Here is a 57,198-nt window from a genome sequence, read left to right on the forward strand (position 1 = left end):
GTCTCGCACGGTGAGCCACACGCCCTGTGTATCGGCGATTTCCAAGGTGTCCAGCTCGATTTCAAAAGGAATCCACCCGCTCAGAGTTCCTAAGCGAACCGTGGTATGGGGGCCCGAAAGCCGTCTGGACAGTTCTCGAGCAAGGAATTTCTTGGCCGCAGGGCTCTGCAGTATTGCCCAAAGCGCCGCCACAGCGAGCCCAAGGACCCCGACGATGGCGGCTAAAGCTCGAAATGTGCGCATGCTGTTCAAGGCCCCTGGCCTTCATCGAGATATCCTGGCAAGAGGCATCGCAGTTCCAGGACGTGAAAGTCCAAGCCGGGATTGTGCGTGTAGAGACCGGCGTTGGACAGATGCTGGAAGCGATACCCAAGGGAGAAATACTTGCTGAGGATGAGATTGATCCCGATTTCTTCGGTGAATTGAATTTCTCCGCCCAGGTTTTCCTTTCCAAAGTTATGATCTTCCAGAAAAGCGGGCCGCACGGCCGCCATGAAAGCCAAGGATTTCCAAGGGGTTTGCAGGGTCACCATGGGTCCTGTGGAAATGAGGACGGATTCCTTGTCAGCCGCACGGAGAAGCCCGAAGTGGATTTCCCAAAAGGTGTCCAGTATCCAACCACCGTTCCACTGCCAATCCCAAGGCAGCGTGTGGTAGGCGATCAGTTCGTGTATGTGAAACGTTTCATCTTTCTTGATGGCGGAAAATCCGGATCGCACACCGATGCCGAAAACCAGCTTTTCTGCAGCCCACGCCCCGGTTTCCCCGACAACCATGGCCAGGACTGTTATCAACACCCATTTTCTCCAACGCATGCGCATCTCCTACCGCACTTGGGGTTAAAACGCCTGGCCCAAGCTTATATAGATTTGAAAAGCATCGTCAATGCCCGCTCGACGATTGAGGGGAAAAGCTACGTCCATGCGGAACGGACCCAAGGGAGAATAGTAACGAAATCCGAGCCCTGTGGCCCAGCGAAAACTCCGCGTGAAGTCCGGTACGGGGCTTTCGTAGGCGGTGCCTCCGTCCAGGAATGCGGCAAGGCCGTAACGTTGTGTCATGCGCCAGCGCACTTCGCCGTTCCACGACAGAAAAGACCGACCTCCCACGGGGTCATTGCCGTCTCGAGGCCCAACGCTTTGGTACTCGTAACCTCTCACACTGCCCCCACCGCCGACATAGAAGCGCAGATCCGCTGGGACGGCCCCCTGAGTGGCTCCGGCAATGCTTCCCGCAGCCACGATGGATGCCAGCACCAGCCGGCCGTCCTTGGACCAATCGTAATAGGTGCTGAGGCTGGTGGAAGTCTTCCAAAAGAAAAGGGAGGTGTCGGTTAAGTCCCAATAGGGGGATGTCTGCAGGTGCCAGCGAAACCCGCGCGCAGGATCCAGAGGGTTATCAGTGGTATCCATGCGCACAAAGGCGGGAAGAAACAAGTGGCCGTAAGTTTCACGATTGGAGGCTTGTTCGACGCTGGAGAGGCGAAAGCCGGCGCCCGCACTGGCCCTGATGGTGGGGCGCACATCACGGACGACGGAAACGGTGGTGCCGACACTTCGAGTCCAATAAGCGTCCCAGTCTTCCTGGCCCATGTGCCCTTCCACTTGCACAAGCTGATCTGTACGAAGGAAATCCCGCCACGTGGCGATGCCGCCCAGAATCATTCTTTGCGAGGACAGCCAGGATTCCACGCCCACCTTGGCTTTTCCTGCGCGAATAATTCTGTTTTCCCAGGACACGTTCAGTTCCGGGCCCACATCCGTGGAATAGAAAAAACCGCCTTTGAAGGTGCGCGGCTTCTTTTCCACAACCGTGATTTCCACGGGAAGTCGGCCCTGAGCGTCCACGGTGGACCCATGGGCCAGGCGCACCACCGAAAAGAGATCCATGCGAATGAGATTGTCCTGAGCCTTGGTCATCAGTCGGGTATCAAACAGATCCCCTTCCTTCCAGGGGATGCGCGGTCGGACCACATCTTCTCGAACCGATTCCAGTCCCACAAGGCTCACGGGCCCGAAAAAAGTCTTGGGCCCCGCTGAGACGACATAATGGGGATGCACGGTTCGAGCGTCATGGCGTACGATCACCCGTCTTTCGGAAATTCGAGCCAAAGGATGGCCGTGTTGTCCGAGAATGGAGAGAATTTTCTGGTCTGCGTCGGCAATGTGGGCGGCCAGCGCCGGGGAAGAGGCGGGTAGGGATGAACGGGTCGTTTCCATCAACACATCAAAAAGCGATGCATCGATGCCCGAAACGTCCAGCGTCGTTTCTTCCAGCACATACAAGGGTCCGGGATTGACGGTAAAGCGCACCGTCAGCGGATCCGTCGATGGATCGATGTGGTAGGCCACCTCGCAGGCATAAAAGCCTTCGGAGCGAAGAAAGGTTCGAAAAAGGTTCTTATCTTTTTCCGCGCGGCGTCTGAGCTGACTCAGGGACACCGCCCCTTCCTTTTCCCTGGCCACGGTTTCCGAAAGGGGCTGAAGTCGGGACGCCCAGGCGCCTTCGACGCTGTCTTCCATCTGCACCGCATACCGAAGGGAGGCGGCGAAACTCAAGGTATCGTGGATGCCAAAAGCGCAGGCCAAGAAAACCACAAGCCGAAGCCACGTGAGCGGCATGGGTCTGGAATGGGATCTGTAATGAGAGAAAAGCGTCACGGCCGCGCCGACGGGAATCCAGGGCATGTCGCACGCCTTGGATTGGCGCCGTGTCGGGGATGACGTTGTCTTCATCACCCTTACCCTTTCTCCAATTCCGTAGATTCCCACGTTTGCGGGCAGCATAAAAGAATTTTGTCAAGGGCCAATGGGCTCTTCTGGGACAAGCTGCGAGCGGACAGTCGCCCTAGCTGGCTCTCCTTGGGCCAAAGCCGTCAAGGTCTGGGCCCTTATCATTTGCGTATCGTCACGAGCGATTGTAGTTTTGTTGCGAAGAAAATGAAAGGCTCAAGGCCATAAGGTGCGGAGCAAAGATGGAGGATGGTGCAGTATGGCTGGAAGGCGCATTTGCATTGTGGGTGGTGTTGCCGGAGGGGCTTCCTGTGCGGCGCGGGCGCGCCGCATGGATGAACAGGCTGAAATTATCATCTTTGAAAAGGGGCCTTTCGTCTCTTTTGCAAACTGCGGTCTGCCCTATTACGTTGGGGACGTGATTCGCCGCGAAGAACATCTGCTCGTGGCCACACCTGAAATGTTTCAACAAAGGTTTCGAATTGAGGTGCGCCTTCATTCGGAAGTGGTGCGCATCGACCGAAACCGTCGTCGCCTTCTCGTTCGCGATCATCAAGCGGGGCGAGATTATGAAGAAGCCTACGATGCCCTGGTGCTTTCTCCAGGGGCAGCCGCAGTGAAGCCGCCAATTTCTGGGCTGGATTCTGAAGGTGTTTTTTTCGTGCGCACCATTCCGGACAGCCGGGAAATTCGGCGCATGATCGAGGAGCGGCATGCGCAAAGCGCGGTGGTCATCGGAGGCGGCTATATCGGCCTTGAGATGACGGAAAATCTGGTGCGACGCGGACTGCAGGTGACCCTGGTGGAAATGCAAGATCAAGTCATGCCCATGTGTGATCCCGAGATGGTGTGGCCCCTACAGGAGACCCTTCGAGATAAAGGGACGACCTTGCGTTTGAAAACGCAGGTGAAGGCAGTGGAACGTAACGCCGACGAGGCGCTCACGGTAAGGCTGCATTCGGGAGAAAGCCTTACGGCCAACCTCGTCATCGTGGCCGTGGGCGTGCGCCCCGAGGTGCAACTGGCCCGAGATGCCGGGCTGGCTCTGGGGCCGCTTGGAGGGATTCGCGTCAACGAAAGAATGCAGACCAGTGACCCGTTTATCTGGGCCGTGGGCGATGCCGTGGAAGTGTCTCACGTGATCACGGGGCTTGAGACCCTTCTTCCGCTGGCCGGGCCGGCTAACCGACAGGGAAGGCTCGCCGCCGATGCCATTTGCGGAAGGGATGTGCGGTTTCGAGGCGTACAGGGAACGGCCGTGGTGGGCCTTTTTGATCAGGTGCTGGCCATGACGGGACCGAGTGAGCGGGTGCTCAAATCCCTTGGCTTATGGAATGGACCCCTCGACTGTGAAAAGATCTATTTGCATCCGGGTCACCATGCCAGCTATTACCCTGGGGCGGAAACCCTGGCCATGAAATTGATTTTTTCCAAAAGGGACGGAAAAATTTTGGGATTGCAAGTGGTGGGCAAGAAAGGCGCGGTGCGGCGAACGGACGTTATCGCCATGGCGATGCAAAAAGGCGGCACTGTCTTTGATTTGGAAGAAGCGGAACTGTGCTACGCGCCGCAATTTGGGTCCGCCAAAGATCCCGTCAACCTTGCGGGCATGATTGCCGCTAATGTGGTTCGAGGCGATGTGGAGGTCGTGCACGCGGAATCCATGGATCGGCCTCCAGAAGACGTTCTCATTCTCGATGTGCGCGAACCCTTTGAATATCGGCGCGGGCATATTGCGGGAGCGGTGCACATTCCCTTGGGGGCTTTGAGGCAGCGCATGGCGGAGCTTCCCAAGGACAGGGAAATCTGGGTCTATTGCTATGTGGGACAGCGTTCGTATCTGGCGGCACGAGCCCTGCGCCAGTACGGGTATCGCGCAAAAAACCTGAGCGGCGGCTATCGAACTTACACCATGTGGCGACAGGCAGCTCAAGGCGCCGACAACGCTTTGTGAATGCCCGGCGTGTTCCGATTATAGGACCCCCCCCCCGATGGGCTCGGGCAAGGAAGGTATGGGCAAGTGGGATGCACAGGGGATGACCTGAGGCTACAAGAGATGGCGATGAAAAAAATGCCTCCCTTGGCGGGGAGGCGTTCTACTTTTTGAGGACTTGGATGTTGTAGAGACTTTAGGAGGCCGATTTGACTTTTTCCAATTCGGCCTTGAGCTTTTCCACTTCCTGCTTGTATTTTTCAGCTTCTTCCTTGTACTTGGACAAATCATCGGTGGCGGCTTCCGGCACCGCTTCTTCCTCTTTTTTCTTTCCGAACGGCAGTTGATCCTTCACTTCATCATAGCCCAAATAGGCCGCCATGGCACCGCCCAGCAGCAGCATCAAGGGAATGGCGCCTGCCAGGAGGTTGAGGAAAGGTTTAAACCAAATAAAGATACCAATAATGCCGAAAAAAGCCGCGGCCAAGCCGCCCAGAAAAACCTTCATCGTCCCGCCTCCTTCTGCTTGTTCCATAGACAAGTGACGCGTCGTTGATCCCTTTGGCAAAAAACCCTCAACCCTCAATTCTGCCTTTTCGGCAGCCCTTGGCATGATAAAGATTTCACGCACCCTGTAGCACGGCCCACAGGGTTTTGCAAGGAGAAAGTCGTGAAAAGCCTTAGAGGAGCCCAAAGCATGGAGAACTTTTTACGGGGTGATCTCAGATGGAACGAGCAGGGAGAGCTTCGACACCCAGAAGGACCATGGCCATGAGAAAATGAGGGAAGAAGAGCTTGGGTCGCGAGCGCGGGGCAGTGATGACACGCGATGACGATCAAATATGGTGACTTAGGCCCGGCCCACGCGCGAAGAACACGGGGTTGACGGTGGGCCGGCAAGGAACGTATAGATTCAAAATTTTAGGGACGAGGTTTAATAAAACGCACTGGATTGTCAGAGGGAGTGAGCGGAGTGAACGGGCGCAGCATCTACATGGATCACATTGCGGGAACACCGGTGGCTTCCGAAGTGTTGGAGGCCATGATGCCTTTTCTCGTGGAACATTTTGGCAATCCCGCCAGCATTCATCACCTCGGCGAGGCGCCCCAGGACGCCATCTTTCGGGCGCGATCCCAGACGGCGGCCCTTATCGGGGCGGAACCCGAGGAAATCATCTTCACATCGGGCGGCACGGAAGCCAACAACCTGGCCATCAAGGGGGTGGCGTTTCAGCGCATGTCGCAGGGGCGGCATCTGGTGGTGTCGGCCATTGAACACTATTCCGTTCTTTATGCCGCCAAGGCCCTGGAACGGTTCGGCTTTGAAATCACCCTGGTTCCTGTGGACGAACACGGGGTGGTGGACCCCGACGATGTGAAAAAAGCCATGCGGCCCGACACGGTGCTCGTTTCCATCATGCATGCCAACAACGAAGTGGGCACCATTCAATCCTTGGCGGACATCGCCTCCGTGGTGCACGAAGGTGGCGCCCTGCTGCATACGGACGCCATCGCTTCGGTTGGGCGCATTCCTGTTCATGTGCAGGAGTTGGGCGTGGATTTGCTCAGCCTGGCCGCCAACCAGTTCAACGGGCCCAAGGGCGTTGGAGCTCTGTATTGCCGTAAGGGCACCAGCCTGTGGCCGCTCTTTCATGGCGGTGGGCAAGAAGACGGCCGGCGAACGGGAACGGAAAATGTGGCCGGCATCGTGGGACTAGGGGCTGCCGCGGAGCGCGTTCGCGGGCGCCTTACGCAGAAGATGGAACGATGCGCACGGCTGGAAAAGCTTTTGCGAGACCGCATCGCGCAGACCATCGAAGAGGTCCGGTTCAACGGGCATCCGCACAGGCACATTCCGGGTTGGGTCAATGTCTCCATTCGATACGTGGAAGGCGAAGCCTTGCTGTTGCACATGGACCTAAGAGGCATCTGCGTGGCGGGGGCTTCGGCGTGCATGTCCATTACGGCTAAGGCGTCCCATGTGCTGGAAGCCATGGGACTTTTGGGCGATGGGGCTTTCGGCACGCTGCTGTTTACGTTGGATGAGGACAACACCGAGGACGAAGTGCATCAGGCCGTGGAAACCCTGGGCGCCGTGGTGTCCCGACTCCGTTCCATGTCGCCTCTGTACGCCACACGCGCGGCGTCCTAAAGGAACCTGATCAAGCCATGCGTTCCTGGTCACGCGCTGTCTTGGTGAAGCTGCTTTGACGGTGAACGACAATGGCGGCCATGAAAGGCAAGGGAGAAGGCATGGTCTCCGAAGGTCTCCTGGAAGAACTCCTCACAAACATCGAACGGCCCGGGCGCTATCTCGGCGGGGAGATACACGCTCGGGGCAAGCGCTTCGAGGAGGCCGACGTGCGCTTTGCCTTGGCGTTTCCCGATGTGTACGAAGTGGGCATGAGCCACCTGGGAATTCAGCTGCTGTATCACGGCTTGAACGACATGGAAGGTGTTCTGGCGGATCGCGTCTACACGCCATGGCCCGATTTTGAACAGCGCCTTCGGCAAACCCGCACCCCGCTTTTTGCCCTAGAAAGCCGACGTTCACTTAAGGAGTTCGATTTTCTGGGCTTCAGCCTTCAGTACGAATTGAGCTACACGAACATTTTGACCATGCTCGATCTCGCCGGTATCGCGCTCGAAAGCAGTGATCGAGATGCATCAACTCCCTTTGTCATTGCCGGCGGGCCCTGCGCCTACAATCCGGAACCTTTGGCCCCCTTTTTCGACCTGATCGTTTTGGGAGAGGGCGAACAGGTGCTCGCCGAGCTGGTACAGGCTTACCGCGACTGGAAAGCGTCGCGGGGAACCCGGCGTGAATTTCTGGAAGGGGTGCGGCACATCGGCGGGGTTTATGTTCCATCCTTTTTTGCACCCTACTACGACACAGCAGGGCGGTTTGAAGGCCTGAAGCCTCTGTATGGGGATTACACGCGCGTGAAAAAGAGGGTTCTTGCGGATTTGGATGAGGAAAGCCCGTTGCCCGAGCGACCCCTCGTCCCGCTGGTGGAAATTGTGCACGACCGGCTGGGGCTGGAAATTGCTCGAGGGTGCACTCGAGGCTGCCGGTTTTGCCAGGCGGGTTTTGTGTATCGACCCGTGCGGGAGCGCCGTCCGAAAGTTCTTGCGGAAAATGCGCGTCGCGCCGTTGAGGCAACCGGTTTCGAAGAGGTGGCCCTTCTGTCCCTAAGTACGGGGGATTACTGTCAGCTGGGTGGGCTTCTTCATGCCGTGATGCAGGACATGGAAGAGCGCCGAGTGGCCCTGTCTTTTCCTTCCATGCGCGTGGGTACCTTGTCCCAGGAGCTCATGGAATGCATTCGGCGCGTGCGCAAGACGGGATTTACGGTGGCTCCCGAAGTGGGCAGTCGGCGCCTGCGCTGTATGATCAACAAGAACATCGAGGAAGACGACCTGTATCAGACGGTGCGTGATGCCTACAGCCTGGGCTGGAAAGGAATCAAGCTCTATTTCATGATGGGGCTTCCTACGGAAACTTTGGAAGACCTGGAAGAGATTGTCCGTCTGAGCTTGCGTGTCTGGCAGCTGGGAAAGCCTTATCGAGCCGCCGTGCATGTGGCGGTGTCTACCTTTGTGCCCAAACCCATGACCCCTTTTCAGTGGACAGGGCAAATTGGTCGAGGGGAAATTGGGCGTCGGCTGGAATATCTTAAAAAGCGGCTGAAGCGTCCCGGTATTCGCACGAAGTGGCACAGCCCGGATCTGAGCGTCATGGAAGCGGCGTTGGCTCGAGGCAATCGCCGCCTCGCAAAAGTTGTGGAGTTGGCATGGCGCAAAGGGGCGCGTTTTGATGCTTGGGACGAACACTTTCGGCGGCCTGCTTGGGACGAAGCCTTTGCCGAATGCGGTCTGAGCGCCGACGCTGAGGCGCAGCGCCACTATGAAGCCTCGGATCCTTTGCCGTGGGATCATCTCAGTGCCGGAGTGCTCAAGAGCTACCTCTGGGCGGAATGGGAAAAAGCCCTGGCGGGGACGCGCACGGGCGATTGCCGCTGGGAATCCTGTTCGGGCTGCGGCGCCTGTGACGGCAGCCACGTGACCCCTCGACTTCATAACACGGCTTTTGCTCCCGCCAACCCTGCGCCTTCGTTGCAACGTGGGGCCGGCGAGGGGTTGTTCACGTACACCCTGCATTTTGCCAAGAAGGGTCGAGCCCGTTTTTTTGGCCAGCTGGAAGTGAATCGCATCATGGAAAGAGCCGTGCGGCGCTCCGGGCTGCCCATGGCCTTTACGCAAGGGTATCATCCGCATGCCAAAATTTCCTTTCGCGAAGCCCTTCCCGTGGGCATGGAAAGCGAAGCGGAGGAAGCGGACATTCAGTTGGAAAAAGCCGTGGCCGAAGAGGAAATCGCCGAGCGCCTCAATAAGGTTCTGCCTGAAGGGTTTCGTGTTCTCCGTGTGCATCGCGCTCAGGAGGGAACCCGCAAGCCGTCCTCCTTTCGCGTCACCTACCGTCTTTCCGGTTTGACCGAAGAACTGGTGGAAGCTATCATGGCTCGCTCCGCCGTGGGCGGACATCGACTTGTGCGAAAGAAAACCAAGAAAGGGCACCTTGAGGCGCGCTGCGCGGACGTATTGCTTTCCGTACGGCGCCTCGACGCCACGAGTGTGGCCATGGAACTTCTGGAACGCCCCACAGCCCGCTTTCGACCTCAAAACGTGCTCGACGCCTTGTTGCGAGAAGACGGCGTCACGTGCCGGGCGTACCGCATATGCAAGGTTTCCGTGGCTCCTTTAGAGGAATAGACGATGGCTGCGGAATTAATCATCAATGCCGACTTTTACGAAACTCGGGTCGCCTTGGTGGAAAACGGCCAGGTGGCAGAGCTTTACATCGAAAGAGCCTCCGACGAAGGCATTGCCGGCAACATCTACAAGGGGCGCGTGGTGCGGGTGCTTCCCGGCATGCAGGCCGCATTTGTGGACATCGGCCTGGAAAAGGCGGCCTTTCTGTATGTTAGCGATGTGCACCATCCGCTGATGGAAGTGGACCAGATTTTTCAGGAAGTCGCCCCGCAGGAGGAAGAAAGCCAAAAAGTTGTGCTACATGAAGAAGCCGGAGATCCCGAGCCGTACATGGACGACAGGGAACTTCCGGACCTGCCCATCGAGGACCGGTTGCGGGAAGGGCAGGAAATACTGGTGCAGGTGGCCAAGGAACCTCTTGGAAACAAGGGTGCGAGAATCACGACCCACGTGACCCTGCCGGGACGCAACCTGGTGCTCATGCCCCTCATGGACCATGTGGGAGTGTCCCGTCGCATCGAAGACGAGAAGGAACGCAAGCGCCTCAGGGACCTGGTTTTGGAAATCAAGCCGGCCCACTGCGGTTTCATCGTACGCACGGCCGCCGAAGGTGAAGATGCGGAGAAGATTCAGGCGGAAATGGAATTTCTGCTGAAACTCTGGCAGAACATTCAGCGCCGTTCCGAAAACGCTCCGGTTCCCTCCCTGGTGCACCGGGATTTGGACATCACCCTGAGGGCGGTTCGGGATCTTTTCACCAAGGAGGTGGACCGCCTCGTTATCGATAATCCCCAAGAATACAAGAAGGTGCTGCAGTTTACGGAAACCTTTTTGCCGTCCCTGAAAAACGGTGTGGAACTGTACGAGGGTGCCGAACCCATTTTTGATGCCTACGGTATCGAAATGGAAGTGCAACGGGCCTTGAGCAAGAAGGTGTGGCTGAAATCCGGTGGCTACATCGTCATTGAAACCACGGAAGCCCTCACGGCCATCGATGTCAACACGGGGCGCTATGTGGGCAAACGCAACCTGGAAGAAACCATTCTCAAGACCAACCTGGAAGCCGTCAAGGAAATCGCCTGCCAGCTCAGGCTTCGCAACCTCGGGGGGATCATCATCATCGATTTCATCGACATGGAAAAGGAAGCCGACCGAGAAAAGGTGTTCAATGCCCTCAAACAAGCGGTGCGCAAGGACAAGAGCAAAACCAACATTTTGCGCATGTCGGAACTGGGCCTTATCGAGATGACGCGCAAGCGAACGCGAGAGAGCATTGGGCGAACCCTGTGCGAGCCGTGTTTTTATTGCGAGGGCCATGGGCAGCTCAAATCCACGCAGACCCTGTGCTACGAAATTTTAAGGGAGATTCAAAGGGAACAAAGAGATCTCTTTGGTCGAAACGTGCTCATTCAGGTGCATCCTCGCGTGGCGGCCAGGCTGCTGGACGAAGAGCGGGCGGCTTTGGAGAGGCTGGAGGAGGCGCTGCACGCGTGTTTCCACGTTCAGGGGGAACGCACCTTTCATGTGGAGCAATATGAAATCACGGTGGAAGAAAACTGACGGCCACGACGGGCGACAGCCTCACTCGGTGCGGACACCCTGTTTGCTTGGGCGACTCGGGCGGCGCACCGGCCGTGGAAGAGGATTTTGCCCTGCGGCAGTCTGCTTCCAGCGAATTTGGACGGGGTGGCGCGGTCTTTTGAGGGTGTGTTCGTGGTGAGGCGACTGGCTGGAATCCGCGGTGCCCTGGAACGCAACAAGACGCTGCGCTATGTGGTCTACAGCGGCGTTGTCGGTGTGGTCAGCGGACTTGGTGCCTGCCTTTTCTTTGTTCTCTTGGAATGGGGCAAGTATTTCTTTCTGGAATACCTGGCGGGTTATCCCCTGAGCAAACCCGGGGGAGAGCAACTGGTTGCCCTGGAGCGCTCCCCGGTCTTTCGCCGATGGATGCTTCTTGTGCTGCCCGCTTTTGGAGGTCTTCTGACGGGATTTTTGGTCCATCGGTACGCGCCGGAAGCCGAAGGGCACGGAACAGACGCCCTCATCGACGCCTTTCACAACAAAAACGGCATCATTCGAACACGCGTGCCTTACATCAAGGGGCTGGCCTCCATCATTACCCTGTCCACCGGAGGCAGTGCCGGGCGCGAAGGGCCCATTGCGCAAATCGGCGCCGGTTTCGGTTCATGGGTGGCGCGCCTGTTGCGCATGAATGTTCGGGAGCGGCGCCTGATGCTTTTGGCCGGGTGCGCCGCGGGGCTTGGTGCCATTTTTCGAGCTCCGTTGGGGGGTGCCCTAACGGCCATTGAAGTGCTTTACCGGGAAGATTTTGAAACGGAAGGCATTATTTTGTGCATCATGTCTTCCGTCATTGCCAATGCCATTTTCATCAGCATCTTTGGACAGCGCCCCATCTTTGACATTCCGCCCATTCACTTCGCCAACCCCGTGGAACTGCTCTTCTACGCTGGGCTGGGGCTCGTGTGTGTGCCCTTTGGATTCACTTATGTCAAGGTGTTCTACGGTATGCGGGATTATTTCTTTCGAAGGCTTCCTTTGAAAAAAGCTCTTGTGCCCACGGTGGGGGGGCTCATGGTGGGACTGATCGCCTATTGGCGCCCGGAGGTGATGAGCGGTGGGTACGGCACCATTCAAAAGGCCCTCATGGGCACCCTGCCCGTATCCTTGATGCTCAGCCTTGCCGTGCTGAAAATCTTTGCCACCGCCTTCACCATTTCTTCCGGCGGTAGCGGAGGGGTTTTTGGACCTTCTCTTTTTATCGGGGCCATGCTGGGCGGAGCGGTAGGACAGATCTCCTGCGGGCTCTTTCCCCAGTGGGTCGGTAATTCCGGCGCTTTTGCCCTGGTCGGCATGGGCGCCTTTTTCGGTGGAGTGGCCAAGGCACCCATCGGCGCCCTGCTCATGGTCTGCGAGATGACCGGAGGCTATGGCTTGGTGGTTCCCTTGATGTTTGCCTCTGTGATCGCCGTATTGTGTTCCCAAGGCTGGTCCTTGTATGAGAAACAAGTGCTGAACAAGTTTCATTCGCCCGCCCATCGAACCGACATGGTCTTGAACGTTTTGGAGAATGTGAAGGTGCGCGACGTCTACGACCCGACCCTGCCGGTGACCAGCCTTCCGCAGGATATGACCTTACGGGAACTCAAACGCTTTATGGTCCATACGCGGGAATCCTTTTTCCCCGTGGTGGACGACCGGTTTCATCTCAAGGGCATCCTGTCGCTTCAGGACGTGCGCTCGGTGCTTTTTGAAGATTCCGTGGCCGAACTACTGGTGGTGGGCGAATTGGCGTCGCCTCCGGTGAGCGTGCGGCCCGATATAAGCCTTTACGAAGCGCTCATGAAGTTTCTCAGCTCGGGCTACGGCCAAATACCCGTGGAAGAAAGAGATCTGGGGGTTGTGGGCATGCTTCGCCTGGAAGAACTCATGCATGCTTATCATCAGGAAATTCAGAGACTGCGCGAAGATTAGCCGCGTGGACATGGAGGAGGCCGGCATGGTACCGAACACCATATCGGAAAGGCTCTTTCATCGGGCTCAAGCCGTCATTCCTGGAGGGGTCAACAGTCCGGTGCGCTCCTGCCGTTCCGTGGGGACGACCCCCTTTTTTGTGAAAAGGGCTTTGGGGTGCCGTTTGGAAGACGAAGATGGCCGTATTTACCTGGATTATGTGGGGTCCTGGGGGCCTTTGATCCTCGGCCATGCCCATCCTCGAGTGGTTGAGGCCGTGCGTTTCGCCGCCACACAGGGCACGTCCTATGGGATTCCGTGCCGGATGGAAGTGGAACTGGCGGAAAAGGTGGTTTCCATGGTGCCGTCCATGGAGATGGTGCGCATGGTCAATTCTGGCACCGAAGCCACCATGAGCGCCATTCGGCTGGCTCGAGGCTACACCGGTCGGCCAAAGGTCATCAAATTTGACGGCTGCTACCACGGCCACAGCGATGGCTTGCTGGTGAAAGGGGGATCGGGCCTGGCCACCCTGGGTATTCCCGGCAGTCCCGGAGTGCCGCCGGAGGTGGTGGCTCACACTCTGTCACTGCCCTACAATGACTTGGATGCTGTAGAAACGGCCTTGAAGGCCTACGGAGAAACGGTGGCGTGCATCATCGTGGAACCTGTGGCGGGGAACATGGGCACCGTGATCCCCAAGCCTGAGTTCCTGCCGGGACTGCGGCGCCTATGCGATACCTATGGCAGCCTGCTCATCTTTGATGAAGTCATTACTGGCTTTCGGCTAGCACCCGGTGGCGCTCAAGAACGCTTCGCGGTGCGACCTGACCTCACCTGCCTTGGAAAAATCATCGGAGGCGGACTGCCCGTAGGGGCTTACGGAGGTCGCCGGGATATTATGGAAAAGGTGGCGCCCTTAGGCGATGTCTACCAGGCCGGCACCCTTTCGGGGAACCCCCTGGCCATGGCGGCCGGTTTCGCTATGCTACAGGAACTTAGTGAACCGGGAATCTACGAGTCGTTGGAAAAAAAAGGCGAAGCCCTGGAAGCCGGGCTTCGAGAAGCCGCCCGCCTTGCCGATGTACCGCTCACTATCAACCGTATTGGATCCATGGGCACCGCCTTTTTTACCGACAAGGAAGTCTCGGACTTCGCCTCGGCGTTGCAGGCCAACACTGCCGCTTACGGCGTCTTTTACAGGGAAATGCTCGCTCGAGGTGTCTACCTGGCTCCATCTCAGTTCGAAAGCTTTTTTGTGAGCACGGCCCATGACCGAGAAGATCTGGATCGAACGGCCCAAGCGGCTTTGGAATCGCTTCGCGTGGTGAAAACCGTGGCAGGATCATGTTAGGCAGCGCACGAAAGCCAAGAGCCAAGGGAGAAGACAAAAAAGACGGTGTGAAAAATGGCGTTGACTTGGAGTGGGCCCTATGCTAGGTAGTGTGTGATATTTTACACGAAGTGGCCGATGAAAGAAGAGACGAAAAAATACCTCAAGCAGGTAGGATTGGCGAGCACCATAGGGTTTTCGGTGGCTTTCGCCATTTTTATCGGCGTGGCAATCGGCTACTGGTTGGATTCCAGCTTTGGAACCTTCCCATGGGTCACGCTGGTTTTCTTGGTCATGGGAATCATCGCGGGCTTTCGCAATTACATGCGGTTCATGCGAAGGCAGCAGCGTCAAGATCAGCGCACACCGTAAGGGCTTCGTGGGCATACTGCTGAGCGATGCAAAGCTTATTCGGCGCATTCAGCTAGTGAATGTGATTCTTCTCTTAAGTGCCGTGGTGGCCGCGGCGCTGTTCTTTTCCCTTCGAGAAGCCCTGGGCGTGATGGTGGGAGGCGCGACGGTGACGGTCAGTTTTCAGGTGATGAAGTGGCAGATGGGCCGCGCTTTTGGTCACCCACAGCGACCGCCGTCCAAGGGAGTGCTTTTCACCAAGTACTACCTGAGATTTCTCGGCACCATATTCGTGGTTTTTACGGTGCTCTATTACGGATGGGCGGATCCGCCGGCTTTTCTGGCGGGGTTGTCGGTGGTGATGGTCAGCATCGTACTGGTGGCCATAGTGGAAGCCGTAAAAATGGTCATGAGGGGAGAGGGGTAAAATATGGAACATCCGGTCTTGTTTCTCAGCATTCTGTTGGAGAAGCTGGGACTTCCCATCGTCCACAGCGCCGATGAGGCTCACACTTTTTTACAAAAATTGCTTCTGCCCCATGTGGTCTACACCTGGGTGGTGGCCGCCGTTTTGCTCATTTTGGCCAAGCTGGCCGTGAGCCGATTGGAGCTGGTGCCGTCGGGAGGGCAGAATTTTTTTGAAATGGTCCTCACGGGCATCGAAGACTTCATGGTGGGCATCACAGGGGAAGAGGGGCGTTTTGCCTTTCCGCTCATCGCCACGCTGGGCTTCTTCATTCTTTTAAGCAATTACATGGGTATGGTCCCCGGCTTCTTTTCGCCCACCGCCAACATTAACACCACGGCCGCCTGCGCGCTTATCGTTGTGACGTACACGCACGTGATTGGCGTGAAGTTTCACGGGGTCAAGTACATCAAGCATTTCATGGGCTCCGTCTGGTGGTTGACCCCTCTCATCTTCCCTATCGAACTCATTGGCCACACGGCGCGGGTGCTCAGCCTGTCCATCCGTCTCTTCGGAAACATCTTTGGTGAGGAATTGGTGCTGGCCATTCTGTTCTTACTGGCCGGGCTGTATCTGGCACCCCTGCCCATCATGTTCTTGGGGCTCTTTACCGGCTTTGTGCAGGCATTCATCTTTTGCCTGCTGTCGTGCATGTACTTTGCGGGCGCCATTGAAGAGGCGCACTAGCAGCAGCGTGTTTGAGAAAGTTTTTTTGGAGGAAGGCTCAGGCCGCGAATCTGTCATTGCCTCTTGTGGTGCTCGGCCGCACGGACGTGCACAGGCGACAGAGTCTAACTCGCAAGGCATCTCAAGGCGGTTTCGGTTGGAGGAAAGGCCGCAATTAATTTAATTCCCAATCCAAGGAGGTTGTATCTATGTCTAGGAAAGTAGGGTTCTTCACGACGCTGTTGGTTCTCGGGTTGACCACGTTAGCCATGGCTGCGGAGGCGGGATCTGCCGAAAAGGTGGAGGGCCTTCGGTTCTTCATGTATTCGGCCATAGCCGCTGGTTTCGGAATCGCTATCGCTGCTTTTGGCACGGGCTTAGCCCAGGGCATCGCCATTAAGAGCTCCGTGGAAGGCGTGGCTCGAAACCCGGAAGCCTCCGGGAAGATCACCGTGACCATGATGATCGGTTTGGCCATGATCGAGTCGCTGTGTATTTACGCTCTGGTCATCGCCCTGATCCTCATCTACGCCAACCCGGTCTCCAAGCTCATTCAAGGCTTCGTGGGTATGGCCTAATAAACGGCGAGGTGTCAGGCATTTCGAGAAGGCCGAACCCAAGGGGAATCGAAGAGGGGCATGCCCCTCTTCGATTCCAGGCCCTAAACGGGCGGGGAGGCCTTCTTTTGACGCAACCCATGTGAAGCGTGGCACAACACCGTGGCGAGGGGTGCAGGCATGCACAAGGGCGTGGCGTGCATGGATCCGTAGCATCAACGGCTACATGAGGGGCGAAGGATGAAATTTGCCAAAATCCCCATGGCGACCATCAACCGATTGTCCATTTACGTACGGACTCTACAGGAACTCCTGGAAGGGGATGTGGACGTCATTTCCTCGGAACGCCTGGCCAAGCAGTGCGGCGTCAATCCCGCCCAAATTCGCAAGGACCTGGCCTACTTTGGAGAATTCGGGGTTCGCGGCGTTGGGTATCATGTGGCGGATTTGGTCAATCAGATCAAGGAAATATTGGGACTCAACCGTACGTGGAACCTGGCCATGGTGGGCCTGGGCAACATTGGCTCGTCCATGGTGCGGCATGGAAACTTCGTCAAGCACGGCTACATCTTTACGGCGGCCTTTGACGTGGATCCCCAGAAAGTGGGCAAGAAGCTTCCCAACGGCCTCATCGTCAACCACGTGGACGAATTGGAAGACGTGGTGCGGGAGCGGGATGTGCACATTGGGGTCATTGCCACGCCGGCCAGTGCGGCGCAAAGTGTGGCCAACCAACTCATTCTTGCCGGCATCAACGGTATTCTCAATTTCGCTCCGGTGCAGATTCAGGTGCCAGATTGTTGTCACGTGGAAAACGTGGATTTCACCATCAAACTGGACTGCATCGCCTACCACCTGTCTTCGGGCGTTTGAGAAAAACACCCGAGGCTTCTCTCTTCTCCTGCCGTCATTGTGACCTTGGACTGCTAAGTAAACGCCCAGCGCGTGCTGGCTCGAAGGGCGCGAACCGTGGGGGTGTCGAAGCGTTGGACCACCTCGTTGAGAGGCCCTTCGGCCACGATACGGCCGCCATCGGGTCCGGCTCCGGGACCCATGTCTACCACATAATCGGCGGATCGCACCAATTGCAGGTCATGTTCGATGACGATGACGGTATGGCCTTTGGCCACGAGCCGATGTAAAATGGATGTCAGGCGTGCCACATCCTGGGGGTGAAGCCCTGTTGTAGGTTCGTCCAGAATGTAGAGAGTGGGTTTTGGAGCCGAACGAGCCAATTCCTTGGCCAGTTTCAGGCGTTGGCATTCGCCCCCGGATAGCGTGGGACTCGGCTGGCCCAATTGAAGATAGCCTAGCCCAACGTCTTCCATGACCTGAAGCTTTCGATGAATGGCCGGCACGTGTCGAAAAACGTCTGCCGCTTCAGTAACGCTTAAACGGAGCACATCGGCAATGGACAGACCCTTGAAGCGTACGGAAAGGGTTTCGGGTTCATAGCGGGATCCATCGCAATGGGGGCACGTGACGTAAAAGTCGGGAAGAAGAAGCATTTCCACGCGGAGGCGACCGTCACCACGACAGTGTTCACATCGTCCGCCGGGGCTGTTAAAGGAAAACCGATCTGGGTTATAGCCGCGCGCCCTGGCTTCCGGTAATGCGGCGAAGAGCGAGCGCAAGGGGTCAAAGACGCCGCAGTAGGTGGCCGGCACAGACTTAGGCAGGCGCCCTATGGAGGTTTGATCCATGAGGAGAACGCGATGGAGCCCCTCCCCTCCGACGATGGATTCGTAGGGCAGGGAGGGCACGGAGGCCTGGCCCAGCGCATGGCACAGGGCGGGGTAGAGTGTCCGAACCACTAGGGAACTCTTGCCCGATCCCGAAACGCCCGTGACGCAGGTCAAGGCTCGCAGAGGAAAGCGCGCCGTCACGTTCTGAAGATTATGGCCCTTAGCGCCCAGGATTTTGAGAAATTGTGTCCAGCGCTTCGGTGATTGCCCACGCCCAATGGGTGCCGCGGCGGGCTCGTGCAGAAATTGGGCAGTGGGCGATACCGCGCACTGGGCCAGCTGTTGCGGTGTGCCGGCAAAGACGAGCCGGCCGCCTTTTGGGCCGGCGCCGGGGCCGAGTTCCACCACGTAGTCCGCCTCCTGCAAGACGGCCACATCGTGTTCCACTACAAGCACGGTGTTTCCCTGCCGTCGAAGGTCCCGAAGGACTTCCATGAGGCGCTGCATATCCTGGGAATGCAGTCCCACACTGGGTTCATCAAAGATGTAAACGGCCCCTGAAAAAGGTGCCGCCAGTTGCTGAGCCAGCCGCAACCTTTGGGTTTCGCCAGAAGAAAGGGAAGCGATGGGGCGATCGAGGCTGAGATAGTCAAGGCCAAGGCTTAGCAGGGCATGCAACCGCGGAAGGATTTCCTGACGAATGCGTGTCAAGATTTCTTCCTCGTGAAGAAGGGGCATGAGAGTGTTCAGCCAATGAGTCAGTTCCGTCACCGTCATGGCATTCACGGTGGCGATGGAACAGTTGGCAACATGGACAGAGAGAGCGCGGCTGTTAAGGCGCGTGCCGCCACATGCCGTACAGGGGGGGCCTTGAACCCAAAACGGCTCGTCTTCTTTTCCTACCTTTTTTTTCGACCTAGGTCCGGGCTCCCGTCCCGACCCTTCGCACCGTGGGCACATGCCTTTGGGGTGAAAAAAGGAAAACAAGGCCATGGACGGCGGTTCGGCCCGATACCCGCAGTGGAAACAGATGGGGAGTTGGGAAAATGTGACGCTTTCCCCCGAGTCCCACACGGCCCGCACTGTGCCTTGGCCGTAGCGCGCGGCCAGTTCCAAAGAACCGGCGAGGCGGCCTGAGGCCTGGGGCTTCACGCTTACTCGATCCACCACCAGTTCCAGAGCATACTGAGGGCGTCGAGGCAGTATGGGCAAGGGATCCAGGGAATGGACCTGGTTTTCCCAGCGAACGCGCATAAAGCCGTCTCTTTTGAGCGACGTCAGGAGTTGGCCCAGCTTGTTTTCCGGAACGGGTTGCAGCGGGGCCAAAATCATAACGCGGGACCCTTCGGGACTTCGCAGAAGCGCCTCGGTCATTTGCCGAAGGGTCAAAGATTGAATGGGCTGTCGGCACGAAGGGCATGTGGGAATGCCCAACCGAGTAAAGAGTAGCCTCAGGAAGTCGTAGATATCGGTGAAGGTGCCCACGGTGGAGCGGGTCTGAGAAGGAAACCGGCCCTGTTCCACGGCAATGGTCGGGCTTAGCCCTTCCATGGAATCTACCTGCGGTTTTTCTCGCCGAAAGGTGGGCAAGAGAGCCATGCTAGAAGACGGCAAGAAGGTGTTAAGGTAGCGTCGCTGCGTTTCGGCGTGGAGCACATCGAAGACCAACGTGGATTTTCCCGACCCGCTCACACCCGTGATTGCCACAAAGGCGTTTTTTGGAATGTCCACATCAAGATTCTGTAAATTGTGATGTCGGGCTCCTCGAATGCGAATCCACGTCTGAGAAGTGTCCGCAAAGGTTTCGTTCATGCCAGGATGCGCTCCGCGTTTCGATGACGAACCATGGTCACGGCGGTTTGCATGGCGAAGAGAAGACTTCCGCAATGGGCTAGACCTTTTCCGGCAATGTCGTAGCCCGTGCCGTGATCCACGGAGGTTCGAACAATGGGAAGCCCCAAGGTGACGTTGGCCGCTTCGTAGAAGTGCACTAGTTTCAGGGGAATGAGCCCCTGGTCGTGGTATAGGGCCAGAACTGCATCGAAATGGCCCTCAAAGGCGCGAAAAAAAACCGTATCCGGCGGATGAGGGCCCGAGACGTCACACCAGGGATGCGTGTCTCGAAAACGGTTCACGGCCGGAGCGATGACGTCCAATTCTTCCCGGCCGAATCTTCCGGCTTCTCCAGCGTGTGGGTTGAGGCCCGAGACGGCCACTTTGGGCCGAGCGAGACCGAAATCGCGGCGCAAAGACGTTGCCAAAGTCTCCAAAGTGTCCAGTAGGCTTTCGTAGGTGATCCGCTCGGGCACGTCACGCAGAGCGCAGTGAATGGTCGCCAGGGCAACGCGCAGCTTGGGTCCGGCAAGCATCATGACCACGTGGGAAGCTCCCGTGAGGTCCTGAAGAAATTCCGTGTGTCCCGGGAACGGAAAGCCATGGCGATGCAGCGCGTCCTTGTGAATGGGCCCGGTGACTACGGCATCGGCGAGTTTGTTCACGGTCATGCCAACGGCTGTGCGAATAAATTGAACGGTTTCCCGGCACGCGGCCGCCGAAGGGCGGCCGTAGGCGATGTCCTCAAGGGACAAAGGGGTGCGGCACAGGACGCAGACCCCTTCAGGTGATTGTGTGGGAAGTTCATGGAGCTCGTGGACGATCTTTAAGGGAAGCGCAATCCCCAAAAGATCCATGGCTCTGCGCAGCGCCGTCACATCCCCGATGATCACAGGCCGACATGCCGTTTGAACCCATGGGTGCTGCAGGGCCTTGACAATCACTTCCGGACCTACCCCAGCGGGATCACCCATGGTCACGGCCAGCCTCACCCGTTGAAATGTCGCTTTGGACTCCATGAGCCGGCCTCAGATCTCAAGCATGCGTTCCACAGCCTGCAGCGCCTTCAGACGAATTTCTTCCGCCACGCGGACCTGGGGCGTGAGGGTTTTGAGGCTGCGAAGCACGTCTTTCAAAGAGGTTTTTTTCATATCCGGGCAGACCATGCGGGCCGAGACGGGGTAAAAGCTTTTGTGAGGATTATCCCGGCGCATGGGATGCAAAATCCCGGTTTCGGTGCCGATGAGAAAGGCGTTGTGAGCGTCGTTGCGCACGTAGCGCAGCATGCCCGAGGTGCTGGTGACCACATCCGCCAGATCCAGCACTTCCGGCCGGCACTCCGGATGGGCCAGAAAGAGCGCGTCGGGATGCGCGGCTTTGGCCTTCAGAACCATGGAGGCCGAAAGCCCATGATGCACCGGGCAGTAGCCCTTCCAGTAATGCAGAGTCTTTTGGGTATGGCGAGCGGCATACTTGGCCAGATTTTGATCCGGAATCAGGTACAAAGTGTCAGCGTCGGAAAAGGACGCCACGACGCGGTTCACATTGGCCGAAGTGCAGCACACCGTGCTTTCCGCTTTAACCTCCGCCGAGGAATTCACGTAGGTGACTATGGGAACGCTCGGAAATTCCTGCCGAAGGCGCCGTACATCCTGAGCCGTGATCATGTCCGCCATGGGGCATCCGGCTGCGGGATTTGGCAGAAGCACAATCTTATCGGGGTTGAGAATGGCCGCCGTTTCGGCCATGAAGTGCACACCGCAAAACACGATGACGTCAGCGTCGGTTTCCTGAGCCTTGCGGCTCAGTTCCAGGGAATCCCCCGTGAGGTCCGCAAGGTCCTGAATGGGGCCAGGTTGATAGTTGTGCGCCAAGATGATCGCGTTTCTTTCTTTTCTCAGAGCTTGAATTTCTTGGATCAAAGAGTTTTCCGGATCCATGCTTGTCTCCGTTTCTTTAGTCGCGCAGGCGGCGCTTGAGGGCGCCGATTTCTTCGGGATTCAATTTTCGTCCGGAAGGATCGAGAACGAGGACGTCGTCGTTCGGATTGAAGGCAAAGAGTTCTTTAGGCAGGTTGTGCACAATCTTGTGGTTGTGAAAGTGAATGCGGTTGATGTTGCCCAGGGCATCGAGGGCTTCGATTTCTGTGATAGTATATTGGGTGGTGTCCACCCAAACGCGCAAAGCGCGCACGTTGGGATCTTCACGTTTGGGCGTGAGACGCAGGACGGCGGTTTCTTCTGTACCGGCGGCTGCATCCATGGTGGCTTGAAAATTTTCTTTCAGCTGCACCACGCCCTCAAAGAACGTGCGCATAATGGGAGACTGCAGCAATTCCTTCATTTCAAAGAGCGAAATCTGGCGGTCTTCAGGAACATATAGCCAGGCCGTGTCTTTAAAGGCGACGAAAACCTGCCTTTCCGGACTGTTGTATTCCCAGCGCATGCGCTGAGGCTTTTGGTAGTAGAATACGCCTCGCGCTTCCGTGGTGGCTCCGGATGTGGCCACCGAGGTGGTCCATTGGGAAAAATCGGCAGTGTAGGCGGCAATGGCCCGGTACGTGTTTTCCATCTTGGTGAGAATCTCGGGCACTCCCGCCTCCGTGGCTTGACCGGAGGCGAAGACCTCATGCGATATTCCTTGGCCCAGGACGAAGACAACCATCCAAAGTAGTCCCAAGACCATACCGGGCGATCTGACTCTCACGGCGCCACCTCTCTTTTTCATGTGTCCAGCGAGTCCTTGGAAACAAGAACCTCTCGGGGCCTGCTTCCATCGGATGGGCTCACGATGCCCTGCTGTTCCATGATTTCAATCATGCGGGCAGCTCGGTTGTATCCAATGCGCAGGCGCCTTTGAATCATGGAAATGGAGGCCTGCCGGGTTTCCACCACAAGGCGAACCGCTTCTTCGTATTTTTCGTCCAAGGTTTCCTCGGTCGTTTCCGTAACGTTTTCCTTGTCCGCAAAAGAAACCCTTCCGGCGATGGGATCCGTTTCCGGCTGCCTTTCTCGCCAAAAGTCGGTGATCCTCTGGACTTCGTCATCCGAGACGAATGCCCCTTGAATGCGCTGTAATTTTCCCGTGCCAGGTGGCAGAAAGAGCATATCACCGGCACCCAGAAGGGTTTCCGCACCGTTGGTGTCCAGAACGGTTCTGGAATCCACTTTGGAGGACACCTGAAAGGAGATGCGCGTTGGAATGTTGGCTTTGATGATGCCGGTGAGCACATCCACAGAAGGTCTTTGCGTGGCCAAGATCAAGTGAATGCCGGCGGCCCGGGCCATCTGGGCCAGTCGCGTGATGGACTCTTCGACTTCACGTGAGGCGACCATCATGAGGTCGGCCAGCTCGTCGATAATGAGCACGATGTAGGGAAGCGGGTGATGTTCCAGAACGGTGCCGTTGGCCGTTTCTCTCGGGGGCGTGGAGGCGCTCTTGAGCGCGCGGTCCTTTGCCAGCACACGATTATAGGATTCGATGTTGCGGACATTCTTGTCGGCCAGGAGCTTGTAGCGCATTTCCATTTCGTGAACGGCCCATCGCAGGGCTCGAGTGGCCATCTTGGGTTCCGTGACCACGGGATGCAGCAGATGCGGAATGCCTTCGTAAGTGCTCAGTTCAATGCGTTTGGGATCGATCAACAGGAACCGAAGGGCATCCGGCGTGTTACGGTAGAGCAAGCTGAGCAGGATGGCGTTGATGCACACGGACTTGCCAGTCCCCGTCGCTCCTGCGATCAACAGGTGAGGCATTCGAGTCAGCTGCGTGATGACGGGGTTTCCGGTGATGTCCTTACCCAGGGCAATGGTCAAGGGGGACGTGGAGGCGGCAAAGGCCTTGGATTCGATAATGGAGCGCAAGGAGACCATGGCTCGCTTTTCATTGGGGATTTCAATGCCAATGGCAGCTTTGCCGGGAATGGGAGCGACGACGCGCACGCTGCTTGCCTTGAGAGCCATGGACAAGTCGTCGGCCAGGCCGACGATGCGACTGATTTTGATCCCCGGAGCCGGGCTATATTCATACATGGTGATAACGGGTCCCGGATTGATGCCCACGACCTTCCCCTGCACGCCGAAATCCTTCAATTTTTCTTCCAACGTGAGGGCCTTGTGCTGAAGAATCTGAGGATCCGGGGAGGCCTCTTCCTCGGCGTAAAAATCCAAGAGATCCACAGGAGGCAAGGCCGCGGCTTTTGCGGAGCGCGGCGCGGGAAGAGACGCCTTGTTCGGGGCGGATATCGTAGCCCCTTGATCGGCAGGGCGAAGTGGTGTCACGGCTTCCGCTGTGTCTTTGCTCTTGCGATCCGCGCCGAAGGTGCTCTTAGGCCGGCGTGCGCTGCGCTCTCTCACGAGCTTTGGTGAAGGGGCTTGAAGTTCTCGAACAGGCCGGGCGGCGGAGCGCGTCGACCACGTTTTTTTGAAAGCCGAGATAAACCGGCGTGGAATGGACAAAAGCATTTTCCCGAAGGATCCTAAAGTAAAAGGCGTAGCCAGGATCAGTCCTATGAGCAGGAGCCCTCCCAGAAGCACGTGGGCTCCAAGGGTGTTCAAGCGGGAGGCCAAAAAGGAAGCGGACAGGCTGCCCAATTGCCCTCCAGCCAGAACTTCCTGGCCGAAAATGGACACCGTGGGGCCGGAAAAAGCGGCCAACGTGATGGTCGCCCATAACATCAGGACCAAACCCACCACGTGCATGCGCCCGTAGGGAAAAACCGAAAGCCCGCGGAGCAAGCGCCAACTCCACCATACCCCGATCAAAGGGACCGCATAGGCCCCGATACCGATCAGAAAAAACAGAAGCCAAGAGATGTGGGCACCCAGAACACCCACGTGATTCAGCGTGGCGCGCCCCGAGGAAGAGGACGCAAAAAAGGTGGGGTCGGTGTGGTGATAGGAAACAAGGCTTGCGGCGATGAGAATGCTCACCGTGAGCACGGCCAGTGCCCATGCTTCGTGCTTCTTGCGCTCCACGCAACGCCCCCTTTAAACCTCCGCCACCATGGGGTGGATGAACGGTCGCCGATCAAGAACCTTTTGAAAGAACTTTTTCAATTCTCGGCGTATCTCCAGTTGAAAATCACCGCAGTCCATCATTTCTCCCTCGGCCTGATACCGTTCGAGTACGTCCAAAATGAGGCAACGGGCACTGTCGAGAATATCCGGCTTGGTTTCTTCCAAAATAAAGCCTCGAGTCACCAATTCCGGGCCGCTGAGAATCTCGCGCGTCTCTTTGCTGACCACCAGGGAGACCAAAACCATGCCGTCTTCTGAAAGATGCCTTCGATCGCGAAGGACCAGGTCGCACACGTCGCCGACGCCTTTGCCATCCACAAAAACCCGCCCCGTCTCGATGCGCCTTTGGACCGAAGCCACACCATTCTGTAAAGAAATGACGTCCCCATTCTCCACCACCAAGCAACGATGCTCTGAAAGCCCGAGACTTTGAGCCAACTGCTTGTGCTGCACCAGATGTCGGTATTCTCCGTGAATGGGGATGAAATAGGCGGGGCGCACCAGATTGATCATGGTCTTGAGTTCTTCACGGTACGCATGCCCCGAGACGTGAATCTCCTTGACCTGGTCGTGAATGACGTGCGCTCCACGACGGTACAGATGGTTGATGATGTTATGAATGGCCCGCTCGTTGCCGGGAATGAACTTTGAAGAAAAGACCACAGTGTCCCCGGGCTTGATGGACAACTTCTTGTGAACGTTGAAAGCCATGCGCGTTAGGGCGCTCATGGGTTCCCCCTGACTTCCGGTGGTGAGCATGAGCACCCTATTGTCGGGCAGTTGCTGGAGTTCCACCAGATTCGTTTCGATATCCGGGTCAAAATGCAGGTATCCCAGCTGCGATGCAATGCGCACATTGGCCACCATGGACTTGCCGCTGAAAAAAACCTTACGGCCGAATTCCGCGGCAAGATCCAACACCTGCTGGATGCGATGAATGTTGCTGGCAAAGACGGCAACGAGAATGCGGCCCGAACATTCTCGAAAAATCTCCCGAAAGGTGTGCCCGATGTCCCTTTCGGACAACGTATAACCTTCCTTTTCCACGTTGGTGGAATCGGAGAGCAAAGCCAGAACCCCTTGTTCTCCGTAGGCGGCGAATCGCGCTGCATCGAACATCTTGCCGTCCAAAGGCGTATGGTCGATCTTGAAGTCTCCGGAATGAACAACAATTCCCTCGGGACTTTCCACGGCTAGACCCACGCCGTCGGGAATGCTGTGACAAACTTGAATGAACTCGATGTGCAAGGGCTCCACACACAACCGGTCGCGCGCCTCAACGCAGTGCAACACCGTGCGCTCAAGGAGCTTGTGTTCGCGGAGTTTTTCTTCAACCAGCGCCAGAGTTAGCCTGGTGCCGTAGATGGGTACTGGAAATTCGCGAATGAAGAAAGGTATAGCTCCGATGTGATCTTCATGGCCGTGTGTGACCACCAGAGCGCGGACCTTTTCCTTGTTTCTTCGAAGGTACGAAAAGTCGGGAATGACAATGTCAATACCCAGCATTTCCTCTTCAGGAAACATCAAGCCCGCATCGACCACGACGATGGCCTCGCCGTATTCGATCACCAGCATGTTAAGGCCGATTTCGCCGCAACCTCCAAGAGGGATCAGGCGAAGAGGTGTTTTCTCTGAGGAGTTCATGTTCATAGAGCTGCGGAGCGAGCCTGCGCGGCGGAGGCCTCTGCGTTCAGGCTCCCTCCTTCCCTTTGCGTAAGGTGACGCCGTATGGCTTCGCGAACCATGTCAATGAGCCCATCCCGGTCTTCCACGGTCATGGCGGCCGTCTCGATGGGTTCGCCGATGGTCATGCGGAGGCGCCCGGGCCGCACCAAGCGGGCTCCCTTGGGAAGAATCCTATAGGAACCGCTCAAGGCGATAGGCACAATGGGTTGGCCTGACTGAATGGCCAAAATAATGCCCCCTTTCTTAAAGGGCTGCAGCACGCCGTCACGGCTTCGTGTGCCTTCTGGAAAGATGACAATGGCGGTGCCTTCCCGAACGCGCCGAGATGCTTCCTCTAAACTCTGAAAAGCCTTTTTACGGTCGGATCGGTCGATGGGCACGTAGCCGATGAGGCGCATGGCGTATCCCAAAATGGGAATGCGAAACAGCTCCTCTTTGGCCAGCCATCGAAACTGGACGGGAAGCTTGCCCAAAATGGCAAAAATGTCGAACCAGCTCTGGTGGTTGGCCGCATAGACCACGGGCCTTTTGGGATCCAGCCGTTCGAGACCATGGACGTCCACGGAAACACCTGCCGCCCACAGATTGAGGTTTGCCCAAAGGCGGCCGAGAAGGTGGGCCCAGTCACTGCGACGCGTGACCAAAACAATGGCAATGGCCGTCAGGCCCAGAAGGATCGTAGAGACCAGCAGCATGGCATAAAACGTGGCAGTTCTCACCCACCTCATGAAGATCCCTCGATTTAACTATGGAGAAAAACGCATGAAAACCCATGAGCGGAGGGCAGTCTAAAGGCTTTCCCTGGCAGAGTCAACTTCCTTCATAGGGCGCAGATGCGGGACTTGTTGAGCAAAAATGCCATGTGGTATATACAGTCAACTAAAAACCTTTGGCTCTGACGAGAACCATTGCCTCGTCGCGCGGCGACGATAGGGCCCCAGCGGCCTGGGAAAGCGAGGGACGCTATGGCACGGACATTGAACAAGGTCATCCTGATCGGCCGATTGGGTGCCGATCCCGACGTGCGGTATACTCAAAGTGGCCTGCCTGTGGTGCGTTTCAACCTGGCCACCAATGAGAGGGTTCCGGCGGGGGAAGGGAACTGGGAAGACCGCACCGAGTGGCATCGCATTGTGGTCTTTGGCAAGGCAGCCGAAAACTGTGCCAACTATCTTTCCAAAGGCCGGCTGGTTTACGTAGAAGGGCGCCTGCGCACCAATCAATGGGAGGATGCTCAGGGCATTCGAAGATACACCACGGAAATTGTTGCCTCGGATGTGGGGTTTCTCGATAGCGGCCGCGATGCGCCGGTTGGGGCCGAAACCGGCCAGGCTCCTTTGCAGCGAGGTTCTAGGGAACAGCCCAGACCCGAAGAACCATTTCCCGATTCGCTTCCGGAAATGTCCGAACCGCACGACAACGACAACATTCCTTTTTAGCAGGCTTTACGCCGAAGCGCGCTGCGCTTTTCCTGGGATCGCGGCCCTTTGGCCCGCACAAAAAAGCGAGCGCGACGCCACGGTACTCGGTCTTTGGAAAAGGCGGCCCTGCAGCCGTCCGCATAGTTTCAGAACCGCAAGACCGAAGCTTCTTTGACGGAAAAGGCCTCGTGAATCCGAAGAGGCGCTTTTGGCCAGGCCGAGTTCTCGATGGCGCCGCGCCGTTTTGGTCCCCGGCTTCGCAAAACGAAGCTCGTCCATCAGTAGAGGGGAGTTGTTTCAAGTGCGCGGGAGGTATCCCCTCCGCGAAAGCGGTGTCCCGACGAGTAACATGCCCCTGAAGGGACTGAAGCGCTGCGCGCGATGGGCAGGTGTGGGGGTGCGGGAACCCGAGAACTGGGTGGAGACGCGGTAACCGACGCGCTCAAAGAGATTTTCGGGTCGCCAAATGGAGATCAGCTGGCCGGTTTTTCTGTCCCGCTGGCAGAGGCCTCTATTTTTTCCGTTTTCTTTTCGGCCAGTTCCGGTTCTTCCTGGGTTGCTTTCTTGAAGTTGCGAATGCCCTTGCCCAATCCGGCACCGATTTCAGGCAGCTTTCCGGCTCCAAAGATAATGAGCACAATCAACAAAATAACCAACAATTCGGGCATACCGATGCCACCAATCATGGAAAGACTCCTTCCTCGAGGTTACGTACCCAACAGCTGTTCAACCTCTTGGACCAGTTGAAGGAATTCTTTGGACCGCCTGTACTCATCCAGCCGGCGTTGATGCTCCAGCCAACTTTCCCAGACCTTCATCCACAGAGCGTTGTGCCAGTAATGTGCGGCGGGCTTTTCGGGATGGTCCACTCTTTGGCGGTACTCCTGATACTCTTCATGGCAATGCCGGCAGAAGGGATAAGGGCTGGCATACCGTTGGCCGGACCTTTCCCCGGGATCCAACTGCGTGCCGCACTTGGCGCATTTGAAAGCGCACCGACTGCATTGAAAGAGACTGCGCAGGGCTTCCACCTTGCGACGACGGGCCTCGGCATCCTTTTCGGCCCTGGCGCCATCGCTTCGTTTGCCGAAATCAATGATTTCCGCCATAGCCCCCTCGGCTTCATGTTCTTGCCTTCCGCTCTTGAAAATCTTTGAACGGTCGGCGGCTTGAATCGTTAACATCACCCGTCGGTGCAGTCAAGGGAGCTTGTGGGTGCGTCTTCCTGGTCCAGGTTAAAGAGCTGTTGCGTGAAGTTGACATAAGCGTTCTTGGAATCTCGCACCGATTTTTTCTTCAAGAAGACAATGGGGTCGTGCAGAAGTTTCTTGATGATGGTTTCCGTCAACACCCCAATGGCTTCCTTTTCCTTATCGCTCAATTCGGGTAGTTGGGAAAGGGTTTTGCGCAATTCCGCCCGTCGAATCTCTTCAGCTTTGCGACGCAGCGCAATGATGGTCGGCACCACGTCCAGTGTTTGAAGCCATTGCTGAAATTGCAACGTTTCCGTGTCGATGATGTGCTGGGCTTTTTCCGCTTCGTGGCGCCTTTCCGAGAGGTTGAAGTCCACGATGCCCTTCAGGTCGTCGATGTCGTAAAGGTAGACGTTGTCCAGATCATGGATTTTGGGGTCCACGTTGCGCGGCATGGCGATGTCGATAAAAAACAAGGGGCGATTCTTGCGCTTGCGCATGCGAGGCTTCAGGTCTTCGGCACGCAAAATGGGTTCGGCGGCGGCCGTGGAACACAAGACGATGTCTACCTGCAGCAGAGCGTCCAAAAAATGGCTAAAGGGAATGGTTTGGGCATGAAACCGTCGCGCAAGTTCTACAGCGCGTTCCAGCGTGCGATTGACGATCACCATGTTCCGAACGCCGTTGGATCGAAAGTGCTCCGCTGCCAATTCCGCCATTTCTCCGGCGCCCAGCAGCATGACCCGTTTGCCTTGAAGTTCTCCAAAGATTTTCTTGGCCAGGGTCACCGCGGCGTAGCTCACGGACACGGCATGACAGCCGATGTTGGTTTCCGTGCGAACCCGTTTGGCCACGGAAAAGGTCTTGTGCAACAGCCGGTTCAAAACCACACCCACGGTGCGATACTGGGTGGCTTCTCGATAGGCGTCCTTAATCTGCCCGAGAATCTGGGGTTCTCCGACGACCATGGAATCCAGGCTGGATGCGACGCGAAAAAGATGGCGCACAGCGTCCAGATTCCTGTGCACATAGAGGTGGTTGACCACCACGTCTTTGGGCAGATCCACTAGGCGCACCATGAGGTCTGTCATTTCTTCCACGGCCTGAAGGCCGTTGGACGTCGTGAACAGAAACTCCACACGATTGCAAGTCGATAGAAAAAAAAGTTCCTCCACAGCCCGGCAATGAGTTCGATGTTCCAGAGGGCTTGCATTCAGGCGGCAGACCTGGGCAATGCGTTCACGAATCTCTACAGGAGCTGTCTTGTGGTTCATTCCTACAAGATAAATGTCCATGGCCACGCCCTCATTGTGAGGAAAATAGCGTATGGTGTCCTTTCAAAAAGAGGTTGACCCCAAGAAAGGTAATCAACACGGCGGAAAAGCCAAAGATGGCCAGCCAGGCCGCCTTGCGGCCGCGCCAGCCGACGGCCAGGCGTTCGTGCAACAAAATGGCGTAAATGAACCATGTGATCAGGGCAAAAATTTCCTTAGGATCCCAGTTCCAGGGGGATTTCCACACGGTGCTGGCATAGAGAAAACCAGCCAAAAGGCCCAGCGTCATCAAGGGAAATCCCATGAGCAAGCACACATGGTTAACCCTGTCCAACCGTTCTAAGGCCGGCAAACGATCGTCCAGGGATCCTGGCCTCTTTTTCTTAATGATCCGCTCCTGATAAAGGTACAAAACCGCAGCCGCAAAAGCCACGGCAAACAGGGCGTTGGCGGCAAAAAGGGTGCTCACGTGAATCCATACCCAGACGCTTTTTAAGAGCGGGGAAGCGGGCATCATGTGCGAGGGTAAAATGGTCGAAGGTAACGTAAATGCGGCAGCCAGGGGCGCCACAAAGGTTCCCAAGATGCGCAGCCCCAAGCGGTTTTGGATGACCAAATACGTAACGACCAGAAGCCAGGAAAAAAAAGAAAGGGCTTCCGAGAGGGTGCTGACCTCCAGATGCCCCGCCGCAAAGAAACGCATCCCAATGGCTGCCCCGTGAAAAAGCATTCCACCCACCAGTGATATCCAGGCGGCTCGATGGACGTTTTCTCCGTTGCGCACCAGAAAGAAGAAGTAGCCCACGGACCCGACACAATAGCCGCAGGCGGCAAGGATTAGCAGGATGTGCTCCATGCCTTTTCCCAAAGCCATGCCACGCGATCGCGCGGCACGAGATCGTGTAGGACCGCCGAAACCGCATCAATCATCTCGGAAAATCGTTCTCGGCGAATCCATTCCGTCAAGGGAAGATCCGCCACCCGGCGAAACAACTCTTGGTTCAACGCACTGTCCCGGCTCTGTTTCTGAATGTGTCGGCGCAGTGCTCCAAGAAAGCGCAGGCACGGTTCCCATTCCGGCCCGAATTGTTCTTCAAGCCTTTGACGAACCCGCCGCGCCACGGCAGGGCTCAGCCCTTCCGTGGCCACGGCTATGGTGAGCGGGCCGCGGCGAAAGGATGCCGGCACCACACAGGAACCCAGATGCGGCGAAGACGCCATGTTGCACCATACACGCCGGAGTTTCGCATCCGCGGCGATGTGTTCATTGAGAGTCTCGTCGTTCGTGGCTGCAAAGACCAGATCGACGCCGTCCATGTGGTGCGCGGCGTAGTGGGAGCCAAGGTAGAGCAGGGTCTTGCCGTCGGCGGCATCCTTGAGCCAAGGGGTAAGGTCCCTGGCCACTAGGCGCACATGTGCGCCGTGTTCCAGGAGTTTACGGACTTTCCTTTCGCCGACGGCACCGCCCCCCACAACCAGGCACACTCGATCCTCTAAGGAGAGGAAGATCGGATACATAGGGGAAGTATGCTTCTGCGCATCTACCCGGCTCACGCGCGGCATTTCCTCCGATCTAGGCACGGCCCTCGCCAGCTTTTGGTGTAGATTCTCTGGGTAAAAACACGCGATTCGTTTAACACGACCGGGCAAATAAGGGCAAGCCCAGGCCTTGGCTTTCGTTGTGCTCTCGAACAGAACCTTCTAGAGCCCATGGGTTGCGACCTGGGAGCTTGATTAAACGAAAGGGCGGAAGGATACGGAGGGGGCTGGGGCTAGGAACGCCGGCACAAGACGTAGTCAGCGATATCGAGTAGAAGTGATTTGGTGGGGCTGGAGGAAAAGGCGTCAAGGTTTTCCTTGGCCATGGTCACATATTCGGCGGCCCTTTGCACGGTGTAATCCACGCCGCCGCATTCCCGAACCAGCCGCTGGACCGCCAGAATATCTTCGGGGGTTTGGCGTTCCGCCGTAAAAACGGTTCGAATCAGGTCTCGATGGTGCGCATCCGCGTGCGCCATAGCGTAGATGAGAGGCAGTGTGGCTTTGCCTTCCTGCAGATCATTTCCCACCGGTTTTCCCAATTCGTCCACGGTTCCCACATAATCCAGAGCGTCGTCGATGAGCTGAAAAGCGATGCCCAAGTGGCGCCCATAGTCGCTCAACGCTTTTTCCTGGGCTGCGGGAGCCTCCGCGAAAATGGCGCCAATGCGGCAGGCCGCGCTCATGAGCACGGCCGTCTTTCGAAGGATGACTTCCATGTAGGCCGCTTCGTCTGTTTCCAGGTCATCGGAATGAATCAATTGAAGAACTTCACCCTCGGCCATGCGCGTAGTGGTTTCGGAAAGGACTTCCAGAATGCGAAGATTATTGTAAAGAACGGTCATGAGGATGGCCTTGGAATAAAGAAAATCGCCCACAAGAACCACGGCCGGGTTGCCCCACAAGGTGTTGGCGGCAGGCTTTGTGCGGCGAATTTCTGCATTGTCCACCACGTCGTCGTGCAAAAGGGTGGCGGCATGAAGAAATTCAAAAACCACGGACAGGTCTGCATCTCGATTGCCCTGATAGCCGCACAGCTTGGAGGAAAGGACCATCAGTAGAGGACGAAGACGCTTTCCACCGCTTTCCATGATGTAGCGGCCCACCACCTCGATAAGGGGCACGCTGGAACTCAAATGCCGCCGTATGGCCTGCTCGATGCGTTCCAGTTCGGGGCGAATGCTCGCATAAATGCGGGCTTTGAGAAGATTGCCATTCGAGGTCGAGGGGGTATCTTGGGGGGCGGCGAAGACTGTCACGACAGCGGCTTTGCTCCTCAAAGGGCTGAAAACGCTGGCCTGTTCGCAGGGTTAGGCGTCCAAATACACGATTCCTTACATAGCGAAAAAACCCTAGGGTGTCAAATTTTTCCTCTACCTCCAAAAGGCGCCCTGGCGTTTTCGAATGAGGGTTCAGATGCCCCGGGCCGAAGGGGTAAAAGGCGGGCTTCCAGGTCGTAATCGTGGGTCTTGAGAATTTCCGCTTGCATGATGTCTCCGGCCACAGCCTCACCTTCCACAATTAAGACACAGCCGTCCACTTCCGGGGCTTGGGTGGGTAAGCGGCCGACGGCCAAGAATTCTGTTTCCGAATGCAGGCCTTCCACAAGGATCGGCACGCGATGGCCGATTAGGCGTCGCAGATTGTCCCGGGAAATCCTTTGTTGAAGGGCCATGAGCATATCCCGCCTGGCTTGCTTGATCTCTTCGGCAACAGGGTCGGCAAGACGGGCCGCTCGACAGCCCTTTTCCGCAGAAAATGCAAAAACCCCCATGTGGTTAAACCGTACGTCCGTCACAAAGCGGCACAGTTCCTGAAAATCGGCTTCGGTTTCCCCGGGAAAGCCCACCATGAGCGATGTTCTCAAGGCCACATCGGGCAAGTGGTTGCGAATGCGTTCGATGAGCTCCACGGGCCGAAGGCTCTTTCCTCGCCGATGCATCGCTTCGAGAATCCTCGGAACACAGTGTTGAAAAGGAATGTCGAGGTATGGAACTACCTTGGAACTTGCGGCCATGGTGCGCAAGAGCTCGTCGGAAACACCAAAGGGAGAGGTGTAGAGAAGGCGAACCCAGTGCAGCCCTGAAATGTCCTCTAAAGCTTCCAGAAGTCTGCAGAGAGCGTCGGGCTCTCCGCGGTCCGTTCCAAAGGCGGTGGTGTCTTGCGCGATCAGGTTGACCTCCACGACGCCGGCCTCGGCCAGATGCCGCACTTCGGTTACCACATCCTCCACGGTGCGGCTGCGGGACGGGCCTCTCAGGGCGGGGATCAGGCAAAAGGAACAACGGTGACGGCAACCTTCGGCTATTTTCACATAGGCCCAGTGGGCCGGCGTCGAAGGTATCCGCGTGATGCCTCCGTGGTAAAAGTATCCAGGGCGTTGCAAAAAAATTTTGGGCGTTCCCAGTTGAATGAATTTTTGAAAAAGGTCTGCGAAACGGTGGTAATGGGACGTTCCGAGAAAAAGATCCACCTCGGGAAGGAGCGAGACTAGCTTGCGACCATAGCGCTGCACCATGCACCCCACCGCCACCAGGTGCCTGCAGGACCCTTCTTCCTTGTAACGTGCCATTTCCAAGAGGTGATCCACCGCTTCCTGTACGGCCGATTCCAAGAAACCGCACGTGTTGACCACAATGAGGGCCGCCTGAGACGCCTCGGCGGTGACCTCATAGCCCAGCCGCTGCACCTGCGCGGCCAGGACTTCGCTGTCCACAAGATTCTTCGCGCACCCCAGACTCACCACAGCGGCTTTTTCGTGCATGCCCTTTTCCATCGATCCTGTATCCACCTTCGCCTGCCTTGGCCTAAAGTTTTTCAGACTTGTCAAAAAAGATGCCAGAAAGAAACTCTCTATACAAAAAATTGCGGTGAAGGGGGAGTGAAAAAAAGATTTTACTCGGAAATGGGAGCATGCGTCAGAAAAACTTCATGACCCCATGGAGGAAGAACCCTTGTGGGTAAATGGGCTTTTTCCAATCCGGCCGTGACGGCGAATACGCGAATATGGGAACAATTCGCCGAAAATGCCCTTTATGGCGCCTTGTCTTAGCGTCCCGTGGGTGGCTAAAGGCTGCAAGGAACCGACGGCTCTGAAGCAGAGGGCCATTGGCAGGACCTTTAATGAGGAGTCATCATGGCGGCTATCCTTTGGCATGGGGTTTCCAAGCTTCAGGAAGAGCGCGCGGGGATTAATGATCTTCTTGGTTTTCTTTTTGTTCTCGCGACGTTGCTGACAGTCTCTACGTCTTGGGTGGCCCCGGCAAGGGCGGCGGCGGTCGATCCTCTTGAGCAGATTTTCGGAGTTGGCCGCAGGGTGAGTCTGCCAACCAGTGAGTCTATGCTGGCGGCGGTTCCCGTTAAGCCGCAGACGCGAGGATCCTTCACGGCACCCGCCCCTTCAGAACCTCACGGCTGCCCTCAAGAGCGCTCCATTTTTTTCCGCCATCACCCCAAAATTGTTGTGTCCATTCCAAAATATGTGGTCGGCGATCTGAACAGTTTTCAGGTCATGCTGAACAGAGCCTGGATCTATCTTCCCATCATGAAAGAGATTTTGGACATGGTGGGAGCGCCTTCCGATTTGTTGGCCGTGGTGTTTGTTGAGAGCGGCTTTAACGGACGTGTGCGTTCGCCTGCGGGTGCCGCCGGATTCTGGCAGCTCATGCCCAAAACGGCGCGCACCCTCGGCCTGCGGGTGGACGCCTGGGTGGATGAACGCTTGGATCCCATCAAGGCCACTCGAGCTGCGGCCGTGTACCTCATGGACCTCTACGAACAGTTTGGGTCGTGGGAATTGGCTTTGGCGGCGTACAACGCGGGCGATGGCGCGGTCCGGCGGGCCATCCGTCGGCACCGAAGCGACGACTTTTGGACGCTGGCCAAAAAAAGGGCCTTGCCCCATCAGACCAGGCATTTTGTGCCTAAAGTTCTTGCGGCGGTGGAAGTGCTTCGGAACTTTGAGCGCTACGGGCTGGAAAAGCCCAGCTATGAGCCGGTGTGGACATTCACCACCGTTTGGGTTCAGCGCCGCTTGTCCCTTCATCAGGCTTCCGTGTGGACGGGCGTGCCTCTGCAAGACCTTCGACGATTGAACCCAGCGTTACGTCGTGACCAGATTCCTGCAGGGAAAGCCTATCCTTTAAGGCTACCGCCTGCTGCTGTGAAGGATTTTCTCTTGGCCTATGAGCGGTTGATCAACAAGAAAAGCTGACCTGGGTCGCCATCCTTTGGAAAACCGGGCCTGTGGAGCGTCCATGAGCATTCGATCGGTCGCCCAAGAACTGTATCAGTGCATGAAGCGTGTGGAAGAGCTTGAGAAAACTTTGGCGTCTTTGGGGCCCAACCACCCCGATCGATCAGAGTTGGAAAAAGCGCTGGCTGAAGCCAAAAGAGAAAGGGACCAGCTGAAAGGAGCCCTGGAGGGCGCCAAGCACTAGGGACTCGATGCCGGCTTAGGAAGAGGGTGTGCGAGTCTCTTTGCGTCTTTTTTCACTTGACACGGTGCGGGTACCTTCTATAATGCGATTGATACAGATTGCACAAGCTAGAGTGCCGCCTCTTGCGGAAGGTGTTGTGTAGATCTAACAACGAGACGAGGAGAGTGGATTATGTCCAAGTTGGTTCCTCCCCATGGGAAAGAAAAAAAGCTCAAGCCCTTGCTTTTAGAAGGTGAAGCCCGCAAGGCCGAAATGGAAAAGGCCAAGACCCTCAAGAAGATCCCCATGACGAGTCGGGAGGCTTCGGACTTGGTCATGTTGGGCATCGGTGCCTTCACGCCTTTGGAAGGCTTCATGGGCTACGACGACTGGAAGGGTGTCTGTGACGAATACAAAATGACCGACGGCACGTTCTGGCCCATTCCCATCACCCTTTCCGCGGACAAGGATCTGGCCGACAGTTTGGCTCCCAACGAAGAAGTGGCCCTGTGGGATGTGGAAAACGACCAGATTCTCGGCACCATGAAGGTGACGGAAAAGTACACCATAGATAAGGAACATGAGTGCAAGTCTGTTTTCTGGACGACCGATGCGGCGGGGCATCCGGGCGTGGCCAAGGTCATGGCGCAAAAGGAGTTCAACCTGGCGGGTCCGGTGAAGGTCTTGAGCGAAAGTTTCTATCCGGAAGTCTTTAAAGGTACATATCAGACGCCGGCGGAAGCTCGAAAGATTTTTGACGAAAAAGGCTGGTCCCGCGTGGCGGCATTCCAGACGCGCAATCCCATGCACCGCAGCCACGAGTATTTGTGCAAGATCGCCGTGGAAGTGATGGACGGTGTCTACATTCACCAGCTGCTGGGCAAGCTCAAAGCCGGCGACATTCCGGCGGATGTGCGCAAGAAAGCCATTGACGCCTTGGTGGACAACTACTTCGTCAAAGACACCGTTGTTGTGGGTGGCTATCCGGCGGAAATGCGTTACGCTGGACCTCGCGAAGCCTTGTTGCACGCCGTGTTCCGCCAAAACTACGGCTGTAGCCACCTCATTGTGGGCCGCGACCATGCTGGCGTGGGCGACTATTACGGCCCCTTTGACGCGCAAAAGATTTTCGATGAGATTCCTCAGGATGCTCTGCTCACCAAGCCCCTCAAAATCGATTGGACATTCTGGTGCTTCAAGTGCGATGGCATGGCGTCCATGAGAACCTGTCCGCACGGCAAGGCTGACCGCCTCATCCTCTCGGGCACCATGGTGCGCAAGACCTTGTCCGAGGGTGGCGAGCTGGATCCGCACTTCTCCAGGCCCGAGGTTCTGGAAATTCTCAAAGCGTACTACGCAAGCCTTGAAGAAAAAGTGGAAATCAAGCTTCACGGAGCGGCCACAGGGGATGCTCCGATCAAGAAGTAACGGACCGCATTGTGGTGGGGGAGCCCTTTGGGGCCTCCGCCCACTGGGGAAACGGAGTGTTTGCATCCAGGGAAAGGAGGTGCAACGGCTGTTTCTTAGGGGCGAGCTCAGCATAGGGCTTGCAGAGGTCGGTGGTTTTGCGACAACCTTTAGGAGGTGAAGAAATGCCTAGTTACGTCATTCTCGAGAAATGCGACGGCTGCAAGGGGCAGGATAAGACCGCGTGCATGTATATCTGCCCCAACGACCTGATGGTCCTGGACAAGGAAAAGATGAAGGCCTACAACCGGTCTCCTGAAATGTGCTGGGAATGCTATAATTGCGTGAAGATTTGCCCGCAGCAGGCGGTGGATGTGCGTGGGTACGCTGACTTTGTCCCCATGGGTGCTTCGGTTGTGCCTCTTCGCGGTTCCGAAGACATTATGTGGACCGTGAAGTTCCGCAGTGGCCAAGTGAAGCGGTTCAAGTTCCCCATTCGGACAACGCCGGAAGGCCAGGCCAAGCCGTGGCCCGATGAGTGGCAGACGGGTTCCGACGACATCAAGAGCCCGGTGCTGTGCACGGAACCGGCGTCCACGCTGGCGGCAGAACTTCCCACCTTGAAGAAGTAACCCTTAAGGAGGTGAACAGATGAAGCCTTCCGATTTTGAAACCGTACGTGTCGATACTGATCTGCTCATTTTGGGCGGTGGCATGTCTGCCTCGGGTGCCACCTTTGAGGCGTCTTATTGGGCCAAGAAACATGGCTTGAAGGTCACCGTCGTGGACAAGGCGGCTATGGACCGTTCCGGCGCTGTGGCCATGGGGCTTTCGGCTATCAACCAATATATTGGGTATGGCAAGGGCCAAAACACGGTCGAAGACTACGTCAAATACGTCCGTCAGGACCTTATGGGCGTTTCCCGTGAAGATCTGGTCTATGACATCGCCCGTCATGTGGACAGCAGCGTGCATCTTTTCGAGAAATGGGGCCTTCCCATCTGGAAAGATGAAAACGGTGAATACGTTCATGAAGGGCGTTGGCAGATTATGATCAACGGCGAGTCCTACAAGGTCATCGTGGCCGAAGCCGCCAAGAACGCCCTGGCCACCTTGGGTGACAAGGGTCAGCTGTTCGAACGCGTTTTTATCGTCGAACCCCTTTTGAACAACGGCAAGTGCGTGGGAGCTGTGGGCTTCAGCGTCCGCGAAAACAAGTTCTACGTGTTCACTGCCAAGGCGACCATCGCTTGCATGGGCGGCGCTGTGCACGTATTTCGTCCGCGTTCGGTGGGTGAAGGCCTGGGCCGCGCGTGGTATCCACCGTGGAACAGCGGATCAACCGCTTATTTCACCATCCGCGCCGGTGCCGAAATGACCTGCCAGGAAGTGCGTTTCATTCCCGTGCGCTTCAAAGACGGGTACGGCCCCGTTGGTGCTTGGTTCTTGCTGTTCAAATCCCGCGCCACCAACGCTTTGGGTGAAGAATACATGGTGACCCGCGCCAATGAACTGCCGAAGTGGGCGCCGTACGGCACAGGTAAGCCCATTCCGGCCAACCTGCGCAACTGGCTCGGCATGGAAGACGTCATGGCCGGCAAGGGTCCCATCTACATGAGGACGGAAGAGGCCATCGCCAACCTGGCCGCCAAGTACAAAGACGATCCCAAGGCCTTCAAGAAGAAAATGAAGGAACTGGAAGCCGAGGCTTGGGAAGACTTCCTCGACATGACCATCAGCCAGGCCCTTCTGTGGGCCGGTATGAACATTCAGCCGGAAGAAAAGCCTTCGGAAATCGCCGCCGCCGAACCGTACTTCATCGGCTCCCACTCCGGTGCCTCCGGGGCGTGGGTCTGCGGTGCCGAAGACCTGATGCCGGCCGAATACCGCAAGCAATGGGAACCCATCGGCGTCTACAACCACATGACGACGGTTCCGGCGCTGTTCACGGCGGGTGACGGGGCGGGCGCTTCCTCGCACAAGTTCTCCTCCGGGTCCCACGCGGAAGGCCGTATCGCGGCCAAGGGCGCCATCGCCTACATCTTGGACCACAACGAGGCTCCGGCCGTTGACGAAGCTCAAGTGGCGGCTCTGCGCGATAAGATCTTGGCTCCGTTGGCTCGATTCGAAGAGTTCGCGCCGATGTCCTCCGATCCGGACATCAACCCGAACTTCATCAAACCCAAGATGTTCATGTTCCGTCTCCAAAAGATCATGGACGAATACTGCGCCGGCGTGTCGGCTCAGTTCACCACGAACAAGTCCCTGCTGGAAAAAGGCCTCGAATTGTTGACCATGTTGAAGGAAGACTCGGAAAAGCTTGCGGCTTCTGACCTGCACGAGCTCATGCGGTGCTGGGAGAACGTGCAGCGCATGTGGATCGCCGAAAGCCACCTGCGTCACGTGTTGTTCCGCGAAGAAAGCCGTTGGCCGGGCTACTACTTCCGCGCTGACTTTCCGGATATGGACGAACAGAATTGGCACTGTTTCGTCAATTCGGTGTGGAATCCGGCGACCGGTGAATGGACTATGAAGAAGGTCCCCATTGTTCACCTGGATGTCTAATCTGGTAGCATGACCTGCAACGCCCCCTGGGTGCCCGCAAGGGCCCCAGGGGGTTTTTTGTTTGACCAACCGAAGCGGCCCCGCCGTCTTGCCTCAAACGTTGTGCTGTGCTATGGGACGGTGCGGTGAAGATTCTCACAATCGGTGCACAGCGGGCGCGCATTGGATGGCGGAACGGTCTGGAGCCTGGGAGCTTGGGTGCGCCTCGAACGTGAAGGAGTGGAGGAGAGTCCATGTCAGATGTGACCAACGGCCATCGGAGTGTCTTGGTGGTGGGAGGCGGGATGAGTGGGTTGAGTGCGGCCCTTGAGGCGGCGGAAGCCGGATTTCCCGTCTACATTGTAGAAAAAGAGCCGTATTTGGGTGGGCGTGTGGCGCGAATGAACAAATATTTTCCCAAATTGTGCCCCCCGTCCTGCGGCTTGGAAATCAATTTTCGCCGCATTAAGAACAATGCCTTGGTGCGGTTTTTTACTATGGCGGAAGTCATGAAGATTTCGGGAAAACCGGGCGACTTGGATGTCACTGTGAAGCTATCACCTCGGTATGTCAATGAAAAGTGTACGGCTTGCGGCCTTTGTGCTGAAGCGGCAGAGACGCAGGTGCCCAATCCCTTTGATTACGGGCTGAGCACCGTGAAAGCGGCCTATCTTCCCCATGAATTTGCCTTTCCCTTGCGCTATGTCATTGCCCCGGAAGTGATCGGAACGGCCGAGGCGGAAAAGATTCGTGCGGCATGCCCTTATGGCGCCGTGGATCTAGAGATGGAGGAGAAGATCTTTGATCTCAAAGTGGGATCTGTGGTGTGGGCGACGGGCTGGAAGCCTTATGACGCCTCCAAAATCGCCTACTATGGTGCGGGAGCGTTTCGAAATGTGGTCAGCAACGTGGTGATGGAGCGCTTGGCGTCGACGAACGGACCGACTCAGGGGGCCATAGTTCGTCTGTCGGACGGGGCGGCGGTCCAGAAGGTGGCTTTTGTGCAGTGTGCGGGATCCCGCGACGAAAACCATCTTCCGTATTGTTCCGGCATCTGCTGCCTGGCGTCATTGAAGCAAGCCACCTACGTATTGGATCAGAATCCCGATGCGTCGGTGACCATCTTTTACATCGACATGCGCGCACTTGGAAAATACGAAGATTTTTACACCAAGGTGCAGGCGGATTCTCGGGTACGTTTTGTCAAAGGCAAACCGGGAGAAATCTGTGAGGATGCCCAGACGGGCCAGGTGACCGTGCTGGTGGAAGACCAGGAAACGGGTACCATCCTCAAAGAAGCTTTCGATCTGGTGGTTTTGGCCACGGGAATGGTGCCTAGCACGGCCGACGATAAAGTCCCTGCGGAAGTGGCCTACGATGAGAACGGTTTTCTGCTTCCGACACAGCCCATGGAAGGAGTCATTCCGGCCGGATGTGTCAAGCGCCCGGTGGATGTGGCGTCCAGTGTCCAAGATGCGACGGCGGCGGCCCTAAAGGCGATTCAGGCGATGGTGAGGAGGTAGGCCCATGGAAAAGAAAATCGGTGCGTACATCTGTACGGGCTGTGGCATTGGAGACGCTTTGGATGTGGCGGCGTTGGCCAAGGTGGCCACCGCTGAATATAAGGTGCCCGTGTGCCGGGATCACGGCTTTCTGTGCAGCGAGGAAGGACGAAAGCTCATTGAGGACGACATGGCAAACCAGGGGGTCAACACCCTGGTCATTGCGGCCTGTTCCCCTCGTGTGATGAGTGATGTTTTTGACTTTGGGCCGGACAAGGTGCTGGAGCGAGTGAATTTGCGGGAGCACGTGGTGTGGAGTCATCCCTCCGGGGACGAAGACACGCAGATGATGGCCGAGGACTACCTGCGTATGGGCCTCACCAAAGCCAAGGAAATGGAGCCGCCCGTGCCTTTTCAGGGCGAAAATCTGAGCAAAAGAATCTTGGTGGTGGGTGGGGGCCTCACGGGGCTCACGGCGGCCCGAGAAGCGGCCGCAGCGGGTTATGAAGTGGTGCTCGTGGAAAAGAGCGAAACCTTGGGAGGATACCTCAAAAACGTTCATTCCGTGCCTCCTTTGGGCCCTCCTTACGAAGCCCCGCACATCTTTGATCTGAACGGGCTCGTGACCCAGGTGACTGGCCATGAGAAGATCAAGGTCTACACGGGCGCTCACATTGAAAAGATCAGTGGAGCTCCCTGCATGTTTGACGTCACCATCCAGTCCAACGGATCTCAGGCGGCGGAGCGGGTTGGGGCCATTGTCTTGGCCACGGGTTCCGTGCCCTACGATGCGGAAAAACTCACCCATTTGGGATACGGTGCCCACGCCGATGTCATCACGGGTGACCGACTGGAAGGCATGCTCAAGGACGGTCAGGTCGTGCGCCCGTCCAACGGCCAGCCCGCAGGCAGCGTGGCTTTTGTTCTGTGCGCCGGATCTAGGGATTCGGAGCATCTACCTTATTGTTCGGCGGCCTGCTGCGTGGAATCCCTCAAGCAGGCCAGAGTGCTTAAGCAGCAAAACCCGGAGATGCCCGTTTATATCTTCTACCGAGACATGCGGGCTACGGGACACTACGAAATGCTTTACAAGCAGGCGCAGAAGGACGGCGTGATCTTTGTGCGGGGAACCGTTACGGAAGTGGCCGATGACGGCTCGGGAGCTCTCACGGTTTCCGCCCAAGATGTGCTCACCCAGTCCCCCATCACGTCGGAATCCGTGGACCTGGTGGTCCTGGCCACGGGCATGGTCTCCACCGCGGCTTTGGGAAAATCCTACAAGGCACAACAGCCCAAGGAAGGAGAGGAAGAGCTGGAAGTGCCGGCAGACACCATTTTGGTCTCCAATTTGCTCAATCTGGATTACCGTCAAGGTCCCGAAGTGCCCGCCCTAAAGTACGGCTTTCCCGATTCGCATTTCATCTGCTTTCCGTATGAATCGCGGCGTACAGGGATTTACCCCGCCGGGACCGTTCGAGCGCCCATGGACTACGCTCGCGCCATGGAAGATGCCACCGGCGCGGCCTTGAAGGCCATTCAGTGCGTGGAAATGACCGCCCAAGGCAAGGCCGTGCACCCCAGAGCCGGCGATCTCAGCTATCCGGAATTTTTCATGCAGCGTTGCACCCAGTGCAAGCGGTGCACGGAAGAGTGTCCTTTCGGGGCCATTAACGAAGACGAAAAGGGCAATCCCTTGCCCAATCCCACGCGGTGCCGTCGCTGCGGTGTGTGCATGGGCGCTTGTCCGGAACGCATCATTTCGTTCAAGAACTATTCTGTCGGCATGATTGGCAACATCATCAAGAGCATCGAGGTACCCGAAGAAGACGAAGAAAAGCCGCGCATTGTGGTGCTCGCCTGTGAAAACGACGCCTATCCAGCCCTGGACATGGTGGGTCTTCGTCGAGCGCAGTACAATCCGTGGGTGCGCGTCATTCCGGTGCGCTGTCTAGGATCCATGAACCTGGTCTGGATTGCCGATGCGCTTTCCAAAGGCATCGACGGCATTTTGCTTTTGGGCTGCAAACACGGTGACGATTACCAGTGCCATTTCGTCAAGGGCAGTGAATTGGCCAACATTCGCATGAGCAAGATTAAGGAAACTCTGGATCGCTTGGTGCTGGAATCGGACCGCGTTCGCTTGGAACAGGTGTCTATCACCGATTATGCCAATCTGCCGCAGATCCTCGATGACTTTGCGGCGGCTTTGGAAAACGTGGGCCCGAACCCCTACAAGGGATTCTAAGGGCCCAGGTTTGCTTGACCCGTACGGAAGGAGAAGAACATGGAACCGAAGTACGTCTCGCTGGAGATGCGCGACTATATTGTAAGCATGGGCGCGGAGACGGTGAACTGGTGCATGCAGTGCGGCCTATGCACCAATCTTTGCCCATGGCGCTTGGTGCCTGGAGAGACCAGCGAAAAGTTTAACATTCGCCACATGCAACGCTTGGGGCAAATGGGCTTGGAAGGCTTTGAAGACGAGCACATCCTCTTTGCGTGCACCACCTGCAGCATGTGCCAAAGCCATTGCCCCCGAGGCGTGAAGATCGTGGACAATGTGCGGGCCATGCGGGCAAGCCTGGTGGGTGCGGGCATGGCCCCGGCCAATCTGCGCCCCATTCTGGGCAGCGCGCATGCCAACGGCAATCCGTGGTCGGGACCTCGAGAAAAACGCACGGCATGGCAGCAGGGATTGGAGGTGCCGGTTTTCGGTCCGGACACGGAATACTTTCTCTTTGTGTGCTGCCATTCCTGCTACGATCCACGAAGCACCAAGGTGGCGCAAAGCATCGTGAAACTGCTCAAGGCCGCGGGTGTCAGCTTCGGCGTCATCGGCAATGAAGAAAGCTGCTGCGGGGAAAGCATGCGTAAGCTCGGCGACGAAGAGCTCTTTCAAAAGCTGGCCCAGGCCAACATCGAACTCTTCAACGCCAAAGGGGTCAAAAAGATCATCACCACCTCGCCGCACTGCCTGTGGACCTTTTCGCACGAATATCCCGAATTGGGCGGGCAATGGGAAGTGATCCACTACACCCAAATCTTGGCCCAGTGCTTGGAAGACGGTCGTCTGAAGCTTCCCGGCGGCGTGTCCAAAAAGGTCGCATTTCACGATCCTTGCTATCTGGGGCGCCACAGCGGTGTTTTTGATCCGCCTCGAGAGCTACTGCAGGCTGCCGTCAACGGGGGCACCGTGGAACTGAGCCGCCATAGGGCACTCAGCCTATGTTGTGCTGGAGGCGGAGGGCGCATCTGGGCTGAAGTGCCCATGGGGGAACGCTTTGGGGAACTGCGGGTCACCGACGCCCTAAAACAAGGGGCTGAAGTGCTGGCCACGTCTTGTCCCTATTGCCTGAACATGTTAATTGACGCGTGCAACAGCTTGGGCAAGCAGGAAGAGCTGGAAATCGCCGAACTTTCGGAACTGCTGGCGGCCGGGCTCTAAACAGTAAAAAAGGCGTGCCGAACGCGGGCGCGTCGGGACGAGGGGCGGGCCATGCCCGCCCTTCGCTTGTTGCCTGGAAAAGGAGAAACCTTGTGACCCCGGAAGCGCTCAAGAATCAACAAAAAGATTATTTTGTGGCCGAATGGGTGGAGGAGCAGCTCTTCATGGTCCCTCATTGTTTCTGCGGCCGCGAAGTGAACGAGGACTATTTCTGCGACACATGCCAAAGGCAGTGCACGTGCCAGGTTATCCTATGCCGAGGTCCTCAGACCCTGCGGATTGTGGAAATGTTTTTGCATGGAAATCCCCATTTCAAAAATTTTCAGGCTTACACTTACGACCAATAATTCCGTGCGGTCCAAGACGCGAATGCCTAGGCCTTTGAAGAAATTTTAAAGGACATCCTTATGCACCCCGCACAAGACGCTCATGAAGTGTACCGTGCCGAGAGCACGATTCGGTTTGCGTGCCATCATGATTTGCCCTGTTTTACCCAATGCTGCCGGGACGTGAACATCTATCTCACGCCCTACGACATCCTTCGGCTTCGCCGAAGCCTGCGCCTGGGGTCAGCGGAATTTCTGGCCCGATACACGCGCTCTTATCTGGCGAAAGTGACCCATGTGCCTGTTGTCCAGCTGGCCATGGATCCACAGACCCTTCGATGTCCCTTTGTGGGGGATGAAGGGTGCCAAGTTTACGATGACAGGCCCTGGGCGTGTCGCATGTTTCCCTTAGACTTGGGAAAGGAAAACGGTGAGTATCGCCTTCTGGCCGACAAAAAGCGATGCCTGGGATTGCATGAGGGACAGCAATGGACGGTGGGCGAGTGGTTGGAGACCCAAGGGGTCGGTCCCTATGAAGCCATGGAACGGGCCTTTCAGCAGGTGATGCCGACAGATTTTCAACCGGGACAAAGAATGGAAGCCGGATTGGGAAAGCTGCTGTATTTGGCTTACGATTTGGACCGCTTTGATGCCATTGTCAACGACCCACGTTTTCGAGCGTTTTACGGCATCGATGAGGAGCGTTACACGTCGGTGCGCCAGAACGATGAGGAAAAGCTGCTTTTGGCCTTTGCCTACATTCAAGGCCAGATTGCCGAATTGTTTGCTGTTCTTTAGAAAGAAAATTCATGGATGAAAAAATCGAAAGCTCGGCCCCGCATAAGATCCGCGACCGCTTGAAGCCCTTGCCGGACGGTGCTTTTCAGTTTGCGTGCCATCCCAAGGTTTCCTGCTTTACGGAATGTTGCCGCGACTTGAACCTCATGCTGACACCCTATGATGTTCTGCGGCTTGCACGACACCTGAGTCTTTCCACCACGGCTTTTTTGGACACCTATACAGATGTGGTGGTGGCGGAAGGAAGCCCCTTGCCGTCGGTGATTTTGAAGATGCAAGAGGATGCGCGACGCCTCTGCCCTTTTGTGTCGACGTCGGGGTGCCTCGTCTATTCGGATCGTCCTTCGGCGTGCCGCACTTACCCGCTGGCCCGCGCATCCAGAAAACACCGCGTGCACGGCACGGTGCTGGAATCTTATTACCTGGTCGTGGAAGATCATTGTCGAGGCTTCGACGAGCCGCGCTCATGGACCATCGAACAGTGGATTGCAGACCAGGGCTTGGAACCTTATCACCGCATGAACAACAACTGGATGGACATCGTCACCCATCCCCGCGTTCGCCAGGGGCTTACGGAAAAGCAGATTCCCATGTTCTACATGGCCTCCTATGATCTGGATCGGTTTCGCTCCTTCGTGTTTCAAAGCCGGTTTCTGGAAATGTTTGACACCGACGCCGTGGACGTGGAACGGGCTCGAACGGACGACGTGGCCCTTTGCGAACTCGCCGTGTCTTGGCTGAAGTTTTTCCTTCTGGGCGAAGGTCCCCTAAGGCCCAAAAAGTCCACCTCGGAACCTGCCTGAAAGACGAGGGGTGGGGCGAAGTAGCCAAAAAGATCTGCTTCCGCCACAGTGGCCGGTGCCGGCCACCATGGCGAAAAGGGAAAAACGTCAAAGGATCCCGCGAACAGATCACTCACTCTTCGATGATTCCGGACCGAAGGGCGTCCGCGGACCATACGGGCAAGGGGCCTCGATAACCCGTGTCCGGGTCGTATCGAAAACGGTAGGAGACTCTCGCATGGATAGTCGATTCCATTTGAGACCAGCCCCGCACATAATATGGGCAATCATCATTGAAACACACCCAGAAGTATTCCGCAGACCATGTGGAAAATTCCGGGGTGCGCCACTTCTTCATACGACTTCCGCAATGGGGACAAATGGTGAGATCTTCCATTCTCTTTCACTCCATGAACGACTCGTGTTTTTTGAGGCTTCCATGATGCGGCCGATGAACGCCTTGGGGCACCCTTCTGCGCTCTCGCCCTTCGCGGTGCGGTAGAGGCCTCGAAGACGGTTAAGAAGAGATCGACCCTTCCTCGGGCTTTTCAAAATCCTTCGGATCGAACCGGCGGTTTTTCATGTAAAGCGCCGTGAACTGCTTCATGGTTTCTTTCATGACATCCTGATAGTGGGGCACGTGCTTATCAAAGATCTCTCCGACCTTCTTGTAGCTCAGCTTTGAAAGATCCTTGGTGAGTTCCAGGTATTCAGCGCGCTTGTCTTCCGGCAGCGCTTTGACCATGTTTTGTCCGAGCAGGTTTTCGAACAATTTGTACATGTCGTCGAGAAGCTTTTTCAAGGCTTCTGGACTGTGCTGTTCGCCTTTTTTTTCCACGAGCGCTTTCAGGAAACGGACGATGTAGGGATTGCGAACGTTCAAGGGCGTCGCTACTTCTGCAGGAGAACTGATCGGAGTCTGCATAGAAAACCATCCTTCGTCAATTGCGTTTCGTTTTTTGAGGCATGATGCCCCACCAGCGTAGCCTCTTGTCCGACAAAAGGTCCGAGAGCCTCTTTTCCTGGAAACACGAACCTTTCACCTGCTCATGAAGCGGATGAGAGGCCGGCGTTTCACGAGATGTAAATGTTCTCGGACAGGGTGCCTCTTAATTTATCACGAGCCGTCCCCTTTTGCCAGGGTCTGGACGATGGACGCGAATGGCGCTTGTTAGAACCGCCCGAAGCGAGACCCCCAGAGTTTCTTGCAGCGCATCGTAGGTAAGAAAACCATTAAGGCGTTTTCAGGCAATGGGCCAGGAAGGACTGGGAGCGCGTCTTTACCCTGAAGCGGCTTTTTTCTTTTGTTGTTCCGCACTCTTGAAGGCTTTGAGTTCTGCATAGATTTTTTTTGAACACTCCGGGCAGACACTGTGCGTGAAGGTGACCTCGGCATGCTGAGTGATATAGCTCTCCAGCTGGTTCCAGTAGCCTTGGTCGTCCCGAATCTTTTTACAGTACGCACAGATGGGCAAGAGACCTCGCAGTTTCCTAACGTTTTCAAGGGCTTCGCGCAGTTCCTGGATAAGGCGCTCCTTGTCTTTTTCCACCTGCTGACGTTCGGCGATTTCCGATTCCAGCGCATTGTTCTTTCGCCTCAGTTCGGCCAGCGCGGCCAGAAGTTCCTGGGCTTTACCTCTGAGCTTGAAACGATAGACAAGATAAGTGCCCACAGTCCAAAGAAGTAGAAAGGCCCCTCCTAGCAGCGCTGCCGTCAGCATGTGAGCGCGGGGCAGATGGATCCAGCCTTCCTGGGGCCACCAACGAATCAGCAGGCTTTGGCGGTCTTCTTCCGTGAGGTGATGGAATCCTTGGGTGATTTCCGCCAGTAGCTCCGTTCGGTCCGGGCGGACGGCCGCTCGAATGCCCAGTACGCCATCGTGGGCCGTCACCGTGGGGGCTCGAAACAGCATCATGACCGGGTCGCTTAAAGCAAGTTGCGGGTGAGCGCCGAAGGGAAAAATGCCGGTCCAGACATCGGCTCGGCCGTCCAGAACCCAGCTTTCCAGATCTTTGGCATCCGTCAGGACGAAGCGCACGGGGCGTCCTGTGCGTTGGGCCCACAGACGCCACAGGTCCACGAGCAATCCTTCCGGCTGGCCGTGAAGGTCTAGGTAGGAAAAAGGCTCATGGTGTTCTCGCATCACCAGGGTCAAGGGAAAATCCTGCGCTGAGGCGAAAGACCCGGCCTGGACATGCAAAACGGCAAAAACCAGAGCCAAGGGCATGAGGCAACGCCTTAATTTTTTTTCGCTACAAACGCCAGTCTTTATGAAGAGAGACACAGGCATTGAAGGTCTGACCTGAAAGTGGAGAGCTGATGTTGTTCTTTGACAAGACAGTGGCAGTATCCTAGTGCAATTAGAACTTCTTGCCAAGAGGAAAGAAAATCCAAAAGATATCGTCGAGGCTTGATGGGGATCTGAACACAGAAGGGTGGGAGGACCTTGGAAGGGAGTGTTATCGTAAACGCAAGATGAAAACCCAAAGAAAGGAGAGGGCCATGAATGAGCTTCCCAAGGATGCTCCGCAGAATTGTTTGGAAATTCCCATAACCATCCGCTTTGGGGACACGGACCCATATGGCGTCGTCTACTTCGCGTCGTACTTTCGCTATTGCCACCACGGCATTGAAGAGCTCATGCGCCGAGTGGGGTGCCCTCCCGAAAAATATTTTCGCGACAGAGAGCGGGGGTTTGGGTTGCCCATTGTGGGCGCGGCCTGTGACTTTTTTCGACCGGCCAGATACGGCGATGCGCTGCGGCTTCACGTGGGCGTCTTTAAAATGAGCCTTCGGGCCATAACCTTCGCGTTTTACTTCTTTCTGGAAGGTCGGCCGGACGCGGTGGGGCGGGGCCACGCTTCCATGGTTGCCATTGACAGAACGTGGCGATCTTGCCATCTTCCGGAGGAATTGCGGCAGGCCTTGGAACCCTATAAGTTTTCTAGAACATGAAAGAAGGCTTAAAGAGGGCTTTCGGGGAGGCCTGTGAAGGTCGAAGTTCAGGTTTCTTAGGAGGTGAAGAACGCATGGCGACGGTGGCCAAGACATATGAAGAGATCAATCAGCGGATTCGAAAGGGCCAAGCCGTGGTCTTGACTGCGGAAGAAATGACACGGTTGGTTAAGAAGGTGGGTCCGGATAAGGCCGCGAAAGAAGTGGACGTGGTCACCACAGGTACCTTCGCTCCCATGTGCTCTTCGGGAGTGTTTATCAATTTCGGCCATACTCAGCCCCCCATCAAGGCGGCCAAAGTGTGGTTGAACGATGTGCCCGCCTATGCAGGCTTGGCTGCCGTGGACGTGTATTTGGGCGCAACGGAGCCCGCCTTTGACGATCCGCTGAACAAGCTGCATCCCGGCACTTTTGAATATGGGGGTGGTCATGTGATCCATGATCTGGTGAGCGGCAAACCCGTGCGCCTTCGTGCCGAAGCCTACGGAACCGATTGTTATCCCAACCGTCACGTTGAAATGACGGTGACCCTTCAGGACTTACCCTACGCGGTGCTGTGCAATCCCAGGAACGCTTACCAAAACTACAATTGCGCCGTGAATCTTTCCAAGAAGACCATTTACACTTACATGGGAACTCTTAAACCCAGATTGGGCAACGCTAACTATTCCACGTCCGGAGAACTGAGTCCGCTGCTGAACGATCCCCACTATCGCACATTAGGACTGGGAACCCGCATTTTTCTTGGGGGTGCGGAAGGTTTCATCGTCTGGCACGGATCCCAGCATCGCCCGGAAGTCCCTAGGTTGCCCAACGGAGTGCCCCGCATGCCTTCCGGCACCTTAATGGTGCTCGGGGATTTAAAGGAAATGAGCCCTCGATGGCTCATGGGTGTGAGCATTCAGGGGTACGGGTGTTCCTTGGCGGTGGGTATTGGCGTTCCCATACCCATTTTGGATGCCGAAATGGCTGCGTGCACGGGAGTGTCCGATGCGGACATTGTGACTCAGGTCAAAGACTACAGCTTTACGCAATCGGAACCCCTTGCGGAAGTCACCTACGAAGAATTGCGCTCCGGCGTGATACGCATTGGAGAAAAGGAGGTGCCCACGGTGCCCCTGTCCAGTGTTGTGCGGGCTCGTGAGATCGCGGGAATTCTCAAGCAATGGATCCAAGAGGGTCGTTTTGAATTGGGTGTCCCACAGCGACTGTTGCCCAATCCTCTGCGGCGCTGATGAGGAATGTTCGCCGTGGGTTTTGAACGGGCGCTGAAAAAAAAGATTGCCCTGGGTGGCGTGGACACCGAAAAGATGGCGCGCCTTGAGGCGGTGATGGCACCATGGAAAGCCGTGGCGGTGGCCTATTCTGGAGGCGTGGACAGCACTGTGCTGGGCTATCTTCTCGGACACGTTTTTGGAAAACCGGTGCGTTTGTGTCTTGTCAAGAGCCCTTTTCTGGCCGTTCGCGAACTGACCTCGGCCCGATCGGTGGCTTCGGCCCTCCGCCTTCCCTTGCAGATTCTGGCCTTAGACCTGTTGGCCGTGGATGCCGTTCGTTACAATGACACAAATCGATGCTATCATTGCAAAGCCGCCGTGCTGCAGGCCATTGGAGAGAGGTGCAAGAGAGGAGAGGTTCTGGTGGACGGATCCCATGCCGACGATGCAGGGCAGGATCGACCTGGCCGAAAAGCCCTTCTGGAAAGGGATGTTCTTAGTCCCTTGGCTTTGGCGGGATGGACGAAAGCCGATATTCGCCGCGTTGCCCGTATTGCCGGAGTTCCTAACTGGAACAAACCCTCCCAGTCCTGCCTGGCGACCCGAGTGCCTCACGGCACCAGCCTGTGTGCGGCCATTCTGGAACGCATTGAAGCTGCCGAGGAGCTTCTTTATGGCATGGGGTGTCTTCAGGTGAGGGTTCGATGGCAAAGGGAAGGCGCCTTGATTCAGTTGGGGCGGCAGGATCTGTGGCGACTTAACGATACCGAAAGGTGGGCTCACCTGCTTCGGCACATGGCCCGATTAGGTTTTTTGCACGTTGAGCTGGATTCGACTCCGCTGCCGTCGAACTAATGCCGTCAAAAGCGAACCCTTGATCGGTAGAAACTGATGAAAACCAAAGCCAAAGGCATTGGATTGCTCTCCGGGGGGCTGGACAGCATTCTGGCCGTCAAGGTGCTTCAAGAACAACCCCTGGAACTCGTGGGCATTACCTTTAGCACGCCTTTTTTTGATCCGGAACCTGGACTCCTTGCGGGCCGCATGGCCGGCATTCCCGTGCGGGCCGTGGACATCGGTGAGGTGTTCCTGACCATGCTGAAAAACCCGCCTCATGGCTATGGTCGGTACATGAATCCTTGCATCGACTGCCATGGATTGATGCTGCAGGAGGCGGCCAAGATTATGAAGGCCGAAGGCGCGGATTTTCTGTTTACCGGTGAGGTGGTGGGACAGCGTCCCATGAGCCAGCGGCGGGCGGCCTTGAAAATCGTGGAAAAGATGTCCGGTGAGGCCGGTCGCGTGTTGAGGCCTCTGAGTGCCAAGCTGTTGGAACCCACCCTCGTGGAACGGGAAGGCCTCGTGGACAGGGAAAAACTGCTGAACCTTTCTGGGCGTGGCAGAAAACGGCAGATGGAGCTGGCCCAATTTTACGGCCTTCGCGACGTTCCTCAACCGGCTGGAGGCTGCAGGCTCACCAAGGAAGGCTTTGCGAGAAAACTCAAGGAGCTGTTTGCTTTGATGCCCCAAGCAGATCTTCGGCATGTGGAACGGCTCAAGTGGGGGCGTCATTTTCGCCTTGCCACATCATGCCTTTTGGCCTTGGGACGGTCCAAAGCGGAAAATGAACGCCTTTCGGTCATGGCCAGCCCGGACGATGTGGTCCTGAGCGTGCCGTCCCATCCCGGGCCCACGGGGCTATTGTTTGGAACGGGCATAAAGCGCGCCCATGTTCAGGCGGCGGCCATGATTGTGGCGGCATACAGCGATGTGGCCGTTGGGGAACGGGTTTTCGTGCGGTGGGTACAGAGGGGCGTGGAGGGTTGGAGACGCGTCAAGAATGTAGGACGAACCCCCTGGATGCACCGCCTTCTGTGAGTTTCGGCACCGGGTTCGCAATTCGCCGAAAAAGCCGGCTTTCAGGCGATGAAGCCAGCCCTTGTCGAGCCCAGAAGGCATAAGATGCTCCGTCGTTGGGCTAAGCCATTAGAAAAATCGGCCGTGACGGTACGTTTCGCAAAGGGCATTCAAGGCGCAGGAGGCGCAGAGGGGCCTTTGGGATCGGCACACCTGGCGTCCGTGCTGAATGAGCTGGTGGGAAAGTTGCACCCACGATTCTGAAGGAAAAAGGGCGCAAAGGTCCTTTTCAATCTTGTCTGGATCCTTGTGACGGGTCAGGCCCAACCTTTGGGCCACTCGAGCGGCATGCGTGTCCACGGGCAGAGCCGCCACGCCAAAGGCATTGCCCAAAATCACATTGGCCGTCTTTCGGCCAACGCCGGGCAAGCGCAGCAGGTCCTTGAGCGTTCCAGGAACTTTTCCCCCGTATTCGGCCACGAGCATATGGCAAGCTTTTTTGAGGTTTCGTGCTTTGACTCGGAACAGACCGACGGGTTGAATGCACGCTTCGATGGCTTCATCGGAAGCTTGGGCGACGGCCTGTGGGGAAGGAAAGAGTCGAAAAAAAAAGGGCGTGACCGTATTCACCCGAGCATCGGTGCATTGGGCGGAAAGAATCGTGGCCACGAGCAGTTGAAAGGCGTCTTCATACGACAAACTGCATCGTGCGTCCGGGTAGAGTGCGTGGAGAACTTTCAGAATGTGCGCCGCCCTTTCTTGCTCAGATGCTTGAGCTTTTGGGGAATCTTTCATCGTGAAAGGCTTTCATTAAGTGGGATCAAGTATGTCTTGGGCCCTGAAGAGCTTGGGAGCGTGAAGGCCACTTTTTATGGCAAAGTTCATGTTGGATTTCAAGCGGCAACATCTTATAATCGAAAAACTGCGCTAGAGGCGAGAACTTCAGAGGGAAAGGAGAATGGAATGTCGACTCTTCGTCAGGTGTGTCACTGCGAAAACTGCGGCAACGAAGCGGATATGGTGGTGACCTGCACGTGGGTGGATGTGGAAGAAGATTCGGGAAAAGTTTCCAAGAAGAAAAAGGAAACCCGCAAGTGCACCATGTGCGGTCATGAAGCCGACATGATTTTGGATGAGGACAAATGAAAAAGCACGCCATATGGGGGATCGATGTCGCGATGAGCATGGCCCGTTCCAAGAGACCGGTTCCCAAACACATCATTGTGTGCCCGTTTTGTGAAATGGGGCAGCCCATTCCCACGGATTTTGATGCCATTCATCGATGCCAGTGCGGCGCCTGCTTCAAGGTGTGTGGGCACCACGCCATGGAAGACAGCATGTCCGACATCGCTGAAGAGCTGTGGGAAGAGGATGAACTGGACTTCATTCGATCTGTGCCGATGGATTTCTGCAATGTGGTGGTGGAACGCGATTTCGACCGCCTGCTGGACCTCAAGCAGACGGCGGATCCCAATGAAATCTCCAGGTTCTGCAAATACGACGTGGGCTCGCCCCTGAGCCTGATTTGGGTGAAAAGGCTTTTCTGAGGTCCCATGCGGGTCGTTTTGGTGTCCATGCCTTGGGCTTTGGCCGATCGCCCATCCATTCAACTTGGCGCACTGAAGGCCTTTGTCACACAACAGTTTTCCAACCGCCTGCACGTCATGACGGCCCACCCTTACCTGTCGGTGGCAAGGGATTTGGGCCGTTGCCTTTACCAAAGAATTGCCCAACGCTCGTGGCTCGGCGAGGCCGTCTACGGGGCGTTGCTTTTTCCGGAACGTTTTGTGGCCTGCGAAAAGCTCTTTCAGAGACAATGGCGACGATTCAAAGCCGGCTTCGCGCCTAACTTTCAGCAGATTGTGCTGACGGTTCAACGGCTTCATGAAACCATGCCTTTGTGGGCTCATCTGGAGCAAGCCCATGTGGTGGGATTCTCCGTCTGTTTTGCCCAGCTCACCTCATCCCTTTACCTGGCTCGAGCCGTCAAAAAACGGGTTCCCGCCGCCCACATTGTTTTCGGTGGCAGCTTGGTCAGCGGTTCCCTGGGAAAGTCCGTCATGGAACTTTTCCCATGGGTCGATTTCGTCATCAGCGGCGAGGGAGAAAAGCCCCTGGTGCGACTGTTGTCGCGCCTTCTCGAAGCGCACGAAGGGAGATTGAACCATGGCGATTCCTGGAGTGCCGGAATTTATTATCGCCTGGAAAAGGACCAGGTGGGCGGCGGCGGATTGGACCAGATGACCAATCTCGAGGATCTTCCTCTTCCCGACTACGCCGACTTTTTCCAAGAAGCCGCCCTTCTTGAGGAGCGCACACCGATTTTTGCGCTGCCGGTGGAATCCAGCCGAGGCTGCTGGTGGCATAAGGTTCGAGAAGACAAGCCCAACCGCAGGGGTTGCCGATTTTGCAACCTGAATGTGCAATGGCGCGGCTATCGATCCAAAAAACCGGATCGGATTGCCATGGAACTGCAGACCTTGGCGCAAAGGCATGGATCTCTGCGCTTCGTTTTCGTCGACAATGCTTTAAATTCTGCAAGACTTCTGGAGACGGCGGCGAAGCTTCAGAGGACGGGCAAGGACTTTGACCTGTTTGGAGAGGTGCGCCTCCCTTTGAGCCGGGCACAGGTGAGGGCTTTGAGACGGGCGGGTTTTCAAAAAATCCAGGCGGGGGTCGAAGCCTTAAGCAATGCCCTGCTGCGGCGGCTGGGCAAAGGCACGCGGCTCATCGACAATGTGGCCTGGATGCGCCACTGCGAAGAATTTGGGATCGAAAACCGATCCAACCTGCTCTTGGAATTTCCCGGCACCACCTCGGAGGAAGTGCAAGAGACGCTGGCGGTCCTACGCCTGATCACCATATTTCGGCCTCTTAAGGGCGTGAGCTTTTGGCTGGGGGAAGGCAGCCCTGTGGCCATGAACGCGACGGCCCATGGCCTTTGCGCCGTAGGCAATCATCCCTATTACGCGGCCCTTTTCCCCGAGAAGCTTTATCGACGGGGCCGTTTTCTTATTAAAACATACCGAGGCGATCGCTCCCATCAGCGCAGGCTGTGGCAGCCCGTGCGGCAACGCCTTGCGGCATGGCAAAAGGAAGACGCCGCCTTTCGCGCTCAAACGGGTGGCATGACACCCAGATTGGGTTACAGCGATGGTGGGGAATTTCTTCTCATTCGACGGCGGGATCAGGAGGGGCAGGTGAATGAAACCTTTCGCCTTTCCGGGCCGTCTCGAGACATCTACCTCAGCTGCCTTGATCCCGTGCCATTGGAAGATTTGCATTCGAAACACGGAAGGTTTTCCAGCCGAAGCCTCGAAGGTTTTCTGCGCGACATGGTCGCCAAGGGGTTGGTTTTTGAGTCTCAAGGTTGGTTTTTGAGTCTGGCCGTGCGCGAGGGTGTCCAAAAATTTTTTATGGCAGGGGACGGGGCCGAGCCGTCGGTTCGAGATCGGGCTTCCTAAGGTTCCTGACGGCATGGGGCCCTTTCGTGGGCATGCTTTGAAAAGGATTGGATCTTCGGTCGTTCGAAAAGGCTCGATCCAGAGCAGGACGGTGCCCCATCGATGCAACACGCTTGCAGGCATTTCTTTCAACAAAAAGCGTTTTCAGACACATGGCCTGATCTGGATTGGACTTCCGGCTTGACTCGCGTAGGTTGATTGTTTAGTCTGACGTTCATGAAGAACAGGAAGTTTTCACGAAGGCCCGCAAGATAAAAGGTATTCATGAGCAGAACACCGCAGCGGGAAAAGATTGAGGCATCCATTGACTGAAGTTGGGAGGGTTTCCAGGCCGCGGCGCCTTGGAAGGTAGAGGGATGGTGGAAGGACATTGATGAATCCACCGAGAGGTAGATTGTGGAACGCAATCTTTGATGATTTTTAAAAAAAGAAAGGAGCGGTGTATGGAGAGAAGGAAAAAATGGGTTGTTTTGTTGGCGGTGTTTCTTATGGGAGGGTTTCTGAGCGGACCGGTGGAGGCCCAAACCAAGCTCATACCCAAGATTGACAAC

Annotated in this window: 53 protein-coding genes (2 of these 53 running past the window's edge); 31 read left to right on the forward strand and 22 right to left on the reverse strand. The window is 56.5% G+C overall.

What is annotated here, in order from left to right; genetic code table 11:
• The 3 genes in view from EDC27_RS12185 to EDC27_RS12195 are tightly spaced (at most 24 nt apart) and all read right to left on the reverse strand, a layout consistent with a single transcriptional unit that may run on beyond the window.
• Positions 1-243 carry the start of a translocation/assembly module TamB domain-containing protein gene (locus tag EDC27_RS12185; protein ID WP_123290871.1) on the reverse strand. 3,606 nt of this gene lie to the left of the window's left edge, so only the first 243 of its 3,849 coding nucleotides appear in the window; the start codon lies at positions 241-243; its stop codon lies beyond the left edge, outside the window.
• Positions 244-248: 5 nt separating this feature from the next.
• Positions 249-815 carry an acyloxyacyl hydrolase gene (locus EDC27_RS12190; protein WP_170161787.1) on the reverse strand — a complete coding sequence of 189 codons (567 nt, stop codon included), beginning with the start codon at positions 813-815 and terminating at the stop codon, positions 249-251.
• 24 nt (positions 816-839) lie between these two features.
• The gene (locus tag EDC27_RS12195; protein ID WP_170161788.1) at positions 840-2,735 is read right to left on the reverse strand and encodes an autotransporter assembly complex protein TamA; all 1,896 of its coding nucleotides are present in this window, start codon (positions 2,733-2,735) and stop codon (positions 840-842) included.
• 256 nt (positions 2,736-2,991) lie between these two features.
• Between EDC27_RS12195 and EDC27_RS12200 the strand changes: the two genes are divergently transcribed.
• Entirely contained in the window at positions 2,992-4,686 is a 1,695-nt protein-coding gene (locus EDC27_RS12200; RefSeq protein WP_123290874.1) for an FAD-dependent oxidoreductase, read from the forward strand.
• Positions 4,687-4,861: 175 nt separating this feature from the next.
• Here the strand turns inward: EDC27_RS12200 and EDC27_RS12205 are convergent, their stop codons facing one another.
• Complete coding sequence (locus EDC27_RS12205; protein WP_123290875.1) at positions 4,862-5,173, reverse strand: 26S proteasome regulatory subunit family protein; 312 nt, start codon at positions 5,171-5,173, stop codon at positions 4,862-4,864.
• 465 nt (positions 5,174-5,638) lie between these two features.
• Here EDC27_RS12205 and EDC27_RS12210 point away from each other — a divergent pair, with 465 nt between their 5' ends.
• The 10 genes from EDC27_RS12210 to EDC27_RS12255 all read left to right on the forward strand — a co-directional run bounded on the left by EDC27_RS12210 (position 5,639) and on the right by EDC27_RS12255 (position 17,155).
• Positions 5,639-6,817, forward strand: a complete 1,179-nt coding sequence (locus EDC27_RS12210; protein ID WP_123290876.1) for a cysteine desulfurase family protein — start codon at positions 5,639-5,641, stop codon at positions 6,815-6,817.
• A 71-nt stretch (positions 6,818-6,888) separates the two neighbouring features.
• Positions 6,889-9,438, forward strand: coding sequence for a TIGR03960 family B12-binding radical SAM protein (locus tag EDC27_RS12215; protein WP_123290877.1), 2,550 nt, complete (start codon positions 6,889-6,891; stop codon positions 9,436-9,438).
• 3 nt (positions 9,439-9,441) lie between these two features.
• Positions 9,442-10,998: an Rne/Rng family ribonuclease gene (locus tag EDC27_RS12220; protein WP_123290878.1), complete on the forward strand. Its 1,557-nt coding sequence runs from the start codon at positions 9,442-9,444 to the stop codon at positions 10,996-10,998.
• A gap of 153 nt (positions 10,999-11,151) precedes the next feature.
• Positions 11,152-12,930 carry a chloride channel protein gene (locus EDC27_RS12225; protein ID WP_245994521.1) on the forward strand — a complete coding sequence of 593 codons (1,779 nt, stop codon included), beginning with the start codon at positions 11,152-11,154 and terminating at the stop codon, positions 12,928-12,930.
• A 25-nt stretch (positions 12,931-12,955) separates the two neighbouring features.
• Positions 12,956-14,263 carry a glutamate-1-semialdehyde 2,1-aminomutase gene (gene hemL / locus EDC27_RS12230; RefSeq protein ID WP_123290976.1) on the forward strand — a complete coding sequence of 436 codons (1,308 nt, stop codon included), beginning with the start codon at positions 12,956-12,958 and terminating at the stop codon, positions 14,261-14,263.
• A 117-nt stretch (positions 14,264-14,380) separates the two neighbouring features.
• Positions 14,381-14,614, forward strand: coding sequence for an AtpZ/AtpI family protein (locus EDC27_RS12235; RefSeq protein ID WP_123290879.1), 234 nt, complete (start codon positions 14,381-14,383; stop codon positions 14,612-14,614).
• Between the two features lie 7 nt (positions 14,615-14,621).
• Positions 14,622-15,020, forward strand: coding sequence for an ATP synthase subunit I (locus tag EDC27_RS12240; RefSeq protein ID WP_170161789.1), 399 nt, complete (start codon positions 14,622-14,624; stop codon positions 15,018-15,020).
• A 3-nt stretch (positions 15,021-15,023) separates the two neighbouring features.
• Positions 15,024-15,746, forward strand: a complete 723-nt coding sequence (atpB, locus tag EDC27_RS12245) for a F0F1 ATP synthase subunit A (protein WP_123290881.1) — start codon at positions 15,024-15,026, stop codon at positions 15,744-15,746.
• Positions 15,747-15,994: 248 nt separating this feature from the next.
• Positions 15,995-16,303, forward strand: coding sequence for an ATP synthase F0 subunit C (gene atpE, locus EDC27_RS12250; RefSeq protein WP_407923351.1), 309 nt, complete (start codon positions 15,995-15,997; stop codon positions 16,301-16,303).
• Positions 16,304-16,522: 219 nt separating this feature from the next.
• Positions 16,523-17,155, forward strand: coding sequence for a redox-sensing transcriptional repressor Rex (locus EDC27_RS12255; RefSeq protein WP_123290883.1), 633 nt, complete (start codon positions 16,523-16,525; stop codon positions 17,153-17,155).
• A gap of 53 nt (positions 17,156-17,208) precedes the next feature.
• Here the strand turns inward: EDC27_RS12255 and EDC27_RS12260 are convergent, their stop codons facing one another.
• Genes EDC27_RS12260 through EDC27_RS12290 form a run of 7 tightly spaced genes read right to left on the reverse strand, consistent with a single transcriptional unit; the run spans position 17,209 to position 27,232 of the window.
• The gene (locus tag EDC27_RS12260) at positions 17,209-19,779 is read right to left on the reverse strand and encodes an excinuclease ABC subunit UvrA (protein WP_123290884.1); all 2,571 of its coding nucleotides are present in this window, start codon (positions 19,777-19,779) and stop codon (positions 17,209-17,211) included.
• Positions 19,776-20,819 (reverse strand): 4-hydroxythreonine-4-phosphate dehydrogenase PdxA, encoded by a 1,044-nt coding sequence (pdxA, locus tag EDC27_RS12265; protein WP_123290885.1) that lies wholly within the window; start codon positions 20,817-20,819, stop codon positions 19,776-19,778. The genes EDC27_RS12260 and pdxA overlap by 4 nt, the downstream gene beginning before the upstream one ends.
• A 9-nt stretch (positions 20,820-20,828) precedes the next feature.
• Positions 20,829-21,740, reverse strand: coding sequence for a quinolinate synthase NadA (nadA, locus tag EDC27_RS12270; protein ID WP_123290886.1), 912 nt, complete (start codon positions 21,738-21,740; stop codon positions 20,829-20,831).
• Between the two features lie 16 nt (positions 21,741-21,756).
• Positions 21,757-22,506, reverse strand: coding sequence for a LolA family protein (locus EDC27_RS12275; RefSeq protein WP_170161790.1), 750 nt, complete (start codon positions 22,504-22,506; stop codon positions 21,757-21,759).
• Between the two features lie 17 nt (positions 22,507-22,523).
• Positions 22,524-24,776 (reverse strand): DNA translocase FtsK, encoded by a 2,253-nt coding sequence (locus EDC27_RS12280; protein WP_123290888.1) that lies wholly within the window; start codon positions 24,774-24,776, stop codon positions 22,524-22,526.
• Positions 24,777-24,788: 12 nt separating this feature from the next.
• Positions 24,789-26,468: a ribonuclease J gene (locus EDC27_RS12285; RefSeq protein ID WP_123290889.1), complete on the reverse strand. Its 1,680-nt coding sequence runs from the start codon at positions 26,466-26,468 to the stop codon at positions 24,789-24,791.
• Positions 26,465-27,232 carry a lysophospholipid acyltransferase family protein gene (locus EDC27_RS12290; RefSeq protein WP_123290890.1) on the reverse strand — a complete coding sequence of 256 codons (768 nt, stop codon included), beginning with the start codon at positions 27,230-27,232 and terminating at the stop codon, positions 26,465-26,467. The genes EDC27_RS12285 and EDC27_RS12290 overlap by 4 nt, the downstream gene beginning before the upstream one ends.
• 237 nt (positions 27,233-27,469) lie before the next feature.
• Here EDC27_RS12290 and EDC27_RS12295 point away from each other — a divergent pair, with 237 nt between their 5' ends.
• A complete protein-coding gene (locus tag EDC27_RS12295) occupies positions 27,470-27,943 on the forward strand; it encodes a single-stranded DNA-binding protein (protein ID WP_123290891.1) in 474 nt (157 codons plus the stop codon).
• A gap of 455 nt (positions 27,944-28,398) precedes the next feature.
• Here EDC27_RS12295 and EDC27_RS12305 read toward each other — a convergent pair whose 3' ends face one another.
• The 7 genes from EDC27_RS12305 to rimO all read right to left on the reverse strand — a co-directional run bounded on the left by EDC27_RS12305 (position 28,399) and on the right by rimO (position 34,695).
• Positions 28,399-28,611, reverse strand: a complete 213-nt coding sequence (locus EDC27_RS12305; RefSeq protein WP_123290893.1) for a twin-arginine translocase TatA/TatE family subunit — start codon at positions 28,609-28,611, stop codon at positions 28,399-28,401.
• A 21-nt stretch (positions 28,612-28,632) separates the two neighbouring features.
• Positions 28,633-29,034, reverse strand: a complete 402-nt coding sequence (locus EDC27_RS12310; RefSeq protein ID WP_148045753.1) for a hypothetical protein — start codon at positions 29,032-29,034, stop codon at positions 28,633-28,635.
• 74 nt (positions 29,035-29,108) lie between these two features.
• Entirely contained in the window at positions 29,109-30,413 is a 1,305-nt protein-coding gene (gene hemA, locus EDC27_RS12315) for a glutamyl-tRNA reductase (protein ID WP_123290895.1), read from the reverse strand.
• Between the two features lie 10 nt (positions 30,414-30,423).
• A complete protein-coding gene (gene ccsB, locus EDC27_RS12320; protein WP_170161791.1) occupies positions 30,424-31,248 on the reverse strand; it encodes a c-type cytochrome biogenesis protein CcsB in 825 nt (274 codons plus the stop codon).
• Complete coding sequence (locus tag EDC27_RS12325) at positions 31,230-31,946, reverse strand: precorrin-2 dehydrogenase/sirohydrochlorin ferrochelatase family protein (protein ID WP_170161792.1); 717 nt, start codon at positions 31,944-31,946, stop codon at positions 31,230-31,232. Before EDC27_RS12325 ends, ccsB begins: the two co-directional genes overlap by 19 nt.
• A 218-nt stretch (positions 31,947-32,164) precedes the next feature.
• Positions 32,165-33,190 (reverse strand): polyprenyl synthetase family protein, encoded by a 1,026-nt coding sequence (locus tag EDC27_RS12330; protein ID WP_211334891.1) that lies wholly within the window; start codon positions 33,188-33,190, stop codon positions 32,165-32,167.
• 101 nt (positions 33,191-33,291) lie between these two features.
• Positions 33,292-34,695: a 30S ribosomal protein S12 methylthiotransferase RimO gene (gene rimO / locus EDC27_RS12335; protein ID WP_170161793.1), complete on the reverse strand. Its 1,404-nt coding sequence runs from the start codon at positions 34,693-34,695 to the stop codon at positions 33,292-33,294.
• A 372-nt stretch (positions 34,696-35,067) separates the two neighbouring features.
• Here rimO and EDC27_RS12340 point away from each other — a divergent pair, with 372 nt between their 5' ends.
• The 11 genes from EDC27_RS12340 (at position 35,068) to EDC27_RS12390 (ending at position 47,174) form a co-directional block, all read left to right on the forward strand.
• A complete protein-coding gene (locus EDC27_RS12340) occupies positions 35,068-36,144 on the forward strand; it encodes a lytic transglycosylase domain-containing protein (RefSeq protein ID WP_123290899.1) in 1,077 nt (358 codons plus the stop codon).
• 43 nt (positions 36,145-36,187) lie between these two features.
• Positions 36,188-36,370, forward strand: coding sequence for a hypothetical protein (locus tag EDC27_RS12345; protein WP_123290900.1), 183 nt, complete (start codon positions 36,188-36,190; stop codon positions 36,368-36,370).
• Positions 36,371-36,541: 171 nt separating this feature from the next.
• Positions 36,542-37,777: a sulfate adenylyltransferase gene (gene sat, locus EDC27_RS12350; RefSeq protein WP_123290901.1), complete on the forward strand. Its 1,236-nt coding sequence runs from the start codon at positions 36,542-36,544 to the stop codon at positions 37,775-37,777.
• Between the two features lie 164 nt (positions 37,778-37,941).
• Positions 37,942-38,388 carry an adenylyl-sulfate reductase subunit beta gene (gene aprB, locus EDC27_RS12355; RefSeq protein ID WP_123290902.1) on the forward strand — a complete coding sequence of 149 codons (447 nt, stop codon included), beginning with the start codon at positions 37,942-37,944 and terminating at the stop codon, positions 38,386-38,388.
• 19 nt (positions 38,389-38,407) lie between these two features.
• Positions 38,408-40,321 carry an adenylyl-sulfate reductase subunit alpha gene (aprA, locus tag EDC27_RS12360; protein ID WP_123290903.1) on the forward strand — a complete coding sequence of 638 codons (1,914 nt, stop codon included), beginning with the start codon at positions 38,408-38,410 and terminating at the stop codon, positions 40,319-40,321.
• Positions 40,322-40,554: 233 nt separating this feature from the next.
• On the forward strand, positions 40,555-41,823 hold the full coding sequence (locus EDC27_RS12365) for a CoB--CoM heterodisulfide reductase iron-sulfur subunit A family protein (protein WP_123290904.1): 1,269 nt from the start codon (positions 40,555-40,557) through the stop codon (positions 41,821-41,823).
• A gap of 4 nt (positions 41,824-41,827) precedes the next feature.
• On the forward strand, positions 41,828-44,047 hold the full coding sequence (locus EDC27_RS12370) for an FAD-dependent oxidoreductase (protein WP_123290905.1): 2,220 nt from the start codon (positions 41,828-41,830) through the stop codon (positions 44,045-44,047).
• A 39-nt stretch (positions 44,048-44,086) separates the two neighbouring features.
• Entirely contained in the window at positions 44,087-45,247 is a 1,161-nt protein-coding gene (locus tag EDC27_RS12375) for a (Fe-S)-binding protein (protein WP_123290906.1), read from the forward strand.
• A 92-nt stretch (positions 45,248-45,339) separates the two neighbouring features.
• Entirely contained in the window at positions 45,340-45,594 is a 255-nt protein-coding gene (locus tag EDC27_RS12380) for a hypothetical protein (RefSeq protein ID WP_123290907.1), read from the forward strand.
• Between the two features lie 60 nt (positions 45,595-45,654).
• On the forward strand, positions 45,655-46,371 hold the full coding sequence (locus EDC27_RS12385) for a YkgJ family cysteine cluster protein (protein ID WP_123290908.1): 717 nt from the start codon (positions 45,655-45,657) through the stop codon (positions 46,369-46,371).
• Positions 46,372-46,382: 11 nt separating this feature from the next.
• Positions 46,383-47,174: a YkgJ family cysteine cluster protein gene (locus EDC27_RS12390; RefSeq protein WP_123290909.1), complete on the forward strand. Its 792-nt coding sequence runs from the start codon at positions 46,383-46,385 to the stop codon at positions 47,172-47,174.
• A 112-nt stretch (positions 47,175-47,286) separates the two neighbouring features.
• Here the strand turns inward: EDC27_RS12390 and EDC27_RS12395 are convergent, their stop codons facing one another.
• The 3 genes from EDC27_RS12395 to EDC27_RS12405 all read right to left on the reverse strand — a co-directional run bounded on the left by EDC27_RS12395 (position 47,287) and on the right by EDC27_RS12405 (position 49,381).
• Positions 47,287-47,550 (reverse strand): ogr/Delta-like zinc finger family protein, encoded by a 264-nt coding sequence (locus EDC27_RS12395; protein WP_123290910.1) that lies wholly within the window; start codon positions 47,548-47,550, stop codon positions 47,287-47,289.
• A gap of 120 nt (positions 47,551-47,670) precedes the next feature.
• Complete coding sequence (locus tag EDC27_RS12400) at positions 47,671-48,078, reverse strand: DUF5663 domain-containing protein (RefSeq protein WP_123290911.1); 408 nt, start codon at positions 48,076-48,078, stop codon at positions 47,671-47,673.
• Positions 48,079-48,433: 355 nt separating this feature from the next.
• The gene (locus tag EDC27_RS12405) at positions 48,434-49,381 is read right to left on the reverse strand and encodes a transporter substrate-binding domain-containing protein (RefSeq protein WP_170161794.1); all 948 of its coding nucleotides are present in this window, start codon (positions 49,379-49,381) and stop codon (positions 48,434-48,436) included.
• Between the two features lie 275 nt (positions 49,382-49,656).
• Here EDC27_RS12405 and EDC27_RS12410 point away from each other — a divergent pair, with 275 nt between their 5' ends.
• The 4 genes from EDC27_RS12410 to EDC27_RS12425 all read left to right on the forward strand — a co-directional run bounded on the left by EDC27_RS12410 (position 49,657) and on the right by EDC27_RS12425 (position 53,204).
• Entirely contained in the window at positions 49,657-50,109 is a 453-nt protein-coding gene (locus EDC27_RS12410) for an acyl-CoA thioesterase (RefSeq protein ID WP_170161795.1), read from the forward strand.
• Positions 50,110-50,183: 74 nt separating this feature from the next.
• Positions 50,184-51,344 carry a homocysteine biosynthesis protein gene (locus EDC27_RS12415; RefSeq protein WP_123290979.1) on the forward strand — a complete coding sequence of 387 codons (1,161 nt, stop codon included), beginning with the start codon at positions 50,184-50,186 and terminating at the stop codon, positions 51,342-51,344.
• A gap of 15 nt (positions 51,345-51,359) precedes the next feature.
• Positions 51,360-52,181, forward strand: coding sequence for an ATP-dependent sacrificial sulfur transferase LarE (locus tag EDC27_RS12420; RefSeq protein ID WP_123290913.1), 822 nt, complete (start codon positions 51,360-51,362; stop codon positions 52,179-52,181).
• Between the two features lie 36 nt (positions 52,182-52,217).
• Positions 52,218-53,204: a tRNA 4-thiouridine(8) synthase ThiI gene (locus EDC27_RS12425; protein ID WP_123290914.1), complete on the forward strand. Its 987-nt coding sequence runs from the start codon at positions 52,218-52,220 to the stop codon at positions 53,202-53,204.
• Positions 53,205-53,312: 108 nt separating this feature from the next.
• On the opposite strand, the gene nth is transcribed toward EDC27_RS12425, so the two are convergent.
• A complete protein-coding gene (nth, locus tag EDC27_RS12430; RefSeq protein ID WP_123290915.1) occupies positions 53,313-53,978 on the reverse strand; it encodes an endonuclease III in 666 nt (221 codons plus the stop codon).
• 168 nt (positions 53,979-54,146) lie between these two features.
• Between nth and EDC27_RS12435 the strand changes: the two genes are divergently transcribed.
• The 4 genes from EDC27_RS12435 to EDC27_RS12450 all read left to right on the forward strand — a co-directional run.
• Positions 54,147-54,329 carry a hypothetical protein gene (locus tag EDC27_RS12435; protein ID WP_123290916.1) on the forward strand — a complete coding sequence of 61 codons (183 nt, stop codon included), beginning with the start codon at positions 54,147-54,149 and terminating at the stop codon, positions 54,327-54,329.
• Positions 54,326-54,730: a hypothetical protein gene (locus EDC27_RS12440; RefSeq protein WP_123290917.1), complete on the forward strand. Its 405-nt coding sequence runs from the start codon at positions 54,326-54,328 to the stop codon at positions 54,728-54,730. Before EDC27_RS12435 ends, EDC27_RS12440 begins: the two co-directional genes overlap by 4 nt.
• 6 nt (positions 54,731-54,736) lie before the next feature.
• Entirely contained in the window at positions 54,737-56,647 is a 1,911-nt protein-coding gene (locus EDC27_RS12445; protein WP_123290918.1) for a RiPP maturation radical SAM C-methyltransferase, read from the forward strand.
• A gap of 443 nt (positions 56,648-57,090) precedes the next feature.
• Positions 57,091-57,198 carry the beginning of an OmpA family protein gene (locus tag EDC27_RS12450; RefSeq protein WP_170161796.1) on the forward strand. The gene runs 921 nt beyond the window's last position, so only the first 108 of its 1,029 coding nucleotides appear in the window; it begins with the start codon at positions 57,091-57,093; its stop codon lies beyond the right edge, outside the window.

The sequence above is a fragment of the Desulfosoma caldarium genome, from assembly GCF_003751385.1.
Taxonomy (GTDB): Bacteria; Desulfobacterota; Syntrophobacteria; order Syntrophobacterales; family DSM-9756; genus Desulfosoma; species Desulfosoma caldarium.

Bases quoted from the DNA above. Each gene is read 5' to 3' on its own strand.
- EDC27_RS12425 (WP_123290914.1), top strand. From the start codon at position 52,218: ATGAAAACCAAAGCCAAAGGCATTGGATTGCTCTCCGGGGGGCTGGAC.
- EDC27_RS12200 (WP_123290874.1), top strand. From the start codon at position 2,992: ATGGCTGGAAGGCGCATTTGCATTGTGGGTGGTGTTGCCGGAGGGGCT.
- EDC27_RS12445 (WP_123290918.1), top strand. From the start codon at position 54,737: ATGCGGGTCGTTTTGGTGTCCATGCCTTGGGCTTTGGCCGATCGCCCA.
- EDC27_RS12190 (WP_170161787.1), bottom strand. From the start codon at position 815: ATGCGTTGGAGAAAATGGGTGTTGATAACAGTCCTGGCCATGGTTGTC.
- nadA (WP_123290886.1), bottom strand. From the start codon at position 21,740: ATGGATCCGGAAAACTCTTTGATCCAAGAAATTCAAGCTCTGAGAAAA.
- EDC27_RS12260 (WP_123290884.1), bottom strand. From the start codon at position 19,779: ATGAACGAAACCTTTGCGGACACTTCTCAGACGTGGATTCGCATTCGA.
- EDC27_RS12400 (WP_123290911.1), bottom strand. From the start codon at position 48,078: ATGCAGACTCCGATCAGTTCTCCTGCAGAAGTAGCGACGCCCTTGAAC.
- EDC27_RS12305 (WP_123290893.1), bottom strand. From the start codon at position 28,611: ATGATTGGTGGCATCGGTATGCCCGAATTGTTGGTTATTTTGTTGATT.
- rimO (WP_170161793.1), bottom strand. From the start codon at position 34,695: ATGCACGAAAAAGCCGCTGTGGTGAGTCTGGGGTGCGCGAAGAATCTT.
- hemL (WP_123290976.1), top strand. From the start codon at position 12,956: ATGGTACCGAACACCATATCGGAAAGGCTCTTTCATCGGGCTCAAGCC.
- EDC27_RS12410 (WP_170161795.1), top strand. From the start codon at position 49,657: ATGAATGAGCTTCCCAAGGATGCTCCGCAGAATTGTTTGGAAATTCCC.
- EDC27_RS12310 (WP_148045753.1), bottom strand. From the start codon at position 29,034: ATGGCGGAAATCATTGATTTCGGCAAACGAAGCGATGGCGCCAGGGCC.
- EDC27_RS12235 (WP_123290879.1), top strand. From the start codon at position 14,381: ATGAAAGAAGAGACGAAAAAATACCTCAAGCAGGTAGGATTGGCGAGC.
- EDC27_RS12415 (WP_123290979.1), top strand. From the start codon at position 50,184: ATGGCGACGGTGGCCAAGACATATGAAGAGATCAATCAGCGGATTCGA.
- sat (WP_123290901.1), top strand. From the start codon at position 36,542: ATGTCCAAGTTGGTTCCTCCCCATGGGAAAGAAAAAAAGCTCAAGCCC.
- EDC27_RS12285 (WP_123290889.1), bottom strand. From the start codon at position 26,468: ATGAACATGAACTCCTCAGAGAAAACACCTCTTCGCCTGATCCCTCTT.
- EDC27_RS12340 (WP_123290899.1), top strand. From the start codon at position 35,068: ATGGCGGCTATCCTTTGGCATGGGGTTTCCAAGCTTCAGGAAGAGCGC.
- EDC27_RS12405 (WP_170161794.1), bottom strand. From the start codon at position 49,381: ATGCCCTTGGCTCTGGTTTTTGCCGTTTTGCATGTCCAGGCCGGGTCT.
- EDC27_RS12440 (WP_123290917.1), top strand. From the start codon at position 54,326: ATGAAAAAGCACGCCATATGGGGGATCGATGTCGCGATGAGCATGGCC.
- EDC27_RS12295 (WP_123290891.1), top strand. From the start codon at position 27,470: ATGGCACGGACATTGAACAAGGTCATCCTGATCGGCCGATTGGGTGCC.
- aprB (WP_123290902.1), top strand. From the start codon at position 37,942: ATGCCTAGTTACGTCATTCTCGAGAAATGCGACGGCTGCAAGGGGCAG.
- EDC27_RS12290 (WP_123290890.1), bottom strand. From the start codon at position 27,232: ATGAGGTGGGTGAGAACTGCCACGTTTTATGCCATGCTGCTGGTCTCT.
- EDC27_RS12255 (WP_123290883.1), top strand. From the start codon at position 16,523: ATGAAATTTGCCAAAATCCCCATGGCGACCATCAACCGATTGTCCATT.
- EDC27_RS12195 (WP_170161788.1), bottom strand. From the start codon at position 2,735: ATGAAGACAACGTCATCCCCGACACGGCGCCAATCCAAGGCGTGCGAC.
- aprA (WP_123290903.1), top strand. From the start codon at position 38,408: ATGAAGCCTTCCGATTTTGAAACCGTACGTGTCGATACTGATCTGCTC.
- EDC27_RS12435 (WP_123290916.1), top strand. From the start codon at position 54,147: ATGTCGACTCTTCGTCAGGTGTGTCACTGCGAAAACTGCGGCAACGAA.
- atpE (WP_407923351.1), top strand. From the start codon at position 15,995: ATGGCTGCGGAGGCGGGATCTGCCGAAAAGGTGGAGGGCCTTCGGTTC.
- EDC27_RS12375 (WP_123290906.1), top strand. From the start codon at position 44,087: ATGGAACCGAAGTACGTCTCGCTGGAGATGCGCGACTATATTGTAAGC.
- EDC27_RS12205 (WP_123290875.1), bottom strand. From the start codon at position 5,173: ATGAAGGTTTTTCTGGGCGGCTTGGCCGCGGCTTTTTTCGGCATTATT.
- EDC27_RS12345 (WP_123290900.1), top strand. From the start codon at position 36,188: ATGAGCATTCGATCGGTCGCCCAAGAACTGTATCAGTGCATGAAGCGT.
- EDC27_RS12390 (WP_123290909.1), top strand. From the start codon at position 46,383: ATGGATGAAAAAATCGAAAGCTCGGCCCCGCATAAGATCCGCGACCGC.
- EDC27_RS12395 (WP_123290910.1), bottom strand. From the start codon at position 47,550: ATGGAAGATCTCACCATTTGTCCCCATTGCGGAAGTCGTATGAAGAAG.
- EDC27_RS12370 (WP_123290905.1), top strand. From the start codon at position 41,828: ATGGAAAAGAAAATCGGTGCGTACATCTGTACGGGCTGTGGCATTGGA.
- pdxA (WP_123290885.1), bottom strand. From the start codon at position 20,819: ATGGAGTCCAAAGCGACATTTCAACGGGTGAGGCTGGCCGTGACCATG.
- atpB (WP_123290881.1), top strand. From the start codon at position 15,024: ATGGAACATCCGGTCTTGTTTCTCAGCATTCTGTTGGAGAAGCTGGGA.
- ccsB (WP_170161791.1), bottom strand. From the start codon at position 31,248: ATGGAGCACATCCTGCTAATCCTTGCCGCCTGCGGCTATTGTGTCGGG.
- EDC27_RS12365 (WP_123290904.1), top strand. From the start codon at position 40,555: ATGTCAGATGTGACCAACGGCCATCGGAGTGTCTTGGTGGTGGGAGGC.
- EDC27_RS12385 (WP_123290908.1), top strand. From the start codon at position 45,655: ATGCACCCCGCACAAGACGCTCATGAAGTGTACCGTGCCGAGAGCACG.
- nth (WP_123290915.1), bottom strand. From the start codon at position 53,978: ATGAAAGATTCCCCAAAAGCTCAAGCATCTGAGCAAGAAAGGGCGGCG.
- EDC27_RS12215 (WP_123290877.1), top strand. From the start codon at position 6,889: ATGGCGGCCATGAAAGGCAAGGGAGAAGGCATGGTCTCCGAAGGTCTC.
- hemA (WP_123290895.1), bottom strand. From the start codon at position 30,413: ATGGACATTTATCTTGTAGGAATGAACCACAAGACAGCTCCTGTAGAG.
- EDC27_RS12220 (WP_123290878.1), top strand. From the start codon at position 9,442: ATGGCTGCGGAATTAATCATCAATGCCGACTTTTACGAAACTCGGGTC.